A 55,837-nucleotide genomic window follows, 5' to 3' on the forward strand; every position below is an offset into this window, starting at 1 on the left:
GTATTGTGGTGAAGAGCCACGGCGGCGCCACAGCCGAGGGTTATGGAAACGCCATCCGCGTGGCTGTCGATCTGGCCCGCAGCGACTATCTGACGAAGGTCAGCGCCAATTTCGCGCGCCTGTCGGCCGTTCTGGATACGGCCGAGGCCGCGCCTGACGAAGAGCAAACAGGAGAGATCCAGTCGTGAGCGTTATCCGCAGCGTCGTCACCGGGGTCGGCTCCTTCCTGCCCGAACAGGTGGTCACCAACGCCGACCTGACCAAAATCGTCGACACCTCCGACGAGTGGATCGTCGAGCGCACCGGCATCCGTCAGCGCCACAAGGCTCGCGACGACGAACCGACCAGCGACCTGGCCGTCAAGGCCGCCGAGCGCGCCCTGGCCGACGCCGGCAAGACGGCGGCGGACGTCGACCTGATCATCGTCGCCACCACTACGCCGGACCAGACCTTCCCCGCGACCGCCGCCATCGTCCAGCGCAAGCTGGGTGCGCCGGTCGGCATCGCCTTCGACATTCAGGCGGTCTGCTCGGGTTTTGTCTACGCGATGAGCGTGGCCGACGGCTTTGTCGCGCGCGGTCAGGCCAAGTGCGCCCTCGTCATCGGCGCCGAAGAAATGACCAAGCTGATGGACTGGACGGACCGCACCACCTGCGTCCTGTTCGGCGACGGCGCCGGCGCCTTCGTGCTGGAACCGGGCGAAGGGCAGGGGACCAAGGAGGATCGCGGCGTGCTGGGCTTCGCTCTGCGCTGCGAGGGCGCCAAGTCCGACATGCTCTATGTCGACGGCGGCCCGGCTACGACCGGCACGGTCGGCCATCTGCGGATGCTGGGCAACCAGGTCTTCCGTCACGCCGTGGTCAACATCGCCGAGGCCATCACCGCCGCCGCCGAGGTGGCGGGCGTGGACATCCCCGAAATCGACTGGTTCGTGCCGCACCAGGCCAACCAGCGCATCATCAAGGGCGTCGGCGATCGCCTGGGCCTGGATGAGGACAAGGTCGTCTCTACCGTAGCCGTGCACGCCAACACCTCGGCCGCCTCCATCCCTCTGGCGATGGATGTCGCCATCCGGGACGGACGCATCAAGAAAGGCGATCTGGTGCTGGTCGAGGCCATGGGCGGCGGCCTGACGTGGGGCGCATGCGCCTTCCGATTCTAGTTTTTCATTGAGGGCTTTGATTTTCATTCATTTTGCCCTTCAATGCCCCGCCATTGGAAAGCGGGGAGATGCCAGTGTCCCAGACCCTTACTCGGGCTGATCTGTGCGAGGCCGTTCACGAAGAGGTCGGCCTGTCGCGCCAGGAATGTTCCGGCATGGTCGAACGGACGCTTGAACTGATCGTTGAGTCGCTTGAAAGCGGCGAGACGGTCAAACTGTCCGGCTTCGGTGTCTTCCAGGTGCGCGAAAAGCGCGCTCGCATGGGGCGCAACCCCAAGACCGGCGAACCCGCCGCCATCAACCCCCGTCGCGTCATCAGCTTCCGGGCCTCTCAGATCATGAAGGGCCGGGTGCACGACGCCGTCGTAGAGACCTGAGTTCATTGGCTAAAAGCCCCAGCGCCTTCCGCACGATCTCCGAAGCCGCCGAAGAAGTCGGCGCGCCTCAGCATGTTCTGCGCTTCTGGGAGACGAAGTTCGATTTCATCGTCCCGGTGAAGCGGGCGGGCGGACGGCGTTTCTATCGCCCGGATGATGTGATGGTGCTGAAGGCCGTTCGACGTTTGCTGCATGACGAGGGCCTCACCATTCGCGGCGTCCAGCGCCTGGTCAAGGATCAGGGCCTGGCGCGCGTGGCCGCCTATGGCGACCCGGGCGCAACGCTGGAAATTGATTCGGGCCTTTCACCTGCGCCGGACGCCCCAACGGTGTCGTCAGCGCCTGATCATGAGCGATTGACGCGGGTTTTAGCCGAGTTGGAAGCGGCGCATGCGCGGCTTGAGGCGGTTCTGCGCCGATAGGGCGGAAGTTGTTGTCGATAATGCGTTTTAGGGTTTGCGGAGCGGCAAACCCCCGTCTATACGGAGCGCCTTCGGAGCGTGGCGCAGCCTGGTAGCGCACTTGACTGGGGGTCAAGGGGTCGCAGGTTCGAATCCTGTCGCTCCGACCATTTCAGGCTTTGGCCTGATCTATGGTTTGACGGGCGGCTTCGCATCAGCGAGGCCGCCCGTTCCGTATTTGGTGACCGTGATCCATAGGCGCCCTAATCGTCCAGGCGAACGCTCATCATGAGGTTGTCGTAGTCCTCGCTCGCCTTCGAATCCGAGGCCGACGCCGCAGCCATAAGCGCCTCTCCTTCAGAGGATCGCCCTGTAGTCTTGAGCATCTTGCCCAGACCGTATCTGGCCTTCGCATTCGAAGGATCCAGTTCCGTCGCCGTACGATAGGCGTCCACGGCCTCGCCGTTGCGATCCAGGAGGAAGAGCAGATATCCGCGCCTCATGTGAAGAAGGGCGTCGTCTCCCTTCCGCTCGATGGCCCTATCACACATTTCCAGTGCGAAATCGCGGCTGTGCCGCAGTAGGGACTGCGACACGCAGGCTTGAGCGGGGTCATCAAGGTTGATGCGGGTCAACTGCTTGAAGCGAGCCATATCGACCGCCGCGCCCTTGCTATCCCCCTGCTGTTCACGAACAACGGCGCGATCAATCAGCAGGGCAGGGAAGTCGTTTTCGATCGCCAGGACGTCGGTGAGGATGGCCTCGGCCTTGGCGGGATCGGAGCCCTTGAGACTGGACGCCACAACCTGCGCCATGCCGATGAACATCTGAGCCTTGGCGTCTGGATGGCCGACAGCTTCGGCCATCAAGCCAGCCTGTTGGTAGGCCTCTGCGGCCCGCCCCATCCTGAGCAGTTGGTTCGCCAGAGCGACCTTGGCGCCATGATCCTCCGGCTTCATCGCGACGATCCGCTCCAGATCAGCCAAGGCGCGTGACGACTGTCCCATCCGCTCGTAAGCGGCGGCGCGACGATAAAGGGCATGCGTGTTTTCGGACCACGAGCGTAGGGCGCCCGTAAAGGCCAACACCGCTTCCAGGTCGTCCTCTTCTAGCTCGGCCAGCCGACCCTTCGCGTGAAACAGGATGGTCTCATTAGGATCGGCGGCGTCGCTCGCCGCGATATCGGCGCGGGCTTTGTCCAGATCGTTCAACGCCAGATAGGCGAGGGCGCGATTGGCCAGGGCGTTGGCATGGGGTGTCGGAAAGCCCGCAATGGCCACATCGAACTGGGCGATGGCGGCGACATGGTCCCCCTCGTCAAGAAGAGCGTAGCCGCGACGCAGGGCCGTCTCCGGGGCGCCGTCCGGCGCTGCAGTCAGGGTTTCCCGGTCCGACGCCGTTAGGGTGTAGCTCCGCTTCACCCGCATGGTGGCCTTCAAGTCCTTGAAGCTGTCCATACCGGCCTGTTCAACCGCGATTTCCGCCGCCGTGGCATAGGGGCGCAAGGTGATCGAGCCCCGATCCGTCTCCAGTCGGTTGCCGTTGCGGTGAACGGTGCGGAAATATCGGGTGGCGCCGGCCTCGACTTCATAGGGCTCGACCGACAGATCAACATCGTCTCGGCCTTCAGGCAGGATGACGGTCGTGCGGAATGAGGACGAACTCGGGAAGGACTTATGGTAATCGGCGTCCTTGAACCTCGTATTCTTATGCGGCTCAAAGCCTTTCCAGGTGACATGGGCCAGAGGGATGTCGACCGGCCCATCCGTCCAGTCAAAGGCGACGCGCGCTGTGGCGCTGGCCACAAATTCATGGGTGTCTTCAAGGTACCGCCATTGGCTCTCGAGATCGGAAACCTGCCCATAGTCCTTGAACAGATTGGTCCAGCGCTCGTCATACAGACGGGTCACCTCGGCGGCAGGCAATTGTGCAATCCCGGCCTGCATTTCCGTCGCTCTGTCGCTGCGACTGATATTGGTCACCGTAACGCGCGCGGGACTATGAACGCCGGCGGTGAGATCAATCTCGACATGGAGGGCGTTGATCGGGCGCGGCGGTAGTCTGAGCGGGATTTGCTCCAGGCGAGCCTGTTCCACGATGGGCAGGACGTACTCGTAAACCAGCGGAGCATCCGGCGTCAGGCTACGGTCGCCGATACGCGCTCCGTCCATCAAATAGATCTCGCCGCCGATGCGCGCCTTTACGATCACATGATCGAATGCGCTGACCATCGGCAGATACTGATCGAGCGGCAGATTCTGTGAGGAAACGAGCACAGGGACCGCATCCACGCCCAGCTCTCTCAGCAAGGCGACCAGCAGAACCGTTTTACCTTTGCAGTCGCCCTGACGCCTTGCCCATACATCACTCGCTGAGTTCGGCAGCCAGCCGCCTTCGCCAAGCGTCAGGGCCATATAGCGGACTTCATCCTGCACCAGCCGCAGGGCAGCCAAGGCGCGAGCTTCCGGAGTGGCGTTCTCGGACCTTATCCGCGCCAGATGCGCGGCCAGATCGGCCGCGTCGGGCAGGGCGCTGGCCTGATCATATGCAGTGCGGATATGATCCGTGATCGCGCTCCACTGCGGAGTGCTGCTGATCTGCCATGCATAGTTTGGAAGAGAGCGAGGCGCGATGGCGTCTGGATAGGCTTCTCCCTCGACGTCGGTGATGCGATGGGCAAGAAACTTGAATCCATTCCGCTCAGTCATCGCTGGAACGGCGGCATGACGCCCGGCGCGTGTCTGAACCTTCATGGACGCCGGCCAACTGACGGTGGTCTCGGCTAGATCAACGGGAAGCTGCGAAAAGGGATAGACCAGACTTTCCAGCGGGTTGTCGAATACATCGAACTGTGTTCGGAAGGAGTAGGCGAAGTCTATGGTGTCGCCGACGCGGATGTCAGGATTCACCAGAACGCCGGTTAGAACGCCATTGATCTGCAGCGATTGCTCAAGCGCCGCCTCGCGACGCAGAATGGTGAAATCAGCCTTGTCCAGAATGTCATGGGTTTCACCCGCGCGGATAATGCGCGCGTGGTGAACGGTCGGCGTCTGCAGGGCCGGGTTCCATTCCAGCGCCAGTTGCGAAGCCTGCTGCAACCCCAATGGCGCCAGCACCTTCAGCCGCATACGGACATAGGTTTCGCTATGGTCGCCAAAGGCCCGCACATGGCTTTCGACCACTTCATAGCGGATGTGTTGAGATGGATTGTCCGCTCGGTTCGACAGATGCGGCGCAATGCTGGGTATCCAGTCGGGCGCAGGCCCTCGAAGAATGACTTCGCCCGCCATGGCGGAAGAGCTCAACAGCCAAGCCGCACCAGCTAGAACCCATCTGTTTCTCAAAGCATTCTTCCTGTCCGAATTTCACCGTAATCTAGGTAGCAGCCTAGCTGATGTCGGAACAGGGCTGTAGCTCCAAGCTCATTCCTGAAGCCATGTTTCGCATAATATATCTTAGACGTAATAAATGCTTCTCATAGTGTGTCGGTTTTCTGTCGCTGATTCTCCGTTGCCTGAGAGCCGCAGCATGAAGTCGTATGGCGGCGCGAGCCAGGTGGTGATGCGGGACTGTCCCCAAGCAGCCCGATGGCCTAAGCTCGCGCCCTTGTGATCATTCACTGGAAAATCCGGCGGAGGCAGTTCCCCAAAGCGCTCAAAGTGGAGAACAATCGGTTTGATGAATCGGTGTCCGTGTTCATCCTTTTCCCCACGCCAGCCGCTGTCAACTTGACGCTTAAGGACGCTGGTCTTTACTGTTTCCCTGTTTCAACAGCGGGCCGTGCACCCTTTCCGCGCGCGTTGCGTTAGGGACGCAACAGGACGGGGGGCGTGTTGAAGACACTGGCCAAAACGATTGACCTGGTCGCGGCCTTCGACGCCTCGCCTAACCCCTATATGCTGCTGGACCGCGACCTGCGATTTGCAGGAATGAACCAAGCCTATCTGGACGTTACGCTCCGCAGGCGGGAGGAACTGATCGGCGTGCATGTGATGGATGTATTCGGCGCCGCGCCCCAAGGGCCAAGCTACGACGCCAGCCAACGGCTCGAAACATCCTTCAAGAAAGTACTGGAAACGGGCGAAGCCGATCATCTGGCGCTGCTGCATTATCCGATCCGCACGCGCAGCCCCCACGGCGAAGCCGTGTTCGATGATCGCTACTGGAGTTGCACCCACACGCCGATCAAGAATGATCACGACGAGGTCACCCATATCCTGCAGCACACCAGCGACGTCACCGAGCTGGTCAGGACTCGGACATCAGATGAGCCTCCCCGCGACGCCCTGGAACAGATGCTGGGCGGTGGCGTCTTTCGTCGGGCGATGGAGGTAGAGGCGGACAATCAAAGGCTGGAGGCCGAGCGGCGCCAGCTCTCGGATGTTCTGTTGAACGCGCCGGGCTTTGTTGCGGTTCTGAACGGACCGGATCACGTCATCCAGTTCTGCAATGAGGCCTGCTATCGCCTTGTCAATCATAGAGACATTCTGGGCCAGACGGTCAAACAGGCCCTGCCCGAGTTGGGCGAACAGGGCCATCTCGACTTTCTCAACGACGTCTATGAGACCGGGGAACCGGTCATGGGCAGGCAGCGGGCGTTCAGCCTGCAGCATTCACCGGACGGTCCGGCGGACAATCGCTACATCGACTTCGCCTATCAGCCCATCCGGGACGAGAATGCGCGCGTGATCGGCGTCTTTGTTCAGGGGCATGACGTGACGGATGTCGTCATGGCCGCTGAACGGCAGAAGCTGATGATCGACGAGCTCAATCATCGCGTAAAGAACACCCTGGCCACCGTTCAATCCATCGCCATGCAGACGGCCCGCACCCACCAGGACCCCCGCTCGTTCGCCGAGGCCTTCGAAGCGCGGCTTATGGCCCTGTCCCACACCCACGATCTTCTCACGAAGAGCCACTGGGAGGGCGCCGATCTGCGCTCGGTGCTGGAACATGAGACGCGCGCGCACGGGGCAGGACGGCTGAGTCTGAACGGGCCGCTTGTCGCTCTTTCGCCAGCCAGAGCCCTGTCGCTGGGCATGATTTTCCATGAGCTGGCCACCAATGCCGCCAAATACGGCGCCCTGGCGCATGGCGATGGGCGGGTGACGGTCGACTGGCGCGTGATCAATCATTCTTCCCCCCAGTTGGAGATCATCTGGAGTGAAACCGCCGGTCAGACCGTGCAGAAACCAGAGCGGCGCGGTTTCGGCACTCGCTTGATCGAGCGCAATGTTCGGCATGACCTGCGCGGCGCTGTTGATATGAGTTACACAGGCCACGGCCTGAGCGCCCGATTCACCCTGCCGCTGGAGACAGACGCCTGATGACCGATATCTTTTCCGGTAGACGCGTGCTGATCGTGGAGGACGAGTCCCTGGTGGCCATGCTGCTTGAGACCATTCTGGCCGACCTTGGTTGCGATGTGGTCGGGCCGGAATCCAACATCGAGGACGGACTGAACGTCGCGTCAGGGACCTCTCCGCTCGACGCCGCCCTGCTGGACGTCAATGTCGCGGGGCAGGAGATATTTCCGGTCGCTGAGGCGTTGAAGGCCAGGGGCGTGCCGTTCGTGTTCTCGACCGGATATGGTGAGGCGGGCCTGCCGGAACACTGGCGCGGCAACCCCACGGTGCAGAAGCCCTTCACCGAAGGCGCCATCCGCGACGCCCTGATGACCGCCCTGAACATGCAGAGGGCCTGAGCGCCTTATCCTGACGCTCGCTTACGACGGATGCAGCGCTGACCATGCCGACAGACGGGCCAACGCATCCGCCTCAATGTCGGCATAGAAGGGGTTGTAGGGCGGGATCTTGCGCTGTTCGGCCCAGGCCCCAGTCGGTCGGAAGGACTCTGAGCTCAGCCGCGATCGCCACAGGACTCCGTCGCTGCACTCGGCGGCTACGATACGGCGTTGCAGGGCGGGACGTACGCCCCACTCCAGATTGGTGGCGTTGGTGGCGCCGCGACTTTCGCGCATTTCAGAGCGCGGGGCGCCTGCCGATCCCGTGACCGGATTGACGCAGGCCGAGGCCAGGCCGTCGAACGTCACCAGAGCCCCCCGGTCGTCCCACGTCAGGGCGCGACGCAGCGCGCGTCGAGCCTCGCTCTCGTTGTTCTCCTCGAGCGAGCGCCAGGTCACGACACAGCCAGCCTGCTCGCGGCTGCTGCACAGGGGAATGGCGGTGAAACGAGATGTCGGAGTCAGGTGCTCCATCAGATAGGCGGCGGCCAGACGCGACCGCAGGGCGGGATCGGGCGCGATCCGTTCATGCAGCAGGCGGTCGGCCAGTTCGGCCCCCTGCTCTACCCCGGCCAGGATGATGGGGCCGTCGGGATGACGCTTCAGCCAGGCGTCAAATGCAGCGGATATGTCCTGATAGGCGAAGGCGCGCGCCTCTCGGGCGTCTTCACGCAGGGTCAGGCGGGTGTAGAGGCTCGCCTGGCGATACAGGGGCGCGCTGACGTCTCCGGCCAGGGCCAATGGCCCGGCGTAGTTGGGCAGGACCGCGCCGCGCAGCCCAGCCAGGGCACGGGCGTCGTCAATGGCCCCGTTCCACTCCTTGCCGCCGTTATAGGTGGTGGAATGGACGAAGAAGACGTGGGCGGGCCCGGCCGCCGGCGTGCTGGCGTCCAGCAGGGCCCAGGCGTCAGCCTGCGCATAGTCGGGCTTGGCCGGCGGCTGATAGGTCTGGAATGGCACCTGGGGATCGAGGCCGGATCGCAGGATATCGCCGCGCCAGACGGCGACCGCCGCCGTCAGAATGAAGACGAGCGCAAAGCCCGTGTAGCCGACCCACTGGCGCGCAGTCAGCCGGGGCAGCATCAGCGGTACGGGTCCGACTGGGCCAGGAAGTCCTGGACGTAGCGGCGCACGCCTTCCTCCAGCGGGGTCGACTGGCCGCCGTAGCCGAGGGCGCGGATGCGATCCATGCTGGCCTCGGTGAAGTACTGATAGCGGTCGCGGATCGCTTCGGGCATGTCGACATAGGCGATGGACGGCTCCTTGCCCGCCGCCGCGAAGGTCGCGCGCGCCAGATCGGCGAAGGAGCGCGCCTGACCCGATCCGGCATTGAACACGCCCGAGACAGCCTCGTTCTCCAGCAGCCACAAGATGATGTTCACCACGTCGTCGACGAAGACGAAGTCGCGCAACTGGCCGCCGTCGGGGTAGTTGGGGTTGTGCGAACGGAACAGGCTGACCGTTTCGCCCGCCTGAACCTTGGGCCAGATCTGAGCCACGACCGACTTCATCCCGCCCTTGTGGCCCTCGTTCGGACCATAGACGTTGAAGAATTTCAGCCCAGCCCACTGAGGCGGCGCCTCGTCACGATCGGCCTTGCGAACCGCATATTGGTCGAACAAGTATTTCGAATAGCCATAGGCGTTTAGCGGACGAAGCGCATTCAGGCTCTCAGGATCGTCGCGATCCTCGAACCCGGCCTCGCCGTCGCCGTAGGTGGCGGCCGAGGAGGCATAGATCATCCGCACATTGCGCACTGCGCACCAATCCCAGATGTCGCGCGACAGGCTGAAGTTGGTGCGCAGGATCAGGTCGGCGTCCGGCTCCGTAGTCGATGAGATGGCGCCCATGTGGATCACTGCCGTGATGCGGTCGGCGTGACGCTCAAGCTGCTCGAACAGCTCTTCAGGCGCCCACAGGTCGGCGATGGGGTGTTTGGCGATGTTCTTCCACTTGGCGAGGTCGGCCGTCTCCAGCCGGTCGCAGACGACCACGTCCCAGGCCCCGCTGTCGCACAGGCGGGCGACGATGTTGGAGCCGATGAAGCCCGCGCCGCCCGTGACGACGATCATTCTCGGGGTCACGCTTGCTCTCCAGTCATCTTCTCGATGGTCTTGGTCGTGGAATAGCCGTCGGCGAAATCGGCCAGTCGGACCTCGCCGCCCCAGCTCTCGACCTCGGCGGCGCCGACGACCTTGTCCTTGGTGTAGTCCGAGCCCTTGATGAGGACGTCCGGCTTCAGACGCTCGATCAGGGCGATGGGGGTCGGATCGTCGAAGGCGGTGACGCGATCCACGCTGGCCAAGCCGCCGATGACGGCGGCGCGGCTGTCCAGATCGTTGACGGGGCGGCCCTCGCCCTTCAGGCGGCGCACCGAGGCGTCGGTGTTCAGCGCCACCACCAGCCGGTCGCACCAGCTGCGCGCCTGCGCCAGATAGGCGACGTGGCCGCGGTGCAGGATGTCGAAGCAGCCGTTGGTGAAGCCGACCTTCAGGCCCTGACGCTTCCACGTTTCGACCTGATCGGCCAGTTCGTCCAGCGGCGTGACCTTGGACTGGGCGAGCGCCGCGTGCTGGCTCATCTCGGCCTCGATCAGTTCGGCGGGCGTGACGACGGCGGTGCCGCTCTTGCCCACCACGACACCCGAGGCGAGGATGGCGAACTGCACCGCCTGCTCCAGCGTCGCGCCCGCGCCCAACGCCAGCCCCAGGGCGGCAAGGCAGGTGTCGCCTGCGCCCGAGACGTCGAACACTTCACGCGCCCGGCCGGGGAAATGGGTGACGCCGCCGCCCCGTTTCGCCAGCGTCATGCCCTTGCCCGCGCGGGTGACGATGACGGCCTTGGCCGTGGTGGCGTCCAGCAGGGCGGCCAGCGCCGCCTCGACCTGTTCATCCGTCTCGGTCGGCAGGCCGGTGGCGCCCGCCAGTTCGCTGGCGTTTGGCTTGATGACATCCACCGCGCCATAGCGGGCGAAGTCGCGGCTTTTGGGATCGACGATGACCGGCGCGCCGTATTCGGCCCCGGCCCACAACGCCGCCTGAATGACGCCGTCGTCCACCACGCCCTTAGCGTAGTCGGACAGCAGGATGGCGCCCGCGCCGTGGAACACGGCCTTGTCGGCATAGCTGGAATGGAAGGCGGCCTCGTCGTCCAGACGCAGCAACTGCTGGCCGGCGGCGACGAAGCGCGTCTTGACGATGGTGGCGGCGCCTTCGGGGCGGATCAGGGCGTCCTCGATCCGGTCCTCGGCCGCGATCAGATCGGCCAGCTCGGCGCCCGCCGCGTCATCGCCCGCAACGGCGCCCAGACGGGCCAGGCCGCCCAGGGCCGCGACGTTGCGGGCGACGTTGCCCACGCCGCCGGGCATGGCCACGGTGCGGCGCGCGCGCAGGACAGGGATCGGCGCTTCGGGCGAGATGCGGCTGACCTCGCCATAGACATAGCGATCCAGCATCAGATCGCCGACGCAGGCGACCTTCAGGTCGCGCACGCGCTCCAGCAGGGACTGCAGGGCGCCGAGATCAAGAGAACGTTCAGCCATGACGCCGAACTAGCGGATTCACGCCGTCTTCGCCATCGGCCCCTTGTGGCCGAGCTTGATGGCCAGGTCGTCGAAGGCGATCAGTTCGGCGGCCAGAGCCTCGAACTGGTCCAGCGGCACCATATTGGGGCCGTCCGAGGGGGCGTTGTCCGGGTCTTCGTGCGTCTCCATGAAGACAGCGTCGACGCCGACCGAGACGGCGGCGCGGGCCAGCACCGGCACGAACTCGCGCTGGCCGCCAGACGACGTCCCCTGCCCGCCCGGCTGCTGGACGCTGTGGGTCGCATCGAAGACGACGGGGCAGCCGATCTCGCGCAGGATCGGTAGGGCGCGCATATCACTGACCAGGGTATTGTAGCCGAAGCTGGCGCCGCGCTCGCAGGCCATGACGTTCGGGTTGCCCGCGCCCGTGACCTTGGCGATGACGTTCTTCATGTCCCACGGGGCCAGGAACTGACCCTTCTTGATGTTGATCGCCTTGCCCGTGGCGGCGGCGGCCAGCAGCAGGTCGGTCTGACGCGACAGGAAGGCGGGGATCTGCAGCACGTCCACAGCCTCGGCCACGCCCGCGCACTGGGCCTCGGAGTGGACGTCGGTCAGGGTCGGCAGGCCGGTGACTTCACGGATTTCGGCGAAGATCGGCAGGGCGTCCTTCAGGCCGATGCCGCGCGCGGCGCTGGCGCTGGTGCGGTTCGCCTTGTCGAAGCTGGTCTTGTAGATGATGCCGAGGTTCAGCCGATCGCCGATTTCCTTCAGCGCATGGGCAGTCTCCAGCGCGTGCTGGCGGCTTTCCATCTGGCAAGGGCCGGCGATGAAGACGATGCGGGCGCCGCCGCCGATGACGACGGGTTTCTTGAGGCCTTCGGACAGGGTGATGACGGCGTTGGGAGAGGTCACGGCGGCGCTTTCGACTGGTTTCAACGGCGGTTCGCGGGCCTGTGCCGCGACTTTGAGTCGGACAGGTGGCGTCGCGGATGCTTTTGCGCAACTTATCGGGCGACTCAGAGCCTGACCATCGCTCCTGAAAGCATGATTGTTTGGGCGATCATGATAATCATGGCGCCATGAACACGCCCCTGATCTCGACCGAAGCCCTCGCCGCGCAGATGACCAAGCCGGACCTGCGCATCATCGACGCCAGCTGGTGGCTGGACGGACGGGACGCGCACGCGGATTTCGAGCGCGAGCGGCTGCCGAGGGCCGTCTTTTTCGATCTGGACGCGGTGTCGGATCGGGAAAGCCCCTATCCGCACATGCTGCCCTCACCGGACGCCTTCGCGGAGGCGATGGGAGCGAGGGGCGTCAGCGAGGCGGACGACATCGTGGTCTATGACGCCCAAGGGCTGTTCTCGGCGGCGCGGGTCTGGTGGACGCTACGGACGATGGGCGCTCAGCGCGTGCGCGTGCTGGATGGCGGCCTGCCGAAATGGAAGGCCGAGAATCGACCACTGGAAGGCGGTGAGGCGGAAGGACCTGTTCCTGCGCGGTTTGAGACGCAGTTCGACGCCGATGCCGTAGCGGATTTCGATCAGGTCGGCGCCGCGCTGGCCGAGGGCCTTCAGGTTGTCGATGCGCGCGGGGCGGCCCGCTTTCGGGGCGAGGCGGCCGAACCGCGTCCCGGCGTGCGCGCTGGCCATATGCCGGGGGCGTTGAACCTGCCCTTCGCCAATCTGCTGAATGCGGACGGGACGCTGAAACACGGTCAGGCGCTGGAAGACGCCTTTCGCGCGGGGGGCGTCGATCTGAAGCAGCCTGTCATCACCAGTTGCGGCTCGGGCGTGACGGCGGCGATCCTGACGCTGGGGCTGGCCGTGCTGGGGCGGCCGTCGCGGCTCTATGACGGGTCGTGGGCCGAATGGGGCGCGCGGCCGGACGCGCCCCTCGCCGTCGGTTAGGCCGCGCCGGTCGCCAGCGGCGGCGCATCCGGCTCGTCTTCATCCTTTTCGCCGCGAGAAACGACAGTGGCGATGACCAGGTCTCCGGTGACGTTCAGCGACGTCCGGCACATATCCAGGAAGCGGTCGACGCCCAGGATCAGGCCGATGCCCTCCGGCGGCACGCCCACCATCGCCAGGATCATGGCGATCACCGGCAGACTGCCCGCCGGAACCCCTGCCGTGCCGACCCCGCCCAGAATACAGACCAGCATGACGATAACCTGCTGGCCCAGCGTCAGGTCGACGCCGAAGAACTGGGCCAGGAACAGCACCGTCACGCCTTCGAACAGGGCGGTGCCGTTCTGGTTGGCGGTGGCGCCGACGGTCAGGACGAAGCGGGCGATCTTGCGCGGCAGGCCCAGCTCCTGCTCGGCGACGCGCAGCGACACCGGCAGGCTGGCGTTCGAGGAGGCGGTGGAGAAGGACACCACCATCGCCTCACGGATGGAGCGGAAAAACTTCACCGGCGACATGCCGCCGATCAGCCAGACCACCAGCGGATAGACGACGAACATATGGATCGCCATCGCGCCCACGGCGACGGCCACGAAGGCGCCGAGCCGGATCAGCAGGTCCCACCCGAACAGGGCCGCCAGATTGAACATCAGGCAGGCGATGGCGAAGGGCGCGATGCGGATAACGAGGTTGATGAGCTTCATCATCACCTCGAACAGGCCTTCGATCGTCTGTTGCAGGCGATCTGTGGCCGGGCTCTTGGCCATGACCAGGCCCACGCCGAAGAAGAGGGCGAAGACCATGACCGGCAGGATCTGGTTCTCGGCCGCCGCCGTGAAGACGTTCGACGGGATCAGATCGAGGAAGAAGTCGCCCGCCTGAACCGAGGTCGGCGCATTGCCGATGATGGAGGCCGCCCCGGCGCGCCCCTGATCCAGAAGCTGCTGGGCCAGGACCGGATCAACGCCATCGCCCGGCCTGAAGATATTGACCATGACCATGCCGATCAGCACGGCCATTGCCGAAATCACGACGGTGTAGATCAGGCTGCGCGATCCCGCGCGCCCCAGGGCCTTCAGATCGCCCATCTCGGCCACGCCGATGACCAGAGCCGAGAACAGCAGGGGCAGCACCAGCATAAACAGCAGGCGCAGGAATATCTGGCCTGCGGGTCCTGTAATGTTGGAGGTCAGCCACTGAACCCAGCCGACATCGCCGCCGATGGTCAGATTGACGATGAGGCCGCCGATGAGGCCGACCAGAAATCCGATCAGCATCAGCATGTGAAGCGGCAGTCCGCGCTTGGCTGTAGTCTCCATCCGGTCCCTTCCCTGATCCCCCCTGCTTGGACTAGCGGACAGGAAGGCCGTAGATCAACCCGCTAGGTCGAGAGGACCATTGAGCATTCAGTCCCCGATCGAGATCAAGCGATGACTGTTCGCCCAGGTTTCGATTGAATATCTCGCCGTAATTTCCGCTCACTGTGATCGCATCCAGCGCCCATGTCCGCGGCAGATCGACGCTGGGCCCGAAATCACCTTCTACGCCAAGCAGGCGTCGGACCCTGGGGTCTGCAGAATTCTTGGCCAGATCAGCCGCATTGTCGCGGGTTACGCCCAGTTCCTCGGCCAGGATCAGAGCGTTCAGCGTCCAGCGGATCACCGCCAGCCACCGATCGTCGCCATTGCGCACGACCGGACCCAGCGGCTCCTTGGAGATCACGTCGGGCAGGATCATGTGCTGCTGAGGGTTGGGCAGGGTCGTGCGGGCGGCTGCCAGGGCCGAGATGTCGGCGGTGAAGGCGTCGCACGCCTCGCGCGCATAGGCCTGACGCGCCTCCCCTTCGGTGGCGACGACGACCGGTCGGTATTCAATGCCCCTGCGACGGAAATAGTCTTCGACGTTCAACTCGGTCGTTGAACCGGACTGGACGCAGATACGCGCACCGTTCAACTCGGCCGCGCTGGTCAGGTTTAGCGAGCGGCGGACCATGAAGCCCTGGCCGTCGTAGTAATTGACACCGGCGAAGCTGAGGCCCGCCGCCGTGTCGCGGCTCATGGTCCAGGAGGTGTTGCGCCACAACACGTCCACCCGACCGGCGCGGACAGCCTCAAATCGCTGTTCCGTCGTCAGCGGCACGAAGCGCACCGCGTCCGGGTCGCCGAAGATGGCCGCCGCCGTAGCCCGGCAGAAATCGACATCGAAGCCCCGCCAGGCGCCCCGGTTGTCGGTATAGGCGAACCCCACCAGGCCTTCGTGCACGCCGCAGTTCAGGCGGCCGCGCTGGCGGATCGCCGCCAGAGTCGGACTTTCCTTGACGTCAGGCAGGGCGGTCGGAACGCGCGGAGTCGGTTCACGCACGGCGTCGGCCTGCGGTTCGTCCTGTCGCCCGCAGGCGCCCAGAAGCACAAGCGCCGCCGCCAGTCCCGGTCCGATCCACTGCGCCTTCATGCCGTTCATCGCCTCTTACTCGCCCCGCCCTTAGTTAGGCCGCCCAGAAGGCGCACCGCAACCCGCGCGGGGGGACTAAAGCCGGGCCGGAGCCGCGATTCGCGAACCTTGCAGTCTGATCAGGCGGCCCGTAAGACAAATCATCGCATAAACCATATTTTCACCGATGCCCCCTTCCGTCGCAGACAAGCCTAGGCGCCGTCGCCGTTCGCCCGAAGAAGCACGTCGCGAGGCCTTGGCCTCGGCGCGCGATCTGTTGCTGGCTCGCGGGCCGAACGCCGTCACCCTGACCTCTGTCGCAGGCGAGATCGGCGTCACCCATGCTAATCTGATCCACCATTTCGGATCTGCGGCCGGGCTGCAATCGGCGTTGATGGCCTCGATGACCGCTGATCTGAGCGATGCCCTGGATGCGGCGATCATCCGGTTGAGAACCGATGACGGCGCGCCGCTTGAGGTGGTCAACGCCGTATTCACCGCCTTCTCGACCGGCGGCGCCGGACGCCTCGCCGCCTGGATCGCCATGTCGGGGGATCTGTCTCATCTCGAACCTGTGCGGGCGGCGGTGCAGAACCTGGTCGCGGCCATCAAGGAAAAGATCGGGGCAAGCGGCGGACAGGCGGATGATATTATCGGCTCGGCCGTCCTCTTCATCGCCCTGAGCGCATTCGGCGACGCTCTGATCGGCGATCCTCTGCGCGATATGCTGGGACAGGACGACGACGCCGGACGCCAGGTCGTCGCTCGGCTGCTGGCGCGGCTGTTGGTCGATTACTCGGCCTCATGACGTCAAAAAGAGAGCCCGACGCCAGGCGCCGGGCTTGAAGTCATTCGGTGATGGTGGGTGTCCTCCGAAAAAGAAGACAATCCGTAGATCAACCGGTTTGGTTAATGTGGCGTTAACGACGTTTCGGGCGATGCCGTGGAGCCAGGAATATCGGGGAACCAGCTGGTCTGGCGCGCGGCGTCCGACAGGGCGCGCGTGACCCTCCATCCCTGTCCTGCGCGTTCCGCCCGTCCCGTCGCGGGGCCCGGTCCGGGATAGGCGTAACGCTCGCCCGCGACCTCGATCTGCACCGCCCGATCGCTGACTCGAGACAGGGGCGTGGTCCATAAGCCCGCTTCGTCCGCCACGGCGACGGCTGTTTCGCCTTCGCTCTTCACCTCGACGCGCTGGCCGGGCTTGGCGCGGCCGGATGCCAGCAAGGCGCGACCATCGCCGTCCACGGCGTCCAGAGCAGGACCGTCCGTCAGTCGACGGCTGGGGCCGCCGTCAATCAGCAAGGCCGCTACGATGGCGCCGTCTCCGGCCAGAAAAAGCCGTTCCGGCCCAGGCGTCGGCGTCTGGCCAATCTGGATTTCCGGCGTCAGGACATGGCCGAGCGCTTCCCTGCCGACCGGCAGTTCAAAGCGCCCGTGCGAATCTGCGCCCGCAGCCATCGCCTCGCCCAGGGCGTTGCTGAGAATGACGCGCGCGCCCGGGGGCGCCTGACCGCTGACCACCACGCCGGAGCCTTGCCTCGAGCCTTGCAAAGTCACCTTGTCGATGTGCGGCGCGGCGGCCCAGTTTTCCTGATCCGCCTGTTTCGGCTCTTCAGGGGGCTGAGGCGGAGAGCCGCAACCGGCGACAGTCAGGCTAAGAAACGCCGCCAGAGTCAGCTTCTGCCCGCCTCGTCGCCACGCCGCCCTAGCTCTCGCCCTCATCCTGTCGTCCTTCGCTCGTTCCATCCCGCCCCGCATCACTATAGGTTGCAGCCTCATCCGGGCCAGCCGGTTCGTGCTGGAGCTTAAACCGTAAAGGTCGTCAGACACTCCATGTCCCTGCCCCCCGTCAACATCGCCCCCTTCGAAGGTCGCTCCGTTTGCCTGTTCTGCGGCTCGTCCGACGGTACGGACCCCAAATATGTCGAGGCCGCTGCGGCTTTCGGCAAGGCGACGGCCGAGGCGGGCTGGCGCTTCGTTTATGGCGGCGGCGGCGTGGGGCTGATGGGCGCCTCGGCCCGCGCCGCCCATGCGGCAGGTGGTCGCGTCGTGGGCATCATGCCCGCCTTCCTGCGCAGCCGCGAGCGCCTGTTCGACGATGTGGAGACGATCGTCGTCACCTCCATGCATGAGCGCAAACAGCTAATGTATGACGAGTCCGACGTCTTCGTCGTCGCGCCCGGCGGCGTCGGCACGCTGGAGGAAGTGGTGGAGCTGCTGTCGTGGAAGCGGCTGGACCTGCACGCCAAACCGGTCATCTTCTTGAATCTGGACGGCTTTTGGGACGGCTTCTTCACCCTGATCGAACACACGGTCGAAAAGGGCATGACGCCGCGCAGCTTCCTGGACGCCTATGTCCGCGTGGATTCGGTAGAGGGCGCGATCGAGGCCATGAAATCAGCGCAGGACACGCCCCACTTGCAACATGATCGCCGGTAAGTAAACGTGCGTCAGTAACGCTGGTCCGTCGGGCGAGAAGTTGGATTGACAGTTTTCTTGAACAACGGTCTATGGCGTTGCTGGGCGTGCGCCCTACCTTTATCGGAGACTGTCCATGCGTGCTCTTCTCGCCGCCGCCGCCCTGTTCGCGGCCGCTCCCGCATTCGCCCAGGCGCCGGTTACCAGCGCCACCCTGGCCGACGCCGCCAGCGCGCCTTCGGGTCGCGTCATTGTCGACGGCGCGACCTGGCGTTGTGAAGGCGACGCCTGCACCGCCACGGGAGGCTCCAGCCAGCCGGCGACGCGCGCCTGCCGCCGCGCAGTCGCCAAGCTCGGCCCGGTGACCAGCTTCACCTACAAGGGCCAGAGCCTGAACGAAGACGAGATCGTCGCCTGCAACGCGGGCTGATCCAGCTTCAATCCTGAACGAAAAGGGCCGCCTTCACGACGAAGGCGGCCTTTCTTGTTTCCGTGAGGCGAAGCCTCAGGCGGCCTCGCCCTTGAGCCGTTGAACCAAGCGGTCTCGGCCGATCAGCGGGATCATGGCGGCCATGTCGGGCCCATGGGCCTGCCCGGTCAGGGCCAGACGCAGCGGCATGAACAGGCCCTTGCCCTTGGCGCCGGTCTTGTCCTTCACCGCCGAGGTCCAGGCCGACCAGGCGTCGGCGTCGATGGTGTCCGGCAGTAGTTCAAGAGCGGCGGCGGCGAAGGCGGCGTCTTCGATCACCGGCGTGACCGGCCCCGTGACGATCTTCGCCATATCGACGACATCGCCGAACCTGTTGAGGTTGCCCTTCACCGTGTTCCAGAAGGTCTCGCCCAGGTCGACGCCCAGAGCCTCCAGGCGCGGTTTGGCCTCGGCGTAGTCGATGGCGTGAACCGCCTGGGCGTTCAGACGGTCCAGATCAGCCGTGTCGTAGCGCGCGGGCGAGCGGCCCATCTTGGAGAAGGCGAAGGCGGCGCCGAGGTCTTCCAGCGAGGCGGCGACTTCCAGATTGTCGGAGGTGCCGATCTTGCCCAGGTGGCTGGTGATGGCGATCGGCTCATAGCCGTCGGCGCGCATGTCCATGATGGCCAGCGAACCCAAACGCTTTGACAGGGCCGTGCCGTCGGCGCCGACCAGCAGCGGCATGTGGGCGAAGCCGGGAACCTTGGCCCCCAGCGCCTCGAAGATCTCGATCTGGGCGCCGGTGTTGGTGACGTGGTCCTCGCCCCGGATGATGTGGGTGATGTCCATGTCGATGTCATCGACGACCGATGGCAGGGTGTAGAGGAACAGGCCGTCCTCGCGGATCAGAACCGGGTCGGACATGGAGGCGGTGTCCACCTCGGCGTGGCCGCGCGCCAGGTCTTCCCAGGCGACGCGCTTGCCTTCCAGCTTGAAGCGCCAGTGCGGACGGCGTCCCTCGGCCTCAAAGGCGACCTTCTCGGCGTCGGTCAGCGACAGGGATGCGCGGTCATAGATCGGCGGCTGGCCGCGCGACAGCTGCACCTTGCGGCGGCGGTCCAGTTCGTCGGCCGTTTCATAGCAGGGGTAAAGACGCCCCGCCGCCTTCAGGCGCGCAGAGGCCTCTTCATAGCGGTCGAACCGCTTGGACTGGTTGTAACGCTCGTCCCAGGTCAGGCCCAACCAGGTCAGGTCGGCCTCGATGCCGTCCTCGTATTCCTGCGTCGAGCGGGCCAGGTCGGTGTCGTCGATACGCAGCACGAATGAACCGCCCTGCCCTTTCGCGAACAGCCAGTTCACTAAAGCCGTGCGGACATTGCCGACGTGCAGCTTACCCGTGGGAGACGGAGCGAAACGAACCTTGACGGACATGGGGGATCAACGACCTCGATAGGAAGGCGGCTTGGTCGCGCCGCCGTCCGCTCAAGTCAAGCCGAACCGCCCGTAAAGACGTCAGTCGTCGCGGTGGACGCGCTCGCGGCGTTCGTGCCGTTCCTGAGCCTCGACCGACAGGGTGGCCGTCGGGCGGGCCTCAAGGCGACCCAGGCCGATCGGTTCGCCGGTGTCTTCGCAATAGCCGTAGGAGCCGTCTTCGATCCGGCGCAGAGCCTCGTCGATCTTGGAAATCAGCTTGCGCTGACGGTCACGGGTCCGAAGTTCCAGCGCGCGATCCGATTCCGACGAGGCCCGGTCCACCAGGTCGGGGTGGTTTTCGGTCTCGGCTTTCAGATTGGTGACCGTACCCTTCGATTCTCGAAGGATATCGTCCTTCCATGCCAGGAGCTTGTTCTTGAAATAGGCGACCTGCCGCTCGTTCATGAACGGTTCGTCGTCCGTCGGCCGATAAACGGCCGTGTCCCCAGACACTACAGAGGCCAATGCGGTCATCGCACTCACACTCGTTTCTCTATCGCGCCCCCCTGCGGCGCATGGGCCGTATAGGCAAGGGCAAGAGTCGCGGCAATGGCGTTCGCGTTTCCGTGATATGGCTAAGCTGCATTGACGCTGGGGAAGTGTGACGAATTATCCTCACAAATCCGGCGTCGGGGCGTAGAGGACTGAAGTTTCGTCGCCTTTAGGCGCGAATGCGGCTCATTTCCGCCTTCGCCAGCTCCACCGAGGCGCGCAGGTCGATCTGGTCCAGCACGGCGGTCAGGCCGGGTTCGGCCTCTTCGTCACGCTGTTCACCGATATCGCGGGCCAGACGGCTCAAAGCCGCCCCGCCGTCCTGACCGCCCAGCAGGGCCAGCTTCAGTTCGTCCAGACGGTCCAGCAGGCCGGAACCGCGACGGATGGCGCGGCGCCGACGCTCGGTCGGATCCTCAACGCCCTGCAGGGCCATCAGGGCTGCGGCGCCAGCCACGCCCGAGGCGGAGGATGTCGCGCCTGCCTGCGCTGAGGCGGCCGCGCCCCCCGTGCTCGGAAGGGCGAAACCGCCTGCGGCGCGCGCCGCAGGACGGGCGGTCGGCGTTGAAGCGGCGCCCAAGGGTCCGGTGACCTTCATGCAAGACGTCTCCTTCTACGCCTCCACCTTGACGGCAGGGGCTGAACTCTTGGTTAACGGCTAGGCAAATCCTGCCCGCAGGCGCCGGAGAAAAAGCCGACAATCATTGTAATTGCTTATGTTTTCAAGCGGCACGATCCTCGCATGGTTAATGGCGAACGCTCACGCAGGGACGTCCGTCGCATGCAGAAGTTGCTTACCGCCCTTATCGCCCCGGCCGTTGCGGCCGTCGCCCTTACCGTCGCGCCCGGCGCGGCGGAGGCCCAGTCGCGCATCAAGGACATCGTCTCGATCGAGGGCGTCCGCTCGAACCAGCTGGTCGGCTATGGACTGGTGGTGGGCCTGAACGGCACCGGCGACAGCGTCCGCAACTCGCCCTTCACCCGCCAGTCGCTGGAGGGGATGATGGAGCGTCAGGGCGTCAACATCCGGGGCGCCAACCTGAACACCAAGAATGTGGCGGCGGTCATGGTCACGGCCGAACTGCCGCCCTTTGCTACGCCGGGCTCGCGACTGGACGTCAGCGTCTCGGCGATGGGCGACGCCAAAAGCCTGTTGGGCGGCACCCTGCTGGTCACGGCCCTGCAAGGCGCTGACGGCGAGGTCTACGCCGTGTCGCAGGGGGCGGTCCAGACCGGCGCAGTTTCGGCCTCGGGTTCGTCCGGGTCGTCGATCACGCGCGGCGTGCCCACGGCGGGCCGCATCGCCTCGGGCGGGGTGGTCGAACGCGAGACCGGTTTTGACCTGGCGTCCATGCCCTCGGTGCGGCTGACCCTGCGCAACCCCGACTTCACCACGGCCCAGCGCATCGCCGCCGCCATCAACCAGACCTATCCCCAGACCGCCTTCGCCGAGAACGGAACGGTCGTCGCCATCCGCGCGCCCCAGAGCTTCGGCATGGCGGGCTTTTTGAGCCGGGTCGAGAATCTGCCGGTCCAGATCGATTCCCCAGCCAGGGTCATCATCGACGAGGTCAACGGCGTCATCGTCATGGGCGAGGCCGTGCGTATCTCCACCGTCGCCGTGGCGCAGGGGAATCTGACCGTGTCGGTGCAGGAAACGCCGATGGTCAGCCAGCCTGAGCCGTTCAGCCGTGGCGGCCAGACTGTCGTGGTGCCGCAGTCGGATGTCAGCATCAGCGAAGACGCAGGTCGTGAAATGCGACTGGTGGGCGGTTCCACCTCGCTGTCGACCCTGGTCAACGGCCTGAATGCGCTGGGCGTCAGTCCGCGCGACATGATCAGCATATTGCAGGCCATCAAGGCCGCCGGCGCCCTCCAGGCCGAAATCGAGGTGATCTGATGAGCCCCCTCGCCGCCTCTCCAGACCTGTTGCGCGATCCCGCCTCGGCTCTTCCTGGCCAACCGAAAAACCTTGAGGACATGCGTCGCACCGCCGAAGCCTTCGAGGCCAGCTTCCTGTCGCAGATGATGAAGCCGATGTTCGAGGGGCTGAGCACCGAGGCGCCCTTCGGCGGCGGCGCGGGCGAGGCTGCCTGGCGCGGCTTTCTGGTGGACGCGATGGCGCAGCAGACCGTCAAGGCCGGCGGCGTCGGCCTGGCCGACAGCGTTCTGGCCCAGATGATCAAGATGCAGGAGCAAGGCGCATGACCGCCGATGTCGAGACCGCCGCCCTACGCGTGCAGCATCTGACGCGTCTGACCCGCGACCTGACGGATCGACTGTCGCTGGAAATGGACGCCTTACGCGCTCACCGCGCCCAGGACCTGAACGAAGGCATGGCCCAGACTCAGGAGATGGCCAACCTCTATCGGCGTGAGTCCGCACAGGTAAAGGCCAATCCCGCCGCCATCGCCGCCGCGCCTGAGGCTGACCGGCACGCCCTGATCGAGGCGACCGAGGTCTTTGAAACGGTCCTGGCCGAACATGCCGTGACCGTGGAGGCGGCCCGTCAGATTTCTGAGGGACTGGTGCGCACCATCGCCGCCGAGGTGGCGGGCGCCCGCGCGCAGGGCGTCGGCTATGGCGCCTCGGGTCAGGCCATGCAGGGCGACGGCCGCGCGGTGGCGCTGAACCGCACGGCCTGACGCTCGCCGTCGCCTTTCCTTAACAGCCCGCGTCCTATGGCTTCGGCATGACCCTGACCCCTCGCCTGCTTGGACTGGCCTTCGCCGCCGCCGACGCCCTGATCGAAGTGGATCAGCAGGGCGTGGTGCGCTTTGCGCTGGGGTCCGGCGCCGTGGCGGGACAGCAGACGGCGGCATGGGTCGGCCACCCCTTCAGCGAGCGCCTGTCCATCAACAGCGCCGCAGCGCTGCAAGCCCTGCTGGATGGTTTGAACCCCGGACAGCGCAGCCCTGCAACCGAGGTTCTGGTGGATTGCGGCGACGGCCGGATGCGTCGGGCGACCCTGCGCGCCTTCGCCCTGCCCGACATCGCCCCGGCGCGGTCGTGCGCCCTGTCCTATGAGGGCGAGCCTTTCGCGGTCGGCGTGGAGCCTGTTCAGATCGGGGCTGCGCCGCCGGACGCCGAAGGGTTTCTGAACCATGCTCGCGCCAGCCTGTCGGGCGGCGACGCAGGCGCCCTGCAGCGGCTGGCGCTGGCCTTCATTGATGTGAACGGCCTGCAGGGCGTCGATGCGACCACGCTGGAACGGGTCCATAACCGCATAGGGGCCACCCTCAGCGCCGCCTCGCACGACGGCGCCAGCGCGGGGCGGCTGACCCCGGATCGCTACGCCCTGATCCGCAAGGCGGACGATCAACGCGACCTGGCCGATGAGATGCGTATGGCCGGGCAGGCGGAAGGTCTGGTTCTATCGGCTGTCGCCAGTCAGGCCAGTCTGGGCGAAGATGCCGCCTCGGCCCTGCGGGCCATGCGTTTCGCCATTGAGGGGTGTCTGAAGGAGGGCGGTCTGGAGCAGCCGGAACTGTCCTTCGCCGATTCCCTGCAACGGACGCTGAAGGATGCTGACCGCTTCCGCAGCATCGTGCGCGACCGGGAGTTCGCCCTCTACTATCAGCCGATCGTCGACCTGAAGACGCGGGCCGTGCACCATTTCGAGGCCCTGGCGCGCTTCGGCAAGGGGTCTGGGCCCGCCGCCGCCATCCGCATGGCCGAGGAACTGGCCCTGATCGACGGCTTCGATCTGGTCGTGGCGGAAAAGGCCGTCCGACGGCTGCGCGAACCGGGCGGGGGCCTGTTGAAGATCGCTGTCAATGTGTCGGGCGCCTCACTGGCGAGCGACGCCTATGTCGCCGCCCTAATGAAGATGACCGCCTCGGCGCCCGAGGATCGTCGGCGCCTCATGGTCGAGGTGACGGAAACCGCCGCACTGGCTGATCTGGCCGCCGCCGACCGGCGTCTGGGCGCCCTGCGCAAGGCGGGGATCAAGGTCTGCATCGACGACTTCGGCGCCGGTTCGGCCTCCTTCGACTATCTGCGCGGCCTGTCGGTCGATGCGGTGAAGATCGACGGCGGTCTGGTGCGCGACATCGACATCGACGCCCGCACCCGCACCCTCGTCGCCCATTTGGTCGAGCTGTGCGGCTCGCTGGAGCTGGAGACCATCGCCGAGATGATCGAGACGGATCAGGTGGCCGACGCCCTGCGCGATCTGGGCGTCACCCACGGTCAGGGCTGGCTGTTCGGCCGCGCCGAGGCCGAGCCGCGCACTGTTCTGAACGCTCCTGCGATCCGTGGACGCCGTCAGGGCGTGGTCGAAGGCTGGAGCTGACCTGACTTCAGAACGATGGTGCGGTCAACGCGCAGGTTGTGAATGAAATCAGCGTCGTGGCTGACCACCACCAGAGCGCCGTCATAGGCCGACAGCGCCGCCTCCACCGCCTCGACGGACTCGATGTCCAGATGATTGGTGGGCTCGTCCAGCACCAGCAATTGCGGCGGCTGGGCGCCTGTCATGACGCAGGCCAGAGCCGCGCGCAGCCGCTCTCCTCCTGACAGTTCGCCGACGCGCCGATCCGCCTGCACATTGCGGAACAGAAAACGCGCCAACGCCGCCCGCGCCGCATTGGGCGTGCCCTGCGGGTTCAGCCGCAGCCAGCCTTCGACGAGCGTTTCGCCAGGCCTCAGCATCGCCGCCTGCTGATCCAGCAGGGCGGCGCGCACTGGCAGTTCAATCGCCCCTGCTGATGGCTGGATCAGCCCCGCGATCAGCTTCAACAGGGTCGTCTTGCCTGCACCATTGGGGCCGACGACGGCGAGGCGCTCAGGCCCCGTCAGACGCAGTGAGATCGGACCCAGCAGGCGACGGTCGTCCTCGACGGTCACAACCGTCTCATTCAGATTCAGCACCAGCCGGCCTGCAGGCAGACCCGTCGCGGGTATGGCCAGCGCCAGTTGCCGCACCTGCTCGACGCGCTCACGCGCCTGAGTCAGGTCAGCCTCGACCGTCTGACGTTTGCGTTCGGCCAGACGCTGGCCGCGCGCACCGCTCTCCTCGGCGCGTTGGGCCTGGGCGTCGAGCAGGATTTTGGGATCGGAGCTGTTGGCGCGCGCCGCCTTGCCTGCACGATCGCGCCGGGCCTGACGCTCCTGCGCCGCCTGGGTTTCGCGCTGCACCCGGCCGACGGCGCGCTCGGCCTGTTCCAGGTCTCGTTCAGCGGCGGCCCGTTCGGCGTCGCGGCGCTCGACATAGAGATCCCAGCCGCCGCCATGCACCCGCGCGCCCAGGCTGGACAGTTCCACGATGCGATCCACGCGGCGCAACAGGGCGCGGTCGTGACTGACCAGCACCACCCCGCCCGGCCAGTCGGCCACGACATCGGCGATCATGGCGCGGGCTTCGGCGTCCAGATGATTGGTCGGCTCGTCCAGCACCAGCAGGTCCGGCGCCGCCAGTTTCAGCCCCGCCAGCCGCAGGCGCGTCTGTTCGCCGCCGCTGAGATCCGCCGTGCGATGATCCAGCGTCAGATCGGCCAGACCGACCTCGGCAAGAGCTGTCTGCATCCGCTTTTCCAGCGTCCAGTCCGCCTCGGCCATGTCGTCCAGCGAGCCATCGCCCGCCAGCACGCGATGCAGAATCGCCAAAGGCTCTCTGACGCCCAGCGTATCGGCGATGGTCTCGCTGTCGGCAGGGGTCGGGGCCTGCACCAGCCAGCCGATGCTTCCGACGCGCGTGATCGCGCCCTCGGCGGGCTCAGCCAGACCGGCGATCAGGCGCAGCAGCGTGGTCTTGCCCACGCCGTTACGACCCACGACGGCCGTGCGTTCGCGCCCGAAGGCGAGCGTCAGATTGTCGAAGAGGCCTCTGCCGTCAGGCGTGCGGGCCGCGACGCCGTTGAGCGTCACGAGTGCGGATGCGGACCGGTTTGGGCTTGGGTTGAGTAAGGACATAGGCGAGCGCGAGCAGCGGCATGGAAAGGGCGAAACCGATTTCCAGGGTGCTGATCATGATCGTCGTGCCTCCTCACTGATGCGTTGGCTGAGTGAAGGATGGGGACGGACGTTTCGTAACGCAACCCCAAAACTGCGGCTCCGCTTACACGTGCTGATGCGAGACGCCGCCTTGGACAATCCGCATCATGGCCTTTGCAGGCGTCGCTTCCTATGTTGGCGGACATGGACACGCCCGAGCGCACCCTCGCCTTCCGCATCGACCGTCCCGCGCCGGACCGGGCCGAGGCCGCCGCCCGCCGAGAAGCGGCCGTGGCCCGCATCCGCGCCGAGACCGGCATCGACGAGGCCATGATCGACGCTCTGGTCGAAGGCTTCTACGCCAAGGTGCGCGAGGATGATTTCATCGGTCCCATCTTCGCCGAGCGCATCGACGACTGGGGCCCACACCTGGCGCAGATGAAGCTGTTCTGGTCGTCTGTCGCCCTGTCGACCGGCGTCTATCAGGGGCGGCCAATGCCCAAACACCTGCCCCTGCCGATCGACGCCCGCCACTTCGACCAATGGCTGAAACTGTTCGAGGCGACCGCGCATGAACTGTGCCCGCCCGTCGCCGCCGAACACTTCATCGTCCGCGCCCGCCGCATAGCCGAAAGTCTGGAACTGGGCGTCGCCAACGCCAACGGCGTGATGGTCGGCCCCGGCGAACGCTATCGGCGACCGGAAACGTCGTGGGCGCCCGCAGCAGACTAGAAGTTCTCATATTGTTCTTGCTGTTTTCGGCGAATTGATCCCCATATAGCGTCGTCGCCTCGGACCGTTCCGGGGTCTTCCGCGTTCCCGGATTCCATGACCGAAAAGCATAACTTCATTCGCGTTCGCGGCGCCCGCGAGCATAACCTCAAGGGCGTCGATCTCGACATTCCGCGCGAGCAGCTGGTGGTCATGACCGGCCTGTCGGGGTCGGGCAAATCCTCGCTGGCGTTCGACACCATCTATGCCGAGGGCCAGCGTCGCTATGTCGAGAGCCTGTCGGCCTATGCGCGCCAGTTCCTGGAGCTGATGGGCAAGCCGGACGTGGACCTGATCGAGGGCCTGTCCCCGGCCATCTCCATCGAACAGAAGACCACGTCGAAGAACCCGCGCTCGACGGTCGGCACCGTCACCGAAATCCACGACTACATGCGTCTGCTCTGGGCGCGCGTGGGCATTCCCTATTCGCCGGCCACCGGCCTGCCGATCGAGAGCCAGACCGTCAGCCAGATGGTCGACAAGCTGACCGCCCTGCCCGACGGCGAGCGCATCCTGCTGTTGGCGCCGGTCGTTCGCGGCCGCAAGGGCGAGTACAAGAAGGAAATGGCCGAGTGGCAGCGTCAGGGCTTCCAGCGGCTGAAGATCGATGGCGAGTTCTACGCCATCGAGGACGCGCCCGCGCTCGACAAGAAGTTCAAGCACGACATTGATATCGTCGTGGACCGCATTGTAACCAAAGAAGGTCTTGAGGGCCGCTACGCCGACAGCATCCAGACAGCCCTGGGTCTGGCCGACGGCATCGCCACGGCGGAATGGGCGAATTCGCCCGAAGGCGAAGAGCCGCGTCGGATCGTTTTTTCCGAGAAGTTCGCCTGCCCTGTCTCGGGTTTCACCATCAGCGAGATCGAGCCGAGGCTGTTCTCGTTCAACAACCCCTTCGGCGCCTGCCCAGCCTGTGATGGACTGGGGGTCAAGCTGGCCTTCGACGCCGACTTGGTGATCCCTGACCGCGACAAGACCCTGCACAAGGGCGCGGTGGCGCCGTGGGCGCGGGGTCCCTCGCCGCTCTATACGCAGACGCTGCAATCGCTGGCCCTGCACTACGGATTCTCGATGGACAAGACTTGGCGCGACCTGCCGGAGAAGGCGCAGGCCGTCATCCTGCGCGGCTCGGGCGGCGACAAGATCAAGTTCGTCTATGACGACAACGCCCGCAAATACGAGGTCTCGAAACCGTTCGAGGGCGTGCTGCCGAACCTTGAGCGGCGCTGGCGCGAGACCGACAGCGCCTGGGTGCGCGAGGAACTGGGCCGCTATCAGTCCGAAACGCCGTGCGAGGTCTGCGGCGGCAAGCGCCTGAAGCCTGAGGCTCTGGCGGTCAAGGTCGGCGGCGAGGACATCGCCGACATCTCCAACCTGTCGATCTCGAAGGCCTTCCTGTGGTTTTCGACGCTGGAAGACGCCCTGACCGAAAAGCAGATCGAGATCGCCCGGCGCATCCTCAAGGAAATTACCGACCGGCTGCGCTTTCTGAACAATGTCGGGCTGGACTATCTGAATCTGTCGCGCTCATCCGGCACCCTGTCGGGCGGCGAGAGCCAGCGCATCCGCCTAGCGTCGCAGATCGGATCGGGCCTGACCGGCGTCCTCTATGTTCTGGACGAACCGTCCATCGGCCTGCACCAGCGCGACAACACCCGCCTGCTGGACAGCCTCAAGGGGCTGCGCGACCTCGGCAACTCGGTCCTGGTGGTCGAGCACGATGAAGAGGCCATCCTGACGGCCGACTACGTCATCGACATGGGTCCGGCCGCCGGGGTCCACGGCGGTACGGTCTGCGCCGAGGGCACGCCCGCTGAGGTCATGGCCAACCCCAACTCCCTGACCGGCCAGTATCTGACCGGCGCGCGCGAGATCGAACTGCCGCCCGAAGGCCGCCGCCCCATCAACCGCAAGCGGATGCTGAAGGTCTCGGGCGCGACGGGCAACAACCTGAAGAACGTCACGGGCGAGATCCCGGTCGGCGTCTTCACCTGCATCACCGGCGTATCGGGCGGCGGCAAGTCGACCTTCACCATCGAGACTCTCTACAAGGCCGCCGCGCGGCGTCTGAACAATGCGTCCGACGCCCCCGCCCCGTTCGACCGGATCGAGGGGCTGGAGCATTTCGACAAGGTCATCGACATCGACCAATCGCCGATCGGCCGCACCCCGCGCTCGAACCCAGCGACCTATACCGGCGCCTTCGGCCCGATCCGCGACTGGTATGCGGGCCTGCCCGAGGCCAAGGCGCGCGGCTACGGCCCCGGCCGCTTCAGCTTCAACGTCAAGGGCGGCCGCTGCGAGGCCTGTCAGGGCGACGGCGTCATCAAGATCGAGATGCACTTCCTGCCCGACGTCTACGTCACCTGCGACGTCTGCAAGGGCAAGCGTTACAACCGCGAGACGCTGGAAATCGTCTTCAAAGGCAAGAGCATATCGGATGTTCTGGATATGACGGTTGAAGAGGCTGCGCGCTTCTTCACCGCCGTGCCGTCGATCCGGGACAAGATGCTGACGCTGGAGCGCGTAGGCCTCGGCTACGTCAAGGTCGGCCAGCCCGCCACCACCCTGTCCGGCGGCGAAGCCCAGCGGGTCAAGCTGTCGAAGGAACTGTCCAAGCGGGCGACGGGCAAGACGCTCTACATCTTGGACGAGCCGACGACCGGGCTGCACTTCGAGGACACGCGCAAGCTGCTGGAGGTGCTGCAGGAACTGGTCGAGAACGGAAACACCATCGTGGTGATCGAGCACAATCTCGACGTCATCAAGGTGGCCGACCACCTGCTGGACTTCGGCCCTGAAGGCGGCGACGGCGGGGGCGAGATCGTCGCCGTCGGCACGCCGGAACAGGTCGCCGAGAACCCCGCGAGCTGGACCGGCCGCTATCTGAAGGAAGTGCTGGACCGGCACGAGAAGCGTCGCAAGGGCCGCGTCGCCGCCCTGACCGCTGAGCCTGCGCCCGCCAAACGCGCCAAGGCCCGCAAGAGCGCCTGAGCCCTATGAGGAAGGCCGCGCCCCTTGCCGGAGCGCGGCCTTTCTAATTCAGGGATGGCCTGTGATCAGGCCCGCCGCTCGTCCTTCAGGCCGAGATAAGCCGACGAGAACGGGGCGTAGATGATGGCCGCCTGCGCCGCCGACAGCAGGGCGTTGACCACGCCCCAGATCAGCAGGGCCGGCCAGAACCGCGCCAGAAGCGCGACGACATTGGTCGTCTCGGCTCCGATCAGGCTGTTCAGGCCGCCGAAGATCATATTCAGCGGGGCGATGATGATGGAGCCCAGAAGCCCCACCAGAATAGACATGACCCCAGCCAGGATCGCCATGCCCAACAGAGGCCAGAAACGGCCCTTGGTCATGGCCCAGCTTTCCTTGATGGCGATCTTCTCCTCGGCGAAGGTCATCGGCACGACCAGGCTGAGGCGCACGGCCAGCCAGATGGCGACCGCCACAAGCGCCAGACCTCCCAGCACAGCCGGGAGAACCAGCCAGGACGCACCTGTACCGGCAGCGAGACCCGCGAAAAGACCGACGATCAAGGCGCCGCCCATGGTGACGAAAAACATCAGCACCGCGACCAACAGGGTGGCCCCAAGGACTCGCAGTTCATCCCGGCCGAGACGCAGATAGCCGAAACGCTTGTCCTGCGGCCGGATGACCGAGCGCGCGACCGCCGTAGCGAGCACGGCGCTGAACAACAGAGACAGAGGCAAGGCCAGCCCCATCATGGCGCCGTAGGCCTGACCCAGCGTGGACAGGTCGCTCATCGACGGCGACGGGTTCTGCTCGACCTGTTCGGCCAGGCTGATGATGTTGATGAGGTTCCCACCCGCTACAGCGAAGAACACCACGAAGAAGGCGACATAGGCGCCCGCCCAGGCCAGGATGGCGAGCGGCGCCCGCCGGGCCAGACGGAAGCCCTCGAAGGCGGATTCGGTGGCGTTGAAACTCATGCTGGCTCCTCGATTCCCGGTCAGCTTAACGCAGCCGCCGCCCGTGCGACAGCGCCGACCACGACAGGCGCCGCATGACAGGACCGCGTCGCGCGGCTAGAAGGCCGCCATGTCGAACGCGTCTCCCGCTCCCCGCCCCGCCCCCGCTCCTGTGCATGTCATTGGCGGAGGTCTCGCCGGTTCCGAAGCGACCTGGCAGATCGCCCAGGCGGGCGTGCCCGTCATCCTGCACGAAATGCGCCGGGACGAGCCGGAACAGGTGCGCACCGACGCCCACCACACGACGGGCCTGGCCGAACTGGTCTGCTCAAACTCCTTCCGCTCGGACGACTGGGAGTTCAACGCCGTTGGCCTGTTGCACGCCGAGATGCGGGCTCTGGACAGCCTGATCATGGCCTGCGGCGACGCCAATCAGGTGCCGGCAGGCGGCGCCCTGGCGGTTGATCGCGTCGCCTTTTCGGACGCGGTGACGGCCAAGCTGGAAGCGCACCCGCTGGTGACCATCGTGCGCGAAGAGATCGCGGGCATTCCGCCGGAAGGCTGGGACAATGTGATCGTCGCCACCGGGCCGCTGACCTCGCCCGCCCTGGCCGAAGCCATTCTGAAGGTGACGGGCGAAGAGTCCCTCAGCTTCTTCGACGCCATCGCGCCGATCATTCACACCGACAGCATCGACTTCGATGTGGCCTGGCGCCAGTCGCGCTATGACAAGGAAGGCCCCAGCGGCGACAAGGCGGCTTACGTGAACTGTCCGATGGACAAGGCCCAGTACGAGGCCTTCATCGACGCCCTTCTGGACGGCCCCAAGGCTGACTTCAAGGAATGGGAGGACGTGCCCTATTTCGACGGCTGCCTGCCGATCGAAGTCATGGCCGAGCGCGGCCGCGAGACCCTGCGTCACGGCCCGATGAAGCCGGTCGGCCTGACCAACCAGCACAATCCGACGGTCAAGCCCTACGCCATCGTGCAACTGCGTCAGGACAATGCGCTGGGGACCCTGTTCAACATGGTCGGCTTTCAGACCAAGCTGAAATACGGTGCCCAGACCGACGTCTTCCGCATGATTCCCGGGCTTGAGAACGCCCAGTTCGCGCGTCTGGGCGGTCTGCACCGCAACACCTTCCTGAACAGCCCCAGGTTGCTGGACAAGCAGATGCGGCTGAAGGCTCTGCCTCGCCTGCGCTTCGCCGGTCAGGTGACGGGGGTCGAGGGCTATGTCGAGAGCGCGTCGATGGGTCTGCTCACCGGACGACTGGCCGCCGCCCAGGCGCTGGGCCGCGATCTGACCCCGCCGCCGCCGGAAACGGCGATGGGCGCCCTGGTCGAACACATCACCGGCGGGCACATGGAAGGCTCGAAGTTCCAGCCGATGAATATCAACTACGGCCTGCTGCCGCCGCTGGAGGCGCCCAAGGTCGATGAGGACGGCAAGCGCATCCATCCCAAGGAGCGCGGCCGCGCCAAGAAGCGCCTGCAGAGCCTCCGCGCCATCGAGGCGCTGAAAGCCTGGCGCGACGCGGCGGCCTAACGCAGCTTGGCGCCGCCGGGGCGGAAGGTCAGGGTGATTGCGGCCATGACCAGAAGACCCAGCCCCATCAGCATCCACGCCTGACTGAGATCCGACAGGCGGTCGCGCAGCAGCCCGGCCGCCAGCGGCGACAGGCTGGCGATGATGTAGCCGCCGCCCTGAACGAAGGCGAGCAGGTCGCCGGAGCGGACCGGATCGTCAATCTGGTCCATCGCCAGGATCAGGGTCAGGGGAAAGACGGCGCCGATCCCCAGACCCAGCAGCAGCATGACCGGGACCGCCAGACTAACCGGCGTCAGCACCAGTCCGGCCAGACCGATCAGGGCCAGGGCGACGGCCAGCAGCATCGGCCCGCGCCGGTCGGGAAAGCGCGCGATGAACAGCGACACCAGCACGCCCGCCAGCACCTCGGCGCCCGTCATGCCGCTGAGCAGGAAGCCCGCCGTCGCCCTCGCCTGCCCCATGTCGACATAGTAGGGCGGCAACCAGGCCAGCACGAGCGTGTAGGCCGAGGTGCCCAGCCCCAGAATGGGGATCAGCGCCCAGGCGCGGGGCTGTTTCCAGAACGGGAGCTCGGGGTCGGTTCCTTCGGCCACGGCGAGGCGGTTCGGCTCTTCGGCGGGCGGGGTGCGCGAGGCGATCATCCAGACGACGGCCGCCACAAGGGCCGGAACCGACCAGAGCGCCAGCGCCACGGCCCAGCCGAACGCCTCGGCGAAACCCGCCGCCGTCGCCGCCGCCACGGCCGCGCCGCCCATGATGCCGGTCGTATAGACGCCCATCACCGTGCCGAACCGCGCCGGAAATGCGCGCTTGATGACGACGGGCGCCAGGGCCTGAATGAGGGCCACGCCGACGCCGACCACCACGGCGCTGAGGATCAGGCCGCCGGCGCTGCTGAACGGCCAGCGGGCCAGACAGGCCAGAGCGATGAGAACGGCGCCGAGCAGAATGCCCATCCGCTCGCCCAGACGGCGCCGCAACGGCCGGATCGACAGGGCTCCGACGCCGATCATCGCCACCGGCAGGGTCGTCAGCAGGCTGGCCGTGGTCGAATCCATGCCCGTCGTCGCCTCGATCAGGTCGAGCAGCGGCCCGACGGCCGCCATCGCCGGACGCAGGTTCAGCGCCAGGGCGAAGATGGCCGCGATCAACAACAGGCCCGCGCCGCGCGACGGCGGCGAGGCGTTCGACTGATCCATCCGAGGTGACTCCGACTGCGAGAGGCGATAGTATCTCTCCATCGAGTATCTTGATGTCAAGACAATGACCGATCGCGCCGCCCGCGCCGCCGCCCAATGGGCCGTTGCGCGCCCAGACCTGGACCTGCTGGCTATGGAGACGCTGGGGCGTCTGCATGAGGCCTCGATTCTGGTCACGCGCGAGCGGCAGGCGCCGCTGTATGCGCGCTACGGTCTGCAGCATGGCGAGTTCGATGTTCTGGCGACGCTGCGCCGTGCGCCCTCGTCCGAGGGGCTGACGCCCACCGCGCTTTATGAGGCGACGATGATGTCGTCCGGCGGCATGACGGCGCGGCTGGACCGGTTGCAGAAGTCCGGCCTGATCGAGCGCACGCCGCACCCCGGCGACCGCCGCGCCTCACTGGTCAAGCTGACGCCCAAGGGCTTCGATCTGATCGAGGCCATGATGCCGCTGCACATGGCGGAAAGTCAGGCCATGCTGGCCGACCTGTCGCGCGAAGAGCAAGCCGCGCTGGGCGCCCTGCTCGCCCGCCTGATCGCGACGGTCGAAGCTTAAACCATTTTCAGTTCAGTCGGAATCGACTGAACCCAGAACAATGGTCCAGAAATATCTGGAGCGAACATCTGAGTTTAGTTGGACTTGCGTCCAACTAAACCGATTTCGCTCTAGGCCCGCTTCATCCGACGGTTCCAGGGCATGACCGCCAGCAGCCGCGCCATGCCGCAGAAGCCGGTCGCGCCGGCCACGAACAGGCCCGCCCCGACAAAGGCGCTGACGCCCCAGAAGCCGGGATGGACCATGACGCCCAGCGCCCCGCCCAGCAGGATCAGTCCGCCCGCCGCCATCTGCACCTGACGCATCAACTCCAGCGGCTGTTTGCGGTCGGCCACGACCGGCAGGCCCGCCTTCTTCCAGGCGTCCAGACCGCCCGCCAGAACGTGGGACGGCCCATCGATGCGGGCGGCCAGTCTATCGCAGTTGCCGGCCGTGCGGTTGCCGCTGCGGCACATGAAGATGACGTCCTTGCCGGGCTTGAGGTTGAGATCAGCGCTTTCAAAAGCGGACAGGGGCGCCGTCACGGCTCCCGCGATGTGTTCGCGCGCATGTTCATCAGGCTCGCGCACGTCGATCAGCACGGCCGCGCCCGCCTTCAGGCGAGCGGCGACATCGGCGGGGGAAAGGGAAACCAGCGGGTTCATCAGAAAATCTTTCAGGAAGCCGCGACGCTCAATGCGCCTCAGGCGGGCAGAAAATCTCGGCCAGGACGGCGATCACCTTCAGGGCGGCAGGGTCGGCGATCCGATAGAAGACGGCGGCGCCGCTCTTGCGCGCGCTGACCAGACCGTCCTTGCGAAGCCGCGCCAGATGTTGGGAAAGGGCCGATTGCGACAGGCCGACCTGAAGGTCGGCGACCTGGCGTTCGCCGTCGCCGATCTGGCAAAGGATCATCAGGCGGTGCTCATTGGACAACGCCTTCAGCAGTCGCGAGGCGTCGCCCGCGCTGGCCTGAAACCGCTCCAATCCGACACGTTCAAGATCAATCATGGCACGGATATATGTCATGATTCTAAATTAGCAATAACTAATATACAGGCACGCCTAAAGCGCCGTTCAGATCCGGCCCCTCAGCACCGCCCAGAACAGGCGCAGTCGCTTGAAGGGCTCTGGTACGTCCGGCTTGATCAGGGCGGCGGAAGCCACGGCCGGGAAAGCGGCGGCAGGCAGAGTTCGCAGGGCTTTATTGGCTTCGGGACGGGCCGCACTCGCCTGATCGACCTGTCCGGTCTGGGCCAGTGCGCGCACGCGACCAGCGGCAGCGGCCGCAGCTTCATGCCCCTCCCCTGCCAGAATCCGCACCGCCGCCTGCATCGGCCCGACGTAGAAGGCCTCCAGATCGTGCGGCTCGCCATGCACGCGGCCGATGTGGGCCTCGATCAGGGCGTCGAACGTAGCGCGCTCCAGACCGTGACGCGCAACCGCCGCCATCAGCGCCTCCAGCACGGGATGGCCCAGACGCGGCGCGTCAGAGAAGACGCCGTCCATCTGTTCGGACCACCAGGCGTAGCGCATCTCGGCCAACAGCGGCTGGGTCACGCGCGTGGGAATGGCCATCAACTCCGCCTCGAAGGCGTACAAGGCGATCAGGTCGGCGCGCGCCTGTTCGTCCGCCACGAAGCGGCTGGTCAGCCAGCGGTCGAGGTCGGCGGCGCGAACCTGGGCGTCAAGATCAACAGTCATGGCGACCGCCCTTCGGCCATTGAGGCGGCGGCATCAAGTCCGGAATGCACACGGCCCGCCTTCCCTGCGGAAGACGGGCCGTGATCTGGAGCCGTCGACGCTGATTAGGGCCTGCTGGCCATGCCCAGCTTCACCGGCGTGGCGTCGGCCTTGCCACCGCCGCTGCGGTCCACGCCCCACAGCAGGATGATCGGCGCGCCCACATAGATGGACGAGAAGGTGCCGATGATCACGCCGAAGGCCAGGGTGATGGAGAAACCGCGCAGGGCCTCGCCGCCGAAAACGGCCAGGACGATCAGAACGATCACGGTCGTCACGCCGGTGATGATGGTCCGCGACAGGGTCTCGTTGATCGACAGGTCGATGACTTCACGCAGCGGCATGACCTTATACTTCCGCAGATTTTCGCGCAGGCGGTCGAAGACGACGACGGTGTCGTTCATCGAATAGCCGATGACCGTCAGCAGGGCCGCGACCAGGTTCAGGCTGAACTCCATGCGCAGGGCGACGATCAGGCCGAAGGTCAGGGCCACGTCGTGCAGCAACCCCGCCACGGCGCCGATGCCGAACTGCCACGGGAAGCGGAAGGCGATGTAGAGGAACATCAGCACCACTGCCACGACGAGGGCCAGGACGCCGTTGGTCAGCAGTTCGCCCGAGACCTTGGAGCCGACCACGCTGACGCCGGAATAGCCGACCTGGCCGACAGCGTCGCTGATGGCGGTTTCCACCTTCTCGACGACAGCAGACTGGTCCTGGTCCGAGGGCACCTGGAAGCGCACGATGGCGGTCGAGCCGTCGTCCACATTGGTGTCACGACGCGCGATGCCCTGCACCTGGACGTCGCCCAGATCCAGTCCGCTGACCGCGCCGCGCAGCTTGTCCAGTTCCAGCACCTGACCGGCGGGCTTGGCGACTTCCATCGAGGCGCCGCCCCGGAAGTCGATGCCCAGATTCAGACCCGGATAAAAGCAGCCGATGATCGCCGCCACTGTCAGGATCGCCGACAGGATGGCGAAACCCTTGGCGTATTTGACGAAATGAAAGTTCGTCTTGTGCGGCAGCAGTTTGATAAGAGGCCAACCGTTCATCGTCATTACTCCGCGATCGGCAGTTTCTTCGGCTTGGCGATCTTGAGCCAGTAGCCGAGCAGGACTTGGGCCGTCAGCACCGAAGAGAAGACGGAGGTGAAGACGCCGATGGTCAGGGTCCAGGCAAAGCCCCGAACGGGGCCTGCGCCGAACATGAACATGATGATGGCCGCCACAAGAGTGGTCAGGTTGGCGTCGATGATGGTGCCCATGGCGCGGCTGAAGCCTGCATCCATCGAGGCCACGACCGACCGCCCCTGGCGCGCCTCGTCACGCATCCGCTCATAGATCAGCACGTTGGCGTCGACCGCCACGGCGAAGGTCAGGATCAGACCGGCGATGCCCGGCAGGGTCAGCGTCGCCTGGGTCAGCGACATGGCCGCGACGATCAGGATCCCGTTCAGGATTAGACCGATCACCGAGATTCCGCCGAACAGGAAGCCGTATGCCAGGATCATGAAGACCACGATGACGACGAAGCCCAGCGCGGTCGACAGGGCGCCTGCGGCCACGGCGTCGGCGCCCAGTTCGGCGGTGACGACGCGGCGTTCCTCGACGTTCAGCGGGGCCGGAAGGGCGCCGCCGTTCAGCAGGTTCACCAGTTCCGACGCCGAGGCGATCGTGAAGCTGCCGGTGATCTGGCCGCTGCCGCCAGTGATGGCCGATTGGATGGTCGGGGCCGAGATCACCTTGCCGTCCAGGATGATGGCGAAAGGCTTACCCAGGTTCTGAGCGGTCGCCTCGGCGAAGCGGCGGGCGCCCTGGCCGTCGAACTGGAAGTCGATGGCGGGACGCTGGTTCTGATCCGAGCCGACGCCCGCGCGGGTCAGATTTTCACCCGACACCAGGATGCGCTTCTTGACCAGATAAGGCGTGCCCTGATCGTCTGTCAGAAGTTCTGCGTCCGGCGGCACGCGGCCAGCCATGGCGTCGTTCAGACCCGTAGGCGAGGTGTCCACCATCTGGAAGGTCAGCTGGGCCGTGCGGCCAACCAGACGCTCCAGCTCGGCCGGATCGCTCTGACCCGGCGCCTGGACGACGATGCGGTCGGCGCCCTGACGTGTGATGGCGATTTCCTTGGTGCCCGAGCTGTCCAGACGACGGCGCACGACCTCGATCGACTGATCGACCGCGGTGGCTCCCATGCTGTTCAGGGCGGCCTCGGTGAAGGCGTAACGGATACGGCCCCCGCCAAGTTTGGTCGCCACGCGGTCGGGCTGACCGGTCGCGCCCATGCCCTGTTGAGCCATGGTGCGCAGGGTGTTGAAGGCCGTGTCATAGGCCGCGCCCTCGGCGACGGTGACGACCACCCCGCCCGGTTCGCGCTGCATGCCGACGATATTGACCTGGTCTTCCCGCAGGGAAACCCGAACGTCTTCCATCAGGTTGGAGACGCGCTTTTCGCGCATCTCGGGCACATCGACCTCCAGCAGGAGGTATGAGCCCCCCTGCAGGTCCAGGCCCAGGTTCAGGCCGTTGCTCGGCAGCCAGTTCGGCAGAGCCTCGCGCTGCGCCGGCGACAGCACGCTTGGGTAGGCCAGGAACAACCCGAGGACGAGCGATAGCGCGACCAGGGTGATCTTCCAGCGTGAAAGCTGAATCATGTCTCGGTTCTCTTCAGGGCCGGCGCGCGCCGCGCCGAGGCGAGGCTATCAGCCCTTGTCGTTGGCGGCGATGGCGGTGCGGTTGCGCACCTCGGCGATCATCGCCTTGACCACGCGGACGTTCACGCCCTGCGAGATCTCGACCATGGCCTCGGCGTCCTCGACGCGGGTGACCTTGCCGACCATGCCGTTGGACAGGACGACTTCATCGCCGCGCTTCACGCCGGCGATCAGGGCCTGATGGGCCTTCATCCGCTTTTGTTGCGGACGGATCATCAGGAAGTAGAACAGGACGAAGATCGCCAGGATCGGGGCGATGTTGATAAACAGGGCCATCAGGCCGCCGTCTTGGGCTGCAGTCATTAGGAAACTCCCCGACGCGGGCCGCGCCTTCATTGGGGGCCCTTCGAAATCAAGGCGCGGAAACTAGGGTGCGCCGGGCCGTTTTGCAACGCGACCTGATGACAAGAACGTCCGGACGCAGCCGCCCGGACGCCTCTTTTCACGTCATCAGCGCGGCAGGACCGTCAACGGGTCCAGCGCGACCGGATCATCGCCGCGCATCTGACGCACTTCATAGTGGATGGATGGGCGGCCGTCGCCGGCGGTCAGGCCCACGGTGCCGATCGCCTGTCCCGCCCGCACCTGCGCTCCGTCGCGCACGGTGGCCGAGCCCAGATGGCCGTAGACCGTGCGCCAGCCGTCGCGGTGAACGATCAGGACCGTCAGCCCCTGCCCCACGATATCATCGCCGACATAGGCCACGGTTCCGTCGGCCGAAGCCTTGACCTCGGTTCCCGCCGAGGCGCCGATGTTGATGCCGTTATTGCGCTCGCCCATGCCGACCGGGCCGAAGCGACGCAGGATGTCGCCGCGCACCGGCCACTGCAGGGCCAACGGCTGGCCGACTGGAGCCGAAGGCGCGACCGGCGCCGTGGCGGCAGGCGCGCGGGTCGGCGGCGGCAGGGGTGCGTTCCCGCTGGGCGGCGGAGGCGGCGGCGGAGCCATGCCGTTGTTCGGCGTCCTGACCCCGACCGGCGACGGTCCGGTGGCGTAGGGATCGGAGCCCCCGTCCACGGCGCTGTCCGGCAGGATGATGCGTTGACCTGAGCTGATGGCGCCGCGCGGTCCCAGACCGTTCAGGTCGATCAGAATCTGCACCGGCGTGCGGAAACGGCGGCCGACGCCGGAAATGGTGTCGCCCGGCTGGATGACATAGGTGGCGCCCGGCATTCCGGGATTGCCGGCAGCGGGAGGCGGCGTCACCGTGATCGGCGCGCCCGTCGAGGGATAAGCAGGTCCGCCCGGAGGCGGCAGGCCGCCGCCCTCGATATTGCCCGCCGGAGCGCGCGGCCCTTCTTCGATCGGCGGCTGTGCGGGCTGCTGCGGCTGAGCCGGTTGGCCCTGATAATAGGGATTGTTCGGATAGGCGCCCGGCTGCTGGCCCGGCTGTTGCGGATAGCCGCCCGGCGTCGTCGGCCGGGTCGAATAGCGCGGCTCGCTCGGATAGGTCGAACACGCCGTGACCGCCAGCGCCCCGCCGACGACCGCCGCCGCCCTGATCCAGCCTGTAAAGCCGCTCATGCGTCTCTCCGTATTAACCATGCCCGTCGGTTTGCCCCGACCCGTCGGAGAATCCAACCCGCTAACCCGCGCAAAAGTGGGGCGGAAAGGTTAATGGAGCGGTGAGATTTCGCCCCTAGCCCTCTTTCGCCGTCCCTTCGACCAGGGGAACGAAGCGGACCTCGCACAGGCTTTCACGCTGAAAGCTGCCGTCCGGTTGGCCGGTGTAGCGGTTCAGCATCTGCACTGAGGTGCGGCCGACCGGGGCGACAAGAATACCGCCCGGCTTCAGTTGTTTCAGCAGCTCCGTGGGCTCGTGCGGCGAGGCCGCCGTCACCATGATGCGGTCGAACGGCGCCTGTTCCGGCCAGCCCTGACCGCCGTCGCCGTGGCGGGTAAAGACATTGTCGATGCCGAGGATTTTCAACCGGTTCTCGGCCTCGGTTAAGAGGCTCTTGTAACGCTCGACCGAATAGACGAAGCGCGCCATGCGGCTGAGCACCGCGCACTGATAGCCGCTGCCGGTGCCGATCTCGAGCACGCGGTGGCGCGGCTGGACGTCCAGCGCCTGGGTCATCAGGCCGACAATATAGGGCTGGCTGATCGTCTGGGCGCAGTCGATCGGCAGGGCCTGATCCTCCCACGCCTGATCGAGGAATTTTTCGTGGACAAAGACGGCGCGGTCGATGGATTCCATCGCCTTGAGCACCCGCGCGTCCGTCACCCCCTGACGCCGCAGCGACAGGATCAAGCGGCCCGCGCGGTCGTCCCTGAGACTCATTTTTCCTGGGGCCCCTTGGGCGGGGCGCCGCCCAGCACCTTCTTCAGGTCGTTGACCGACTGCATGTGCGTCAGGTCGATGTGCAGCGGCGTGACCGAGATGCGGCCCTCGTCCATCGCGCGCAGATCGGTGCCGTCGGCGTGCTCCTGCGGCGCGCCGCGGAAGGCCATCCAGTAGTAGTCACGGCCGCGCAGATCGGTGCGGCGGATGGCGTGCATCTCGCCGATATCGCGGAAGCCCTGGCGCGTCACCTCCACCGACTTGACCAGTTCCGGCGGCAGACGCGGGAAGTTGACGTTCATGACCACGCCCTCCCCCCATTTCTGCTCCAGCAGGCGGGCGACGATACCGGGGCCGAAAGCTTCGGCCGTTTCCCAGTGCGCCACCACGTCATCGTGGAAACGCTCCAGCGACTGCGACAGGGCGATGGAGCGGATGCCGAAGGCCATGCCCTGAAGCGCGCCGGCCACCGTGCCGGAATAGCTGACGTCCTCGCCCACGTTGTGGCCGCGGTTGACGCCCGACAGCACCAGATCAGGCCGTTCGGGCATGATGTCGTTAACGGCCAGGATAACGCAGTCGGTCGGCGTGCCGGTCACAGCGAACCGCTTGTCGCCCAGCTTATTGACCCGCAGCGGCTCGGTCAGAGTGATGCCCCGCCCCTTGGCCGACTGCTCAGTCTGGGGCGCAACGACCCAGACATCGTCCGACAGGGTGCGGGCGATCTTCTCGAGGCAGGCCAGGCCCTCGGCCTCGATGCCGTCGTCGTTGGTGAGGAGGATTCTCATGCGTCGTACTCGTATGCCTTCTCCCCTTGGGGGAGAAGGTGGGCGCTGCAGGCGCTCGGATGAGGGGTAGGTTTCAAGAAACGGAGCGTCGAGAGCGCGGACGCCGCCCCCTCAACCGTCGTGCTCCGCACGCCACCTTCTCCCCCGAGGGGAGAAGGGTTCATGCAGCGCCTCCGACGACTTTCAACCCGCCCATATAGGGCTGCAGGGCGGCCGGAACCGCGATGGTCCCGTCCTCCTGCTGATAGTTTTCCATCACCGCGACCAGGGTGCGGCCGACAGCCAGACCCGAGCCGTTCAGGGTGTGCAGATACTCGGTCTTCTTCTCGCCCGCGCGCTTGAACCGGGCGTCCATGCGCCGGGCCTGGAAGTCGCCGCAGTTCGAGCAGGAGCTGATCTCGCGATAGGTGTTCTGGCTGGGCAGCCAGACCTCGAGGTCGTAGGTCTTCTGCGCCGAGAAGCCCATGTCGCCCTTGCACAGCAGCACCTTGCGATAGGGCAGTTCCAGCGCCTGCAGCACCGCCTCGGCGCAACCGGTCATGCGCTCATGCTCGGCCTCGGAATCCTCCGGGCGGCAGATGGAGACCATCTCGACCTTGGAGAACTGGTGCTGGCGGATCAGGCCGCGCGTATCGCGCCCCGCCGAACCGGCCTCGGCGCGGAAGCACGGCGTCAGCGCGGTCAAGCGCATGGGCTGGGCGACCTCGTCCTCGGACAGGATCTGCTCGCGCACGAGGTTGGTCAGGGAGACTTCGGCGGTCGGGATGAGCCAACGATTATCCTGATGCGCCCGCCCAACCTCTAGAACGAACTCGAAATCACTAGGCGGTTGCGGATGCTGGGTCCGTTGAAGCGGATGAGGATGTTCGCTCAGCAGGCGCGCGATTTCCTCCCAATCGACCCCTACCCTGAACAGATCATCTTTGAACTTCGGCAATTGCCCCGTGCCGAACATCGCGTCGTCCTTGACGAGATACGGCGGGTTCACTTCTTGATACCCGTGCTTATCCGTCTGCATGTCCAGCATGAACTGGCCGATGGCGCGTTCCAGACGCGCCAGTTGGCCCTTCAGCACGGCGAAGCGCGAGCCGGACATCTTGGCGGCGGCTTCAAAGTCCAGCAGGCCCAGAGCCTCGCCCAGATCGGCGTGATCCTTGGCCGAGCCCGTCGTCGTACGGGGCTCACCCCACTTCAGGACTTCGACGTTGTCGTTCTCGTCCTCGCCGTCCGGCACGTCGGCGGCGGCCAGATTCTTCAGCCCGGCCAGCAGGTCGCGCAGTTCGGCGCCCTTGGCGGCTTCGGCCTCGCCCGCCTCGGCGATTTCGACCTTGAGGGCTTCGACCTCGGCCTTCAGGCGGTCGGCCTCGGCCATGTCCTTCTTGCCCATGGCGGCGCCGATGGCCTTGGAAGCGGCGTTGCGCTTGGCCAGGGCGTCCTGACCGCGCGTCTGGGCGGCGCGCAGCTCGACGTCCAGCGCCAGAATGCGCGCGACGACATCGGCGGCGTCATCCACGCCGCGCGACGACCAGCCCGCAACGAAGGCTTCGGGATTGTCGCGAATGGCTCGGATATCGTGCATGGCGTCGCTCTTTCGGCGCTCAAGGGAGGGAGAGCCGAAGGCTGTAGCGCCCCGCGCGGAGTCGGGCAAATGCTGAGGCGGGTTTCGACGCCCCCTTTTCGTAACAGTTGTAGTTGCCTATATGGTTTTCCAACGGCGCGGCGCAGGCTGCGCATACTAGGAGAGCGCACAATGATCGACGTCAGACCCTTCAACACCCTCGGCGGCGCCAACCACGGCTGGCTGAACGCCAAGCATCACTTCTCGTTCGCCAACTACTATGATCCCAAGCGCATGGGCTGGGGGCGTCTGCGCGTCTGGAACGACGATGAGATCGCCGCGCAATCGGGCTTTCCGCCTCACCCGCACGCCGACATGGAAATCATCACCTATGTCCGCACCGGAGCGATCACGCACCAGGACTCGATGGGCAACACCGGCCGCACCGCGGCGGGCGACGTTCAGGTGATGAGCGCCGGGACCGGCGTGCGTCACGCCGAATACAATATGGAGAACGAGCTCACGACGCTGTTCCAGATCTGGATCGAGACGGATCGGCCGGGCGCCCAGCCGTCGTGGGGGCAGCGCGAGTTTCCCAAGAGCGACCGTTCGGGCCGTTTCACCGTCGTCGCCTCGGGCGATCCCGCGGACGAAGCGCTGACGATCAACGCCGACGCCAGGGTGCTGGCCGCCACGCTGAAGGCGGGCGAAAGCCTGTCCTATGATCTGGCCAGCGGCCGCCGCGCCTATCTGGTGCCCGCCGTGGGCCAGGTGGATGTCAACGGCACGACGCTGAACGCGCGCGACGGCGCGGGCATCATGGACGAACCGACGATTACCATCACGGCCAAGGAAGACGCCGAACTGGTGATGGTCGACAGCCTGTAAGCCTGTCGAGGATGCTGATCCTGGGAGCGAGGGCCCCCAGGATCAGCCGCTGGATCAGAGGCCCAGCTTGGCCTTCAGGATATCGTTGACCGCAGCCGGGTTGGCCTTGCCGCCGGTGGCCTTCATGACCTGGCCGACGAACCAGCCGATGGCCTGAGGTTTCTCGGCGACGGCGGCGGCCTTGTCGGGGTTGGCGGCGATGATCTCGTCCACCGCCTTCTCGATGGCGCCGGTGTCCGTGACCTGCTTCAGGCCGTGCTTCTCGACCACCTCGGCGGGGGAGCCTTCGCCGCTCCAGACGTGGTCGAAGACCTCCTTGGCGATCTTGGACGAGATGACGCTGGTCTCGATCAGTTCGACCAGTTGGGCCACGTGGGCGGCGGGCAGCGGGTTGTCGCTGAAGTCCTTGCTGTCCGCAGCCAGACGCGCCGAGACCTCGTTCGTCACCCAGTTGGACACCAGCTTGGCGTCGCGGCCTTTCGCGGCGGCCTCGAAATAGTCGGCCTTGGCCTGTTCCGAGATCAGCACGCCCGCGTCGTATTGCGACAGGCCGTATTCGCTCATGAAGCGGCGGCGCTTGTCGTCCGGCAGTTCCGGCAGGCTGGCCTTGATCTCATCGATCCAGGCCTGTTCCAGCACCAGCGGCAGCAGGTCAGGGTCCGGGAAGTAGCGATAGTCCTGCGCCTCTTCCTTGGAACGCATGGAACGGGTCTCACCCGCCGTCGCGTCATACAGGCGCGTTTCCTGAACGATCGAACCGCCGTCTTCGAGGATCTCGATCTGGCGGCGCGCCTCATACTGGATCGCCTGAGAAATGAAGCGGAAGCTGTTGACGTTCTTGATCTCGCAGCGCGTCCCCAGGAAGCCGAAGTCGCCCGTTTCCTTGAACTTGTCGTAGTTCCCGGCGCGGCAGACCGACACGTTCACGTCGGCGCGCAGATTACCCTTCTCCATGTCGCCGTCGCAGGTGCCGAGGTAGATCAGGATGGTCCTGATCTTCTTGACGTAGGCGACCGCCTCTTCCGGCGAGCGGATGTCGGGGCGCGAAACGATCTCCATCAGCGCCGTGCCAGCCCGGTTCAGGTCGACGTAGGATTCAGTCGGCGACAGGTCGTGGATCAGCTTGCCCGCGTCCTGTTCCAGGTGCAGGCGCTCGATGCCGACGTTGAAGAAGCTGCCGTCCTCGGCCTCCACCTCGACCACGCCTTCGCCCACGATGGGGTGATACAGCTGGCTGATCTGATAGCCGGTCGGCAGGTCGGGATAGAAGTAGTTCTTGCGGTCGAACTGGCTCTTCAGGTTGATCTGGGCGCGCAGGCCCAGGCCCGACTTCACCGCCTGCTCGACGCAATACTTGTTCAGTGTCGGCAGCATGCCGGGGAAGCCGGCGTCGATCAGCGACACCTGCTCGTTCGGCCCGGCGCCGAAGCCGACCGCCGCGCCCGAGAACAGCTTGGCGTTCGAGGCGACCTGGGCGTGGATCTCCAGACCCATGACGATTTCCCAAGCGCCCGTGCGGCCTTGGATCAGTTTGGTGTTCTCAGTCATGCTCACCACCAACGGTCCGGCTTGGCGACGAAGCCCGCCGCGTCTTCGAGGGCGCCCGCGACCTGGAAGACGGTCGCTTCGTCCAGGGCCTTGCCGATGACCTGCAGGCCCAGCGGCAGGCCCTCGCTGTTCAGCCCCGCGGGCACAGAGATGCCCGGCAGACCGGCCAGGTTGGTCGTCACCGTGAAGACGTCGTTCAGATACATCGTCAGCGGGTCGATCTGCTTGTCGCCGATGGCGAAGGCGGCCGACGGGGTGGACGGCGTCAGGATGGCGTCCACCTTGCCCCAGACATTGTCGAAGTCCTCGGCGATGCGGCGACGCACCTTCAGCGCCTTGACGTAATAGGCGTCATAGAAGCCCGCCGACAGCACATAGGCGCCGATGGTCAGGCGGCGCTGGACCTCCTTGCCGAAGCCCTCGGCGCGCGAGGCGGCGTAGAGGTCGTCCAGCGAAGAGAAGTCCTCGGCGCGATGTCCGAAGCGCATGCCGTCATAGCGCGCCAGGTTGGACGACGCCTCGGCCGGGGCCACGATGTAGTAGGTCGGCAGCGCGTATTTGGTGTGCGGCAGGCTGATCTCGACGATCTCGCAACCGGCGGCCTTCAGCCAGGCGACGCCCTGTTCCCACAGCGCCTTGATCTCTTCGGACATGCCGTCGATCAGATATTCCGCCGGAACGCCGATGCGCAGGCCCTTGACCGACTGGCCGACGGACTGAGTCCAGTCGGGGGTCGGGACGTCGAGGCTGGTCGAGTCCTTGGCGTCAAACGAGCACATGGACTTCAGCAGCAGGGCCGCGTCCTTCACCGTCTTGGTGATCGGCCCGGCCTGATCCAGCGACGAGGCGAAGGCCACCATGCCGAAGCGGCTGGCGCGGCCGTAGGTCGGCTTGATGCCGACCGTGCCGGTGAAGGCGGCGGGCTGGCGGATCGAGCCGCCGGTATCCGAGGCCGTCGCGGCCAGACACAGGTCAGAAGCCACGGCCGAGGCCGAACCGCCGGACGAGCCGCCCGGCGTCAGCTCGGCGTTCGAACCCTTGGCCTTCCACGGGTTCTTCACCGGACCGAAGGCCGAGGTTTCATTGGCCGAGCCCATCGCGAACTCGTCCATGTTCAGCTTGCCCAGCATGACCGCCCCGTCGCGCCACAGATTGGCGGTGACGGTCGATTCATACGGCGGCACGAAGCCGCGCAGCATGTTGGAGGCGGCGGTCGTCTGCACGCCTTCGGTGCAGAACAGATCCTTGATCCCCAGCGGCGCGCCTTCCAGCGCCCCGCCCTCGCCCTTGGCCAGACGGGCGTCAGACGCGCGCGCCTGTCCCAGCGCCTTGTCCGCCGTCAGTTCGATATAGGCGTTCAGCGTCGGGTTCGCGGCCTCGATATTGGTCAGGAAGGCCTGGGTCAGCTCTTCCGACGAGAAAGTCCCGGCCTTCAGGCCGTCGACGGCGTCGACGAGCGTCAGCTTGGTCAGATCGGTCATGATTTACTCCACGACCTTGGGCACGACGAAGAAGCCGTCGGCAGACTTGGGCGCGTTGGACAGGACGTCGGCGACCTTGTCGCCGTCCGTCACCACGTCATCGCGCAGGCGAAGCGGTTGAGACACGTTGGAGGTCATCGGCTCGACGCCCTGCACGTCCACCTCGTCCAGCTGTTCGATCCACTGCAGGATGCCGTTCAGCTCCTGGGCCAGCGGCTCCAGGCGGTCCTCGGGGGTCTTGATGCGGGCGAGATGCGCAACCTTGCGCACCGTCGCGGCGTCGATGGCCATGCGGCCCTCCAAAGCATGAAAGTCTGAGGGGGCGGGATTAGCGTTTCAACGCCGCTTCGACAAGGATCGGGCGCCGCCCTTTGTCCAGCTTGACCACGGCGACCAAAGGCCCCCTATCCTGACAGCGCGCCCGGCGCGAGTATGAAGACCTGCCTCAAGGAGACCAACGCCATGAAGATCACCGGCCCCCAAGCCCGCGCCGCACGCGCCCTGGTGCAATGGCCGCGCGACCATGTGGCCCGCCTTTCGGGGCTGGCGGTCGACATCCTGGCCGACTTCGAGCGCGAGAACGTCGATCCGGGCGATGAGGCCCGCAGCCGCCTGCAGGCCGCGCTGGAGGAAGGCGGCGCCGTGTTTCTGAACGAAGAGGACGGCGGCCTGGGCGTGCGGCTGAAGTTCACCCGCAAGGAAGTCCGCTCGATCCGCAACATGGAGAATGAAGGCGGGCCGGTCGGGGATGACGACGTGTGAGTCACTCCCCCTCACCGCTCATCCCGGCGGACGCCGGCACCCAGTAAGAGCCACACGCACGCCGGTCCGCAACTATGGCGCAATGCGGTCAAGGTTTCTGCCTTGAAGCCAAAGCACTGGGTCCCGGCGTCCGCCGGGATGAGCGGAGGTAAAGGGCCGCGCGCTTTGACACGCGCCCCGTCTGGGCCTAACGCGCCCTCGTGCCTGTCCTTGACCTTTCCGAACTGTCCGCCGCCTGCCCGCCCAACACCCCGTGGCTGGGTCTGGATCTGGGCGAGAACACCATCGGCGTCAGCGTGTCTGACACCGGGCGCATCATCGCCAGCCCGCTGGAGTTGATCCGCAAGACCAAGTTCAGCCAGGACGCCGAACAGCTGTTCAAGATCATGGACGGCCGCAAAGTCTCCGCCCTGATCATCGGCCTGCCGTTGAACATGGACGGGACCGAGGGGCCGCGCGCCCAGTCGTGCCGCGCCTTCGCCCGTAATCTGGAGCGGTTCCGGCCGGTCAATGTCGCCTTTCAGGACGAGCGGCTGTCGACAACGGCGGTCGAGCGGTTCCTGATCGACGAGCTGGACCTGACCCGCAAGCGCCGCGCCGATGTGGTGGACCGCACCGCCGCCGCCTGGATTCTGCAAGGCGCGCTGGACCGGCTGCGCCCCTGAGATGGCGGCCATTCTAGCCGGCGTCCTGCCGGTCTTCCTGCTGCTGGCGCTCGGCTATGGCCTGAAAAAGTCGGACTATCTGCCCGACGCCGCCTGGCGGCCGATCGAGAAGCTGGCCATCAATGTCCTTTATCCCGGCTTCCTGATCCCGGCGATCTGGAATGCGGACCTCTCGGGATCGGCCGCGGGCGCGGCGGGCGCCGCCGCCGTCACCGTATCCATCATCGTCTCGACCCTGACCCTGCTGTCCAAGCCCCTGCTGCCCCTCAGCGGCCCGGCCTACACCAGCGTGTTTCAGGGCATGATCCGCTGGAACAGTTTCGTTTTCCTGCCCGTCGTGCAGGCGACCTTCGGGCCGGAAGGCGTGGGCCTGGCCGCCGTGGTCATCGCCGCCATGATCCCGGTCAGCAACATCCTGAGCGTCATCGTCCTGGCCAAGTGGGGGGCGGACCAGCGCGGCGCCTCGCCCAAGGCCCTGTTCCGGGCGATGATGTCCAACCCCATCCTGCTGGCCTGTCTGCTGGGGCTGGCGCTGAACGTCTCGGGCGCGCCGCAGCCGCCGGGCGTGGCCGAGACGCTGCAACTGCTCGGATCAGCCGCCCTGCCGCTGGGCCTGATCGTGGCGGGCGCGGGTCTCAGCTTCCGCGAACTGGCGCGCACCCGCGTCACGGTCGGCGCCGTGGTGGTGATCAAGATGATCGTGACGCCGCTGGCGATGTGGCAGCTGGCGCGCCTGTACGGCGGCGATGAACTGGCGCAGGGAATCGCCCTGCTGTGCGGCGCCGCGCCCGGCGCCGCCTCGGCCTATGTGCTGGCGCGTCAGATGGGCGGAGACGCGCCGCTGATGGCCGGGATCATCGCGGCGACGACGGTATTCTCGGTCATCGGCATCCCTGCGGCCCTGCTGCTATTCCATCTGGCCTGAGTCCCGCCTATAGCGGCGTCTCAATGACCCACGCAGCGCCTGTCACCGATCTCATCAAGGAACGGCTGACGCCGTTTCCTCGCGACCACTTCCTCGCCGCCGGAGACCTCCATCCGCCGGCCGCCTTGGCCTTGCTGGACCTGGCCGACGCCTTCGTCGACTTCAACAGGCAGTCAGCCAAGGGCGTGGACCTGATGCGCGGCCAGACGGTCGTGAACCTGTTCTTCGAGAACTCGACGCGAACCAGTTCCTCCTTCGAGATCGCGGCCAAGCGTCTGGGCGCCGACGTCGTGACCATGCCGGTCGCCTCTTCCTCGGTGAAGAAGGGCGAGACGCTGATCGACACCGCCGTGACGCTGAACGCCATGAAGCCGGAGATTCTGGTCGTCCGCCATGCATCCTCGGGCGCGGTGGACCTGCTGTCGCAGAAGGTCGGTTGCGCCGTCGTCAACGCGGGCGATGGACGCCATGAACACCCGACGCAGGCCCTGCTGGACCTGCTGTCCATCCGCCGCGCCTTCGGCGATGTGGGCGGGTTGAGCGTCGCCATCTGCGGCGACATCGCCCACAGCCGCGTGGCGCGCTCGAACGTCGCCCTGCTGCAGATGATGGGCGCGCGGGTGCGGTTGATCGGACCGCCGACGCTGGTGCCCGGCGACGCCGACCGCTGGGGCTGCGAGGTCTTCCACGACATGAAGGAGGGTCTGGCCGGTTGTGACGTGGTCATGATGCTGCGCCTTCAGCTGGAGCGGATGGCGGGCGCCCTGATCCCCTCGACGCGCGAGTATTTCCGCTTCTGGGGCCTGGACCGCGAGAAGCTGGCCTGGGCCGCGCCCGGCGCCAAGGTCATGCACCCCGGCCCGATGAACCGGGGCGTGGAGATCGATTCCGACGTGGCCGACGACCTGAGCGTCTCCCTGATCCAGGATCAGGTCGAGATGGGCGTCGCCGCCCGCATGGCCGTTCTGGCCGCCCTCGCCCACCGCCGCGCGGGAGGCGCCGCATGACCGCCGCTCAACAGCCCATCGCCCCCAAGGCTCTGGCCATTGTCAACGCCCGCCTGCTGGACCCGGCCAGCGACTATGACGGCCCCGGCGCGGTCCTGATCGAGAACGGCCGCATCGTCGAGGTCATCCACGGGCAGGCGACCCAACGCCCCGAGGGCGTGCAGATCATCGACGCCGAAGGCCGCTGCCTGGCGCCCGGCCTGATCGACATTCGGGTCAAGACCGGCGAGCCGGGCAACGAACCCAAGGAGACGCTGAAGTCGGCCAGCCTGTCGGCGGCGGCGGGCGGCGTCACCACCATCATCGTCCAGCCGGACACCGATCCGGCCATCGACGATCCGGCCATGATCGACCACATCCAGCGGCGCGGCGCCGCGCTTGACCTGGTCCACGTCCGCGCGGCGGGCGCGGCAACGCAAGGCCGCGACGGCGAACGCATGGCCGAGATCGGCCTGATGCACGAGGCGGGCGCCCTTTATTTCACTGACGGCGATCGGGTGATCCGCAACACCCGCACCCTGCAACGGGTGATGAGCTACGCTGCCTCGTTCAACGCCCTGATCGCCTGTCGTCCAACCGAGCCGTGGCTTTCGGAAGGAGCCGTGGCGACCTCGGGCGAACTGGCGACCCGTCTGGGCCTGTCGGGCGCGCCCGCCATCGCCGAGCGCATCCAGCTGGAGCGCGACCTGGCGCTGGTGGAACAGACCGGCGCGCGTTTCCTGATCGACCAGATCTCGACCGAAGGGGCGCTGGAGACGCTGGCCCGCGCCCGTGCGCGCGGGCTGGAGGTCGCGGCCTCAGCGTCGATCAACCACCTGTGCTTCAACGAGATCGACATAGGCGATTATCGCACCTTCTACCGGCTGGACCCGCCCTTGCGTGCCGAGAGCGACCGGCAGGCCCTGGTCGAGGCGGTGCGCGACGGCCTGATCGACGTCATCACCTCGGCCCACTGCCCCGAACCGGCCGAGAACAAGCGCCGCCCCTTCGCCGAGGCCGAGCCGGGCGCGGTGGGTCTGGAAACCCTGCTGCCCGCCGCCCTGACGCTGCACCACGAATACGGCGTGGACCTGCTGGACGTGCTGCGGCCGCTGACGCAGGGCCCGGCGGCCCTGCTGGGGCTGGAGGCTGGGGAGTTGTCGCCAGGGTCGCCCGCCGATCTGGTGCTGTTCGACGCCGGTGCGCCGGTGGTGATCGACGCCGCGACGCTGCGCTCCAAGTCGAAGAATTCGCCTTTTGACGGGCGGCGGCTGCAAGGCAAGGTCTTGCTCACCGTCGTTTCGGGCCGCATCGTCCACAACGCACGTTAAGGGGAGCGAATCACTTGCACGATCTGACGGGGCCGGCGCTCCTTACGCTCGGGCTTGTGGCTGTCGGCGGGTACCTGCTGGGCTCCATTCCGTTCGGCGTGGTCCTGACCCGCGCGGCGGGTGCGGGCGACGTGCGCAAGATCGGCTCGGGCAATATCGGCGCGACCAACGTCCTGCGCACCGGGCGCAAGGATCTGGCCATCGCCACCCTGATCCTGGATGCGGGCAAGGGCGCGGTCGCCCTGCTGATCGCGCGGCATCTGCTGGGAACCGACGTCGCGGGCGCCATCGCAGGCGGCGCGGCCTTCCTGGGCCACCTGTTCCCCGTCTGGCTGGGTTTCAAGGGCGGCAAGGGGGTGGCGACCTTCTTCGGCCTGATCCTGGCCGCGTGCTGGCCGCTGGGCCTGCTGGCGGCGGCGACCTGGCTGATCATGGCCTTCGCCCTGCGCTATTCCTCCCTGTCGGCCCTGGTGGCGGCGGCGCTGACCCCGCTCTACGCCCTGCTGCCCCTGTCCGCGCTGGGCCTGCCCGCGCCCCAGCCCATATTCATTATGGCGGTCTTCACAGCCGTCCTGATCTTCACCCGCCACCATGAGAACATCGGCCGCCTGCTAAAAGGCGCCGAGCCCAAGATCGGGGCGAAGAAGGCGTGACGCCGCTGTCGGAGGCCGAGCGTTTCGCCCGCCTCCGGCTCGCCCGGACCGACCGCGTCGGCCCTGTGGCCTTTTCCCAGCTGTTGCAGCGGTTCGGTTCAGCCCAGCGCGCTCTGGACGCCCTGCCCGATCTGATCCGTAATCAGGGACGCACCAGCTATTCCGTCCCCGCGCCCGAAGCCGTCGAAACCGAACTGGAAGCAGGCGCCCGCATCGGCGCGCGGCTGATCCTATGGGGCGAGGCCGCCTATCCCGAAGCCCTGGCGGCCGTCGATCTGCCCCCGCCTCTGCTGTGGATCCTTGGCGACGCGGCGTTGATGCAGCGCCCCTGCATGGCCATCGTCGGCGCGCGCATCGCCTCGGCGGGCGGCCAGCGCATAGCCCGCGGACTGGCGCAACAACTGGGCGAAAGCGGCCATGTCGTCGTCTCGGGTCTGGCGCGCGGGGTCGATGCGGCGGCGCATCTCGGCGCGCTGGAGACCGGCACGGTGGCCGTTCTGGGCGGCGGCGTGGACGACATCTATCCGGCGGACAACGCCGACCTGTATCGCCAGATCGCCGAACGAGGCTGCATCGCCTCGGAAAGCCCTGTCGGCGCGCGGGCGCAGGCGCGCGACTTCCCGCGCCGCAACCGCATTATTTCAGGCCTGTCGCGCGGCGTGGTCGTCGTGGAGGCTGAAATCCGGTCCGGCTCTCTCATCACCGCCCGGCTGGCGGGCGAACAGGGCCGCGACGTGTTCGCCGTCCCCGGCTCGCCGCTGGACCCGCGCTCCAAAGGGCCGAACGAACTGCTGCGTCAGGGCGCCATCCTGTGCGAGGGGATCGAGGACATAGAGCGAGCCTTCGCCTCTCTGCGAACCCTGAGAGAGCCGCCCGCTGATTCGCCGTTCGACGCCGGGCGACCTGAACAGATCGATGACGAGGTGCTGGATCGGATAGAAGCCCTGCTGTCCCCTTCGCCGGTCAGCCGCGACGAACTGGCGCGCGCCGCCAGATTGTCGATTGCGGAAACAGCCGCCGCCCTGCTGGAGCTTGATCTCGCAGGGCGGGCGACCTTGCTGCCCGGCGGTATGGCCTCGACCTAGGCCGGGGCGGTGCGGCGAGCCATGTCCGCCGCATTCTCAAGAATGCTGGCCAGCCTTTCATCCCCGTCCCAGCGGGCCATTCCGGCCAGTTCCATAGCCATGGCGGCCACATATTCACGAACCGGATAGTCTGTCAGATCAGGGCTTGGCGCCTGGCGGCGTCGCTGTGCTGTCTTGCTCATCGTCAACCCTCCCGAGAACGCCTCAGAGGAACACAACTTACAATGGTTTGCAAACTCGCGTTACCCGGAAAGGTTGCTCACTTGAAATGCGCCGATTGACTTCCGGCCGCGCCGCAACCACGTTCGCGCCCCCTTTTCCCCGATAGAGCGCCATGAATCTCGTCATCGTCGAGAGCCCCGCCAAGGCCAAGACCATCAATAAGTACCTGGGCTCGGACTATAAGGTTCTGGCTTCATACGGTCACGTTCGCGACCTGCCGTCGAAGGACGGCTCGGTTCTGCCTGACGATGACTTCGCCATGCATTGGGAAGTCGACGCCAAGGCCTCCAAGCGCCTGTCCGAGATCGCCGAGGCCGCCAAGGCCGCCGACCGCGTCATCCTGGCCACCGACCCCGACCGCGAGGGAGAGGCGATCAGTTGGCACGTTCTGGAAATCCTGAACAAGAAGAAGGCGCTGAAGGACACGGATGTCCAGCGCGTCACCTTCAACGCCATCACCAAGTCGGCGGTGCTGGAGGCGATGGCCAACCCGCGCCAGCTGGATATGGAACTGGTGGACGCCTATCTGGCGCGCCGGGCGCTGGACTATCTGGTGGGCTTCAACCTGTCGCCGGTGCTGTGGCGCAAACTGCCAGGCGCTCGCTCGGCCGGACGCGTCCAGTCGGTCGCCTTGCGCATCGTCGTCGACCGCGAGATGGAGATCGAGCGGTTCAAGGCGCAGGAATACTGGTCGGTGGAGGCCGACCTGATCGCGGACAGCCCGCCCTTCACCGCCCGTCTGGTCAAGCACGAAGGCAAGCGCGTCCAGCGTCTGGACATCGTGTCCGAAGCGATGGCGACAGCCGCGCGGGAGGCCGTCCACAGCGGCGACTTCACCATCAAGTCGGTCGAGAAGAAGCCGGCCAAGCGGTCCCCCGCCCCGCCCTTCACCACCTCGACCCTGCAACAGGAAGCCGCGCGCAAGCTGGGCTTCACCGCCCAGCGCACCATGCAGGCGGCGCAGAAGCTGTATGAAGGCGTCGACGACACCGGCGGCCTGATCACCTATATGCGTACGGACGGCGTCTACGTGACCCCCGAAGGCATCGCCCAGGCCCGCGAGGCCATCGGCCAGCGCTTCGGCCCCGCCTACGTCCCGGCCGAGCCGCGCTACTACAAGACCAAGGCCAAGAACGCCCAGGAAGCGCACGAAGCCATTCGTCCGACCAACATCCTGCGCAGCCCCGACACCCTGCGGCTCGATAGCGATCTGCAGCGGCTGTATGAGCTGATCTGGAAGCGGATGATCGCCTCTCAGATGGAATCGGCGCGTCTGGACCGCACCACGGTCGAGATCGAAACGCCTGACAGCCAGACGGGCCTGCGCGCCACCGGCCAGGTCGTGGTCTTCGACGGCTTCATCGCCGCCTATGAAGAAGGCCGCGACGAGAAGCAGAAGGGCGCCGAGGAAGACGAGGACGAAGGCGGCCGCCTGCCTGCGCTGAAGGAAGGCGCCAAGGCCAAGGTCGAGGCGATCCGCACCGATCAGCACTTCACCGAACCGCCGCCGCGCTTCTCGGAAGCCACCCTGGTCAAGAAGCTAGAAGAGCTGGGGATCGGCCGTCCGTCGACCTACGCCTCGATCCTGACGACGCTGCGGGACCGCGAATACGTCCGCATGGATAAGAACCGCTTCTTCCCCGAGGACAAGGGACGGCTGGTCACGGCCTTCCTGGAGCAGTTCTTCGCCAAGTGGGTCGAGTACGACTTCACCGCCGCGCTGGAGACCCAGCTGGACGAGGTGTCGGCAGGCGATCTGGACTGGAAAACCCTGCTGCGCCGCTTCTGGCAGGATTTCCACGCTGCGACCCAGGCCGCAGGCGAGCTGCGCACCACGGCGATTCTTGATCACCTGAACGAAGCGTTGGGCCCGCACATCTTCCCCGACAAGGGCGATGGCTCCGACCCGCGCCAGTGCCCGGTCTGCCATGAAGGCCA

The 55,837-nt window shown here is 66.1% G+C and carries 56 protein-coding genes and 1 tRNA gene (2 of these 57 only partly in view); 28 read left to right on the forward strand and 29 right to left on the reverse strand.

Features of this window, described 5'->3' with window-relative positions; genetic code table 11:
- From plsX to D1604_RS02120, 5 genes are all read left to right on the forward strand, one after another.
- A protein-coding gene (gene plsX, locus D1604_RS02100; protein WP_255413925.1) for a phosphate acyltransferase PlsX crosses the window boundary here: on the forward strand, positions 1-188 show its final stretch. Its footprint begins 895 nt before the window's first position; only the last 188 of its 1,083 coding nucleotides appear in the window; its start codon lies off the left edge, out of view; the stop codon is at positions 186-188.
- Positions 185-1,162: a beta-ketoacyl-ACP synthase III gene (locus D1604_RS02105; RefSeq protein ID WP_119411992.1), complete on the forward strand. Its 978-nt coding sequence runs from the start codon at positions 185-187 to the stop codon at positions 1,160-1,162. Before plsX ends, D1604_RS02105 begins: the two co-directional genes overlap by 4 nt.
- 68 nt (positions 1,163-1,230) lie before the next feature.
- Positions 1,231-1,539, forward strand: coding sequence for an integration host factor subunit alpha (locus D1604_RS02110; RefSeq protein ID WP_003169453.1), 309 nt, complete (start codon positions 1,231-1,233; stop codon positions 1,537-1,539).
- 5 nt (positions 1,540-1,544) lie between these two features.
- Positions 1,545-1,961 (forward strand): MerR family transcriptional regulator, encoded by a 417-nt coding sequence (locus tag D1604_RS02115; RefSeq protein ID WP_024352805.1) that lies wholly within the window; start codon positions 1,545-1,547, stop codon positions 1,959-1,961.
- 72 nt (positions 1,962-2,033) lie between these two features.
- Positions 2,034-2,110 (forward strand) — tRNA-Pro (locus D1604_RS02120).
- A 93-nt stretch (positions 2,111-2,203) separates the two neighbouring features.
- On the opposite strand, the gene D1604_RS02125 is transcribed toward D1604_RS02120, so the two are convergent.
- Positions 2,204-5,230 (reverse strand): DUF3857 domain-containing protein, encoded by a 3,027-nt coding sequence (locus D1604_RS02125; protein WP_119411993.1) that lies wholly within the window; start codon positions 5,228-5,230, stop codon positions 2,204-2,206.
- A gap of 540 nt (positions 5,231-5,770) precedes the next feature.
- On the opposite strand from D1604_RS02125, the gene D1604_RS02130 reads away from it, so the two are divergent.
- Both D1604_RS02130 and D1604_RS02135 read left to right on the forward strand, forming a co-directional pair.
- Entirely contained in the window at positions 5,771-7,267 is a 1,497-nt protein-coding gene (locus D1604_RS02130; protein ID WP_233551812.1) for a sensor histidine kinase, read from the forward strand.
- On the forward strand, positions 7,267-7,644 hold the full coding sequence (locus D1604_RS02135; RefSeq protein ID WP_119411994.1) for a response regulator: 378 nt from the start codon (positions 7,267-7,269) through the stop codon (positions 7,642-7,644). The genes D1604_RS02130 and D1604_RS02135 overlap by 1 nt, the downstream gene beginning before the upstream one ends.
- Positions 7,645-7,665: 21 nt before the next feature.
- Here D1604_RS02135 and D1604_RS02140 read toward each other — a convergent pair whose 3' ends face one another.
- From D1604_RS02140 to kdsA, 4 genes are read right to left on the reverse strand one after another with little or no spacing between them, the layout of a single operon-like run.
- Positions 7,666-8,766 (reverse strand): DUF3089 domain-containing protein, encoded by a 1,101-nt coding sequence (locus D1604_RS02140; protein WP_119411995.1) that lies wholly within the window; start codon positions 8,764-8,766, stop codon positions 7,666-7,668.
- Positions 8,766-9,755 (reverse strand): ADP-glyceromanno-heptose 6-epimerase, encoded by a 990-nt coding sequence (gene rfaD, locus D1604_RS02145; RefSeq protein ID WP_119411996.1) that lies wholly within the window; start codon positions 9,753-9,755, stop codon positions 8,766-8,768. The genes D1604_RS02140 and rfaD overlap by 1 nt, the downstream gene beginning before the upstream one ends.
- A gap of 8 nt (positions 9,756-9,763) precedes the next feature.
- Entirely contained in the window at positions 9,764-11,224 is a 1,461-nt protein-coding gene (gene rfaE2, locus D1604_RS02150) for a D-glycero-beta-D-manno-heptose 1-phosphate adenylyltransferase (protein ID WP_119411997.1), read from the reverse strand.
- 18 nt (positions 11,225-11,242) lie between these two features.
- The gene (gene kdsA / locus D1604_RS02155) at positions 11,243-12,145 is read right to left on the reverse strand and encodes a 3-deoxy-8-phosphooctulonate synthase (RefSeq protein ID WP_373561199.1); all 903 of its coding nucleotides are present in this window, start codon (positions 12,143-12,145) and stop codon (positions 11,243-11,245) included.
- Between the two features lie 143 nt (positions 12,146-12,288).
- Between kdsA and sseA the strand changes: the two genes are divergently transcribed.
- Entirely contained in the window at positions 12,289-13,119 is an 831-nt protein-coding gene (gene sseA / locus D1604_RS02160; RefSeq protein WP_119412419.1) for a 3-mercaptopyruvate sulfurtransferase, read from the forward strand.
- On the opposite strand, the gene D1604_RS02165 is transcribed toward sseA, so the two are convergent.
- On the reverse strand, positions 13,116-14,435 hold the full coding sequence (locus tag D1604_RS02165) for a dicarboxylate/amino acid:cation symporter (RefSeq protein ID WP_119411998.1): 1,320 nt from the start codon (positions 14,433-14,435) through the stop codon (positions 13,116-13,118). The genes sseA and D1604_RS02165 overlap by 4 nt on opposite strands.
- Before the next feature lie 31 nt (positions 14,436-14,466).
- Entirely contained in the window at positions 14,467-15,576 is a 1,110-nt protein-coding gene (locus D1604_RS02170) for an amino acid ABC transporter substrate-binding protein (RefSeq protein WP_024352773.1), read from the reverse strand.
- A 226-nt stretch (positions 15,577-15,802) separates the two neighbouring features.
- Here D1604_RS02170 and D1604_RS02175 point away from each other — a divergent pair, with 226 nt between their 5' ends.
- Positions 15,803-16,354, forward strand: a complete 552-nt coding sequence (locus tag D1604_RS02175; RefSeq protein ID WP_003169749.1) for a TetR/AcrR family transcriptional regulator — start codon at positions 15,803-15,805, stop codon at positions 16,352-16,354.
- Between the two features lie 101 nt (positions 16,355-16,455).
- Here D1604_RS02175 and D1604_RS02180 read toward each other — a convergent pair whose 3' ends face one another.
- Positions 16,456-17,271 carry a hypothetical protein gene (locus tag D1604_RS02180; protein WP_233551814.1) on the reverse strand — a complete coding sequence of 272 codons (816 nt, stop codon included), beginning with the start codon at positions 17,269-17,271 and terminating at the stop codon, positions 16,456-16,458.
- A 111-nt stretch (positions 17,272-17,382) separates the two neighbouring features.
- On the opposite strand from D1604_RS02180, the gene D1604_RS02185 reads away from it, so the two are divergent.
- On the forward strand, positions 17,383-17,988 hold the full coding sequence (locus tag D1604_RS02185; protein WP_119412000.1) for a TIGR00730 family Rossman fold protein: 606 nt from the start codon (positions 17,383-17,385) through the stop codon (positions 17,986-17,988).
- A gap of 115 nt (positions 17,989-18,103) precedes the next feature.
- The gene (locus D1604_RS02190; protein ID WP_119412001.1) at positions 18,104-18,397 is read left to right on the forward strand and encodes a CC_3452 family protein; all 294 of its coding nucleotides are present in this window, start codon (positions 18,104-18,106) and stop codon (positions 18,395-18,397) included.
- 75 nt (positions 18,398-18,472) lie between these two features.
- Here the strand turns inward: D1604_RS02190 and gltX are convergent, their stop codons facing one another.
- The 3 genes from gltX to D1604_RS02205 all read right to left on the reverse strand — a co-directional run bounded on the left by gltX (position 18,473) and on the right by D1604_RS02205 (position 20,939).
- Positions 18,473-19,807, reverse strand: coding sequence for a glutamate--tRNA ligase (gene gltX / locus D1604_RS02195; protein WP_119412002.1), 1,335 nt, complete (start codon positions 19,805-19,807; stop codon positions 18,473-18,475).
- Between the two features lie 81 nt (positions 19,808-19,888).
- A complete protein-coding gene (gene dksA / locus D1604_RS02200; protein WP_081650853.1) occupies positions 19,889-20,323 on the reverse strand; it encodes an RNA polymerase-binding protein DksA in 435 nt (144 codons plus the stop codon).
- 187 nt (positions 20,324-20,510) lie between these two features.
- Positions 20,511-20,939, reverse strand: coding sequence for a flagellar assembly protein FliX (locus D1604_RS02205; protein WP_119412003.1), 429 nt, complete (start codon positions 20,937-20,939; stop codon positions 20,511-20,513).
- Positions 20,940-21,122: 183 nt separating this feature from the next.
- On the opposite strand from D1604_RS02205, the gene D1604_RS02210 reads away from it, so the two are divergent.
- Genes D1604_RS02210 through D1604_RS02225 form a run of 4 tightly spaced genes read left to right on the forward strand, consistent with a single transcriptional unit; the run spans position 21,123 to position 24,635 of the window.
- Positions 21,123-22,241 (forward strand): flagellar basal body P-ring protein FlgI, encoded by a 1,119-nt coding sequence (locus tag D1604_RS02210; protein WP_119412004.1) that lies wholly within the window; start codon positions 21,123-21,125, stop codon positions 22,239-22,241.
- A complete protein-coding gene (locus D1604_RS02215; RefSeq protein WP_119412005.1) occupies positions 22,241-22,549 on the forward strand; it encodes a rod-binding protein in 309 nt (102 codons plus the stop codon). Before D1604_RS02210 ends, D1604_RS02215 begins: the two co-directional genes overlap by 1 nt.
- On the forward strand, positions 22,546-22,986 hold the full coding sequence (locus D1604_RS02220) for a flagellar basal-body protein FlbY (protein ID WP_119412006.1): 441 nt from the start codon (positions 22,546-22,548) through the stop codon (positions 22,984-22,986). Before D1604_RS02215 ends, D1604_RS02220 begins: the two co-directional genes overlap by 4 nt.
- A 47-nt stretch (positions 22,987-23,033) precedes the next feature.
- The gene (locus tag D1604_RS02225) at positions 23,034-24,635 is read left to right on the forward strand and encodes an EAL domain-containing protein (RefSeq protein ID WP_119412007.1); all 1,602 of its coding nucleotides are present in this window, start codon (positions 23,034-23,036) and stop codon (positions 24,633-24,635) included.
- Here D1604_RS02225 and D1604_RS02230 read toward each other — a convergent pair.
- Together D1604_RS02230 and D1604_RS15710 are read right to left on the reverse strand one after the other, a co-directional pair.
- Positions 24,608-26,209, reverse strand: a complete 1,602-nt coding sequence (locus tag D1604_RS02230) for an ABC-F family ATP-binding cassette domain-containing protein (protein WP_119412008.1) — start codon at positions 26,207-26,209, stop codon at positions 24,608-24,610. The genes D1604_RS02225 and D1604_RS02230 overlap by 28 nt on opposite strands.
- Positions 26,175-26,312: a hypothetical protein gene (locus tag D1604_RS15710; RefSeq protein ID WP_155802393.1), complete on the reverse strand. Its 138-nt coding sequence runs from the start codon at positions 26,310-26,312 to the stop codon at positions 26,175-26,177. The genes D1604_RS02230 and D1604_RS15710 overlap by 35 nt, the downstream gene beginning before the upstream one ends.
- Before the next feature lie 155 nt (positions 26,313-26,467).
- On the opposite strand from D1604_RS15710, the gene D1604_RS02235 reads away from it, so the two are divergent.
- Positions 26,468-27,007 (forward strand): group III truncated hemoglobin, encoded by a 540-nt coding sequence (locus D1604_RS02235; protein ID WP_199683632.1) that lies wholly within the window; start codon positions 26,468-26,470, stop codon positions 27,005-27,007.
- A gap of 96 nt (positions 27,008-27,103) precedes the next feature.
- Positions 27,104-30,043 carry an excinuclease ABC subunit UvrA gene (uvrA, locus tag D1604_RS02240; RefSeq protein ID WP_119412009.1) on the forward strand — a complete coding sequence of 980 codons (2,940 nt, stop codon included), beginning with the start codon at positions 27,104-27,106 and terminating at the stop codon, positions 30,041-30,043.
- A 65-nt stretch (positions 30,044-30,108) separates the two neighbouring features.
- On the opposite strand, the gene D1604_RS02245 is transcribed toward uvrA, so the two are convergent.
- Positions 30,109-30,999 carry a glycerophosphoryl diester phosphodiesterase membrane domain-containing protein gene (locus D1604_RS02245; protein WP_119412010.1) on the reverse strand — a complete coding sequence of 297 codons (891 nt, stop codon included), beginning with the start codon at positions 30,997-30,999 and terminating at the stop codon, positions 30,109-30,111.
- A gap of 109 nt (positions 31,000-31,108) precedes the next feature.
- Here D1604_RS02245 and trmFO point away from each other — a divergent pair, with 109 nt between their 5' ends.
- Entirely contained in the window at positions 31,109-32,527 is a 1,419-nt protein-coding gene (trmFO, locus tag D1604_RS02250) for a methylenetetrahydrofolate--tRNA-(uracil(54)-C(5))-methyltransferase (FADH(2)-oxidizing) TrmFO (protein ID WP_119412011.1), read from the forward strand.
- On the opposite strand, the gene D1604_RS02255 is transcribed toward trmFO, so the two are convergent.
- Positions 32,524-33,729, reverse strand: coding sequence for an MFS transporter (locus D1604_RS02255; RefSeq protein WP_119412012.1), 1,206 nt, complete (start codon positions 33,727-33,729; stop codon positions 32,524-32,526). The genes trmFO and D1604_RS02255 overlap by 4 nt on opposite strands.
- Before the next feature lie 64 nt (positions 33,730-33,793).
- Here D1604_RS02255 and D1604_RS02260 point away from each other — a divergent pair, with 64 nt between their 5' ends.
- Positions 33,794-34,285 (forward strand): MarR family winged helix-turn-helix transcriptional regulator, encoded by a 492-nt coding sequence (locus D1604_RS02260; RefSeq protein WP_119412013.1) that lies wholly within the window; start codon positions 33,794-33,796, stop codon positions 34,283-34,285.
- Between the two features lie 110 nt (positions 34,286-34,395).
- Here the strand turns inward: D1604_RS02260 and D1604_RS02265 are convergent, their stop codons facing one another.
- The 10 genes from D1604_RS02265 to serS all read right to left on the reverse strand — a co-directional run bounded on the left by D1604_RS02265 (position 34,396) and on the right by serS (position 43,374).
- Positions 34,396-34,929 carry a rhodanese family protein gene (locus tag D1604_RS02265; protein ID WP_119412014.1) on the reverse strand — a complete coding sequence of 178 codons (534 nt, stop codon included), beginning with the start codon at positions 34,927-34,929 and terminating at the stop codon, positions 34,396-34,398.
- A 28-nt stretch (positions 34,930-34,957) separates the two neighbouring features.
- Complete coding sequence (locus D1604_RS02270) at positions 34,958-35,275, reverse strand: ArsR/SmtB family transcription factor (protein ID WP_119412015.1); 318 nt, start codon at positions 35,273-35,275, stop codon at positions 34,958-34,960.
- A 66-nt stretch (positions 35,276-35,341) separates the two neighbouring features.
- The gene (locus D1604_RS02275) at positions 35,342-35,968 is read right to left on the reverse strand and encodes a squalene/phytoene synthase family protein (RefSeq protein ID WP_119412016.1); all 627 of its coding nucleotides are present in this window, start codon (positions 35,966-35,968) and stop codon (positions 35,342-35,344) included.
- Positions 35,969-36,072: 104 nt separating this feature from the next.
- A complete protein-coding gene (secF, locus tag D1604_RS02280; RefSeq protein WP_024352751.1) occupies positions 36,073-37,065 on the reverse strand; it encodes a protein translocase subunit SecF in 993 nt (330 codons plus the stop codon).
- Entirely contained in the window at positions 37,065-38,663 is a 1,599-nt protein-coding gene (gene secD, locus D1604_RS02285; RefSeq protein WP_119412017.1) for a protein translocase subunit SecD, read from the reverse strand. Before secD ends, secF begins: the two co-directional genes overlap by 1 nt.
- A 48-nt stretch (positions 38,664-38,711) precedes the next feature.
- Positions 38,712-39,026, reverse strand: a complete 315-nt coding sequence (gene yajC / locus D1604_RS02290) for a preprotein translocase subunit YajC (RefSeq protein WP_029673113.1) — start codon at positions 39,024-39,026, stop codon at positions 38,712-38,714.
- Positions 39,027-39,173: 147 nt separating this feature from the next.
- On the reverse strand, positions 39,174-40,247 hold the full coding sequence (locus tag D1604_RS02295) for a peptidoglycan DD-metalloendopeptidase family protein (RefSeq protein WP_119412018.1): 1,074 nt from the start codon (positions 40,245-40,247) through the stop codon (positions 39,174-39,176).
- Between the two features lie 115 nt (positions 40,248-40,362).
- Positions 40,363-41,007: a protein-L-isoaspartate(D-aspartate) O-methyltransferase gene (locus D1604_RS02300; protein ID WP_119412019.1), complete on the reverse strand. Its 645-nt coding sequence runs from the start codon at positions 41,005-41,007 to the stop codon at positions 40,363-40,365.
- On the reverse strand, positions 41,004-41,795 hold the full coding sequence (surE, locus tag D1604_RS02305) for a 5'/3'-nucleotidase SurE (protein ID WP_024352747.1): 792 nt from the start codon (positions 41,793-41,795) through the stop codon (positions 41,004-41,006). The genes D1604_RS02300 and surE overlap by 4 nt, the downstream gene beginning before the upstream one ends.
- A 160-nt stretch (positions 41,796-41,955) precedes the next feature.
- Positions 41,956-43,374: a serine--tRNA ligase gene (serS, locus tag D1604_RS02310; RefSeq protein ID WP_119412020.1), complete on the reverse strand. Its 1,419-nt coding sequence runs from the start codon at positions 43,372-43,374 to the stop codon at positions 41,956-41,958.
- 171 nt (positions 43,375-43,545) lie between these two features.
- On the opposite strand from serS, the gene D1604_RS02315 reads away from it, so the two are divergent.
- Positions 43,546-44,241, forward strand: coding sequence for a pirin family protein (locus tag D1604_RS02315; RefSeq protein ID WP_119412021.1), 696 nt, complete (start codon positions 43,546-43,548; stop codon positions 44,239-44,241).
- A gap of 54 nt (positions 44,242-44,295) precedes the next feature.
- On the opposite strand, the gene gatB is transcribed toward D1604_RS02315, so the two are convergent.
- Genes gatB through gatC form a run of 3 tightly spaced genes read right to left on the reverse strand, consistent with a single transcriptional unit; the run spans position 44,296 to position 47,561 of the window.
- Positions 44,296-45,789: an Asp-tRNA(Asn)/Glu-tRNA(Gln) amidotransferase subunit GatB gene (gatB, locus tag D1604_RS02320; protein ID WP_119412421.1), complete on the reverse strand. Its 1,494-nt coding sequence runs from the start codon at positions 45,787-45,789 to the stop codon at positions 44,296-44,298.
- Between the two features lie 2 nt (positions 45,790-45,791).
- On the reverse strand, positions 45,792-47,270 hold the full coding sequence (gatA, locus tag D1604_RS02325) for an Asp-tRNA(Asn)/Glu-tRNA(Gln) amidotransferase subunit GatA (protein WP_119412022.1): 1,479 nt from the start codon (positions 47,268-47,270) through the stop codon (positions 45,792-45,794).
- A gap of 3 nt (positions 47,271-47,273) precedes the next feature.
- Entirely contained in the window at positions 47,274-47,561 is a 288-nt protein-coding gene (gatC, locus tag D1604_RS02330; protein ID WP_003167060.1) for an Asp-tRNA(Asn)/Glu-tRNA(Gln) amidotransferase subunit GatC, read from the reverse strand.
- A gap of 141 nt (positions 47,562-47,702) precedes the next feature.
- Between gatC and D1604_RS02335 the strand changes: the two genes are divergently transcribed.
- The 7 genes from D1604_RS02335 to dprA all read left to right on the forward strand — a co-directional run bounded on the left by D1604_RS02335 (position 47,703) and on the right by dprA (position 53,677).
- On the forward strand, positions 47,703-48,032 hold the full coding sequence (locus D1604_RS02335) for a DNA-binding protein (protein ID WP_233551818.1): 330 nt from the start codon (positions 47,703-47,705) through the stop codon (positions 48,030-48,032).
- A 200-nt stretch (positions 48,033-48,232) separates the two neighbouring features.
- The gene (gene ruvX / locus D1604_RS02340) at positions 48,233-48,697 is read left to right on the forward strand and encodes a Holliday junction resolvase RuvX (RefSeq protein ID WP_119412023.1); all 465 of its coding nucleotides are present in this window, start codon (positions 48,233-48,235) and stop codon (positions 48,695-48,697) included.
- A gap of 1 nt (position 48,698) precedes the next feature.
- Positions 48,699-49,622 (forward strand): AEC family transporter, encoded by a 924-nt coding sequence (locus D1604_RS02345; protein WP_119412024.1) that lies wholly within the window; start codon positions 48,699-48,701, stop codon positions 49,620-49,622.
- A 23-nt stretch (positions 49,623-49,645) separates the two neighbouring features.
- Positions 49,646-50,629 carry an aspartate carbamoyltransferase catalytic subunit gene (locus D1604_RS02350; protein WP_119412025.1) on the forward strand — a complete coding sequence of 328 codons (984 nt, stop codon included), beginning with the start codon at positions 49,646-49,648 and terminating at the stop codon, positions 50,627-50,629.
- On the forward strand, positions 50,626-51,939 hold the full coding sequence (gene pyrC, locus D1604_RS02355) for a dihydroorotase (RefSeq protein ID WP_119412026.1): 1,314 nt from the start codon (positions 50,626-50,628) through the stop codon (positions 51,937-51,939). The genes D1604_RS02350 and pyrC overlap by 4 nt, the downstream gene beginning before the upstream one ends.
- Positions 51,940-51,953: 14 nt before the next feature.
- Positions 51,954-52,592 (forward strand): glycerol-3-phosphate 1-O-acyltransferase PlsY, encoded by a 639-nt coding sequence (plsY, locus tag D1604_RS02360; protein ID WP_119412027.1) that lies wholly within the window; start codon positions 51,954-51,956, stop codon positions 52,590-52,592.
- Positions 52,589-53,677 carry a DNA-processing protein DprA gene (gene dprA / locus D1604_RS02365; RefSeq protein ID WP_119412028.1) on the forward strand — a complete coding sequence of 363 codons (1,089 nt, stop codon included), beginning with the start codon at positions 52,589-52,591 and terminating at the stop codon, positions 53,675-53,677. The genes plsY and dprA overlap by 4 nt, the downstream gene beginning before the upstream one ends.
- Here the strand turns inward: dprA and D1604_RS02370 are convergent.
- Positions 53,674-53,859: a hypothetical protein gene (locus D1604_RS02370; protein WP_119412029.1), complete on the reverse strand. Its 186-nt coding sequence runs from the start codon at positions 53,857-53,859 to the stop codon at positions 53,674-53,676. The genes dprA and D1604_RS02370 overlap by 4 nt on opposite strands.
- Positions 53,860-54,011: 152 nt before the next feature.
- Between D1604_RS02370 and topA the strand changes: the two genes are divergently transcribed.
- Positions 54,012-55,837, forward strand: partial view of a type I DNA topoisomerase gene (gene topA / locus D1604_RS02375; RefSeq protein WP_119412030.1) — the 5' portion only. The gene runs 808 nt beyond the window's last position; only the first 1,826 of its 2,634 coding nucleotides appear in the window; it begins with the start codon at positions 54,012-54,014; its stop codon lies off the right edge, out of view.

Origin of the sequence: Brevundimonas sp. LPMIX5, assembly GCF_003576505.1 — a bacterium.
Lineage (GTDB): Bacteria > Pseudomonadota > Alphaproteobacteria > Caulobacterales > Caulobacteraceae > Brevundimonas > Brevundimonas naejangsanensis.

Coding starts and splice junctions, on each gene's coding strand:
- D1604_RS02110 (WP_003169453.1), top strand. CDS start 1,231: ATGCCAGTGTCCCAGACCCTTACTCGGGCTGATCTGTGCGAGGCCGTT.
- D1604_RS02125 (WP_119411993.1), bottom strand. CDS start 5,230: ATGGCGGGCGAAGTCATTCTTCGAGGGCCTGCGCCCGACTGGATACCC.
- D1604_RS02135 (WP_119411994.1), top strand. CDS start 7,267: ATGACCGATATCTTTTCCGGTAGACGCGTGCTGATCGTGGAGGACGAG.
- D1604_RS02140 (WP_119411995.1), bottom strand. CDS start 8,766: ATGCTGCCCCGGCTGACTGCGCGCCAGTGGGTCGGCTACACGGGCTTT.
- rfaD (WP_119411996.1), bottom strand. CDS start 9,755: ATGATCGTCGTCACGGGCGGCGCGGGCTTCATCGGCTCCAACATCGTC.
- rfaE2 (WP_119411997.1), bottom strand. CDS start 11,224: ATGGCTGAACGTTCTCTTGATCTCGGCGCCCTGCAGTCCCTGCTGGAG.
- sseA (WP_119412419.1), top strand. CDS start 12,289: ATGAACACGCCCCTGATCTCGACCGAAGCCCTCGCCGCGCAGATGACC.
- D1604_RS02165 (WP_119411998.1), bottom strand. CDS start 14,435: ATGGAGACTACAGCCAAGCGCGGACTGCCGCTTCACATGCTGATGCTG.
- D1604_RS02170 (WP_024352773.1), bottom strand. CDS start 15,576: ATGAACGGCATGAAGGCGCAGTGGATCGGACCGGGACTGGCGGCGGCG.
- D1604_RS02180 (WP_233551814.1), bottom strand. CDS start 17,271: ATGAGGGCGAGAGCTAGGGCGGCGTGGCGACGAGGCGGGCAGAAGCTG.
- D1604_RS02185 (WP_119412000.1), top strand. CDS start 17,383: ATGTCCCTGCCCCCCGTCAACATCGCCCCCTTCGAAGGTCGCTCCGTT.
- D1604_RS02190 (WP_119412001.1), top strand. CDS start 18,104: ATGCGTGCTCTTCTCGCCGCCGCCGCCCTGTTCGCGGCCGCTCCCGCA.
- gltX (WP_119412002.1), bottom strand. CDS start 19,807: ATGTCCGTCAAGGTTCGTTTCGCTCCGTCTCCCACGGGTAAGCTGCAC.
- dksA (WP_081650853.1), bottom strand. CDS start 20,323: ATGACCGCATTGGCCTCTGTAGTGTCTGGGGACACGGCCGTTTATCGG.
- D1604_RS02205 (WP_119412003.1), bottom strand. CDS start 20,939: ATGAAGGTCACCGGACCCTTGGGCGCCGCTTCAACGCCGACCGCCCGT.
- D1604_RS02210 (WP_119412004.1), top strand. CDS start 21,123: ATGCAGAAGTTGCTTACCGCCCTTATCGCCCCGGCCGTTGCGGCCGTC.
- D1604_RS02215 (WP_119412005.1), top strand. CDS start 22,241: ATGAGCCCCCTCGCCGCCTCTCCAGACCTGTTGCGCGATCCCGCCTCG.
- D1604_RS02220 (WP_119412006.1), top strand. CDS start 22,546: ATGACCGCCGATGTCGAGACCGCCGCCCTACGCGTGCAGCATCTGACG.
- D1604_RS02225 (WP_119412007.1), top strand. CDS start 23,034: ATGACCCTGACCCCTCGCCTGCTTGGACTGGCCTTCGCCGCCGCCGAC.
- D1604_RS15710 (WP_155802393.1), bottom strand. CDS start 26,312: ATGATCAGCACCCTGGAAATCGGTTTCGCCCTTTCCATGCCGCTGCTC.
- D1604_RS02235 (WP_199683632.1), top strand. CDS start 26,468: ATGTTGGCGGACATGGACACGCCCGAGCGCACCCTCGCCTTCCGCATC.
- uvrA (WP_119412009.1), top strand. CDS start 27,104: ATGACCGAAAAGCATAACTTCATTCGCGTTCGCGGCGCCCGCGAGCAT.
- D1604_RS02245 (WP_119412010.1), bottom strand. CDS start 30,999: ATGAGTTTCAACGCCACCGAATCCGCCTTCGAGGGCTTCCGTCTGGCC.
- trmFO (WP_119412011.1), top strand. CDS start 31,109: ATGTCGAACGCGTCTCCCGCTCCCCGCCCCGCCCCCGCTCCTGTGCAT.
- D1604_RS02255 (WP_119412012.1), bottom strand. CDS start 33,729: ATGGATCAGTCGAACGCCTCGCCGCCGTCGCGCGGCGCGGGCCTGTTG.
- D1604_RS02260 (WP_119412013.1), top strand. CDS start 33,794: ATGACCGATCGCGCCGCCCGCGCCGCCGCCCAATGGGCCGTTGCGCGC.
- D1604_RS02265 (WP_119412014.1), bottom strand. CDS start 34,929: ATGAACCCGCTGGTTTCCCTTTCCCCCGCCGATGTCGCCGCTCGCCTG.
- D1604_RS02270 (WP_119412015.1), bottom strand. CDS start 35,275: ATGATTGATCTTGAACGTGTCGGATTGGAGCGGTTTCAGGCCAGCGCG.
- D1604_RS02275 (WP_119412016.1), bottom strand. CDS start 35,968: ATGACTGTTGATCTTGACGCCCAGGTTCGCGCCGCCGACCTCGACCGC.
- secF (WP_024352751.1), bottom strand. CDS start 37,065: ATGACGATGAACGGTTGGCCTCTTATCAAACTGCTGCCGCACAAGACG.
- secD (WP_119412017.1), bottom strand. CDS start 38,663: ATGATTCAGCTTTCACGCTGGAAGATCACCCTGGTCGCGCTATCGCTC.
- yajC (WP_029673113.1), bottom strand. CDS start 39,026: ATGACTGCAGCCCAAGACGGCGGCCTGATGGCCCTGTTTATCAACATC.
- D1604_RS02295 (WP_119412018.1), bottom strand. CDS start 40,247: ATGAGCGGCTTTACAGGCTGGATCAGGGCGGCGGCGGTCGTCGGCGGG.
- D1604_RS02300 (WP_119412019.1), bottom strand. CDS start 41,007: ATGAGTCTCAGGGACGACCGCGCGGGCCGCTTGATCCTGTCGCTGCGG.
- surE (WP_024352747.1), bottom strand. CDS start 41,795: ATGAGAATCCTCCTCACCAACGACGACGGCATCGAGGCCGAGGGCCTG.
- serS (WP_119412020.1), bottom strand. CDS start 43,374: ATGCACGATATCCGAGCCATTCGCGACAATCCCGAAGCCTTCGTTGCG.
- D1604_RS02315 (WP_119412021.1), top strand. CDS start 43,546: ATGATCGACGTCAGACCCTTCAACACCCTCGGCGGCGCCAACCACGGC.
- gatB (WP_119412421.1), bottom strand. CDS start 45,789: ATGACTGAGAACACCAAACTGATCCAAGGCCGCACGGGCGCTTGGGAA.
- gatA (WP_119412022.1), bottom strand. CDS start 47,270: ATGACCGATCTGACCAAGCTGACGCTCGTCGACGCCGTCGACGGCCTG.
- gatC (WP_003167060.1), bottom strand. CDS start 47,561: ATGGCCATCGACGCCGCGACGGTGCGCAAGGTTGCGCATCTCGCCCGC.
- D1604_RS02335 (WP_233551818.1), top strand. CDS start 47,703: ATGAAGACCTGCCTCAAGGAGACCAACGCCATGAAGATCACCGGCCCC.
- D1604_RS02345 (WP_119412024.1), top strand. CDS start 48,699: ATGGCGGCCATTCTAGCCGGCGTCCTGCCGGTCTTCCTGCTGCTGGCG.
- D1604_RS02350 (WP_119412025.1), top strand. CDS start 49,646: ATGACCCACGCAGCGCCTGTCACCGATCTCATCAAGGAACGGCTGACG.
- pyrC (WP_119412026.1), top strand. CDS start 50,626: ATGACCGCCGCTCAACAGCCCATCGCCCCCAAGGCTCTGGCCATTGTC.
- D1604_RS02370 (WP_119412029.1), bottom strand. CDS start 53,859: ATGAGCAAGACAGCACAGCGACGCCGCCAGGCGCCAAGCCCTGATCTG.